This window comes from Dysgonomonas reticulitermitis (assembly GCF_054601275.1).
Map to the genome: position 1 here is coordinate 1 of NZ_BAAHWU010000017.1, position 57671 is coordinate 57671.

At 38.4% G+C, this 57671-nt stretch carries 45 protein-coding genes (1 of these 45 running past the window's edge); 25 read left to right on the plus strand and 20 right to left on the minus strand.

Translation table 11 applies throughout. The features are described from left to right. Window positions 1-660 precede the first annotated feature (660 nt). The 5 genes from ACYPZI_RS08240 to ACYPZI_RS08260 all read left to right on the plus strand — a co-directional run bounded on the left by ACYPZI_RS08240 (window position 661) and on the right by ACYPZI_RS08260 (window position 7005). Window positions 661-1329: a GDSL-type esterase/lipase family protein gene (locus tag ACYPZI_RS08240; RefSeq protein WP_459600468.1), complete on the plus strand. Its 669-nt coding sequence runs from the start codon at window positions 661-663 to the stop codon at window positions 1327-1329. Window positions 1330-1340: 11 nt separating this feature from the next. Next, a complete protein-coding gene (locus tag ACYPZI_RS08245) occupies window positions 1341-3377 on the plus strand; it encodes a M13 family metallopeptidase (RefSeq protein WP_459600470.1) in 2037 nt (678 codons plus the stop codon). A 430-nt stretch (window positions 3378-3807) separates the two neighbouring features. Beyond that, the gene (locus tag ACYPZI_RS08250; RefSeq protein ID WP_459600472.1) at window positions 3808-4650 is read left to right on the plus strand and encodes a prephenate dehydratase; all 843 of its coding nucleotides are present in this window, start codon (window positions 3808-3810) and stop codon (window positions 4648-4650) included. A 104-nt stretch (window positions 4651-4754) separates the two neighbouring features. Continuing rightward, a complete protein-coding gene (locus ACYPZI_RS08255) occupies window positions 4755-5918 on the plus strand; it encodes a pyridoxal phosphate-dependent aminotransferase (RefSeq protein ID WP_459600474.1) in 1164 nt (387 codons plus the stop codon). A gap of 25 nt (window positions 5919-5943) precedes the next feature. Further along, window positions 5944-7005: a chorismate mutase gene (locus ACYPZI_RS08260; RefSeq protein WP_459600476.1), complete on the plus strand. Its 1062-nt coding sequence runs from the start codon at window positions 5944-5946 to the stop codon at window positions 7003-7005. A 486-nt stretch (window positions 7006-7491) separates the two neighbouring features. Here ACYPZI_RS08260 and ACYPZI_RS08265 read toward each other — a convergent pair whose 3' ends face one another. After that, entirely contained in the window at window positions 7492-7695 is a 204-nt protein-coding gene (locus ACYPZI_RS08265; protein WP_459600478.1) for a hypothetical protein, read from the minus strand. Window positions 7696-8655: 960 nt separating this feature from the next. On the opposite strand from ACYPZI_RS08265, the gene ACYPZI_RS08270 reads away from it, so the two are divergent. The 8 genes from ACYPZI_RS08270 to ACYPZI_RS08305 all read left to right on the plus strand — a co-directional run bounded on the left by ACYPZI_RS08270 (window position 8656) and on the right by ACYPZI_RS08305 (window position 17004). After that, a complete protein-coding gene (locus tag ACYPZI_RS08270; RefSeq protein WP_459600480.1) occupies window positions 8656-9354 on the plus strand; it encodes a DNA alkylation repair protein in 699 nt (232 codons plus the stop codon). Continuing rightward, complete coding sequence (locus tag ACYPZI_RS08275) at window positions 9351-10574, plus strand: M16 family metallopeptidase (RefSeq protein WP_459600482.1); 1224 nt, start codon at window positions 9351-9353, stop codon at window positions 10572-10574. The genes ACYPZI_RS08270 and ACYPZI_RS08275 overlap by 4 nt, the downstream gene beginning before the upstream one ends. Window positions 10575-10641: 67 nt before the next feature. After that, a complete protein-coding gene (locus ACYPZI_RS08280) occupies window positions 10642-11349 on the plus strand; it encodes an outer membrane beta-barrel protein (protein ID WP_459600484.1) in 708 nt (235 codons plus the stop codon). Between the two features lie 67 nt (window positions 11350-11416). Then, window positions 11417-11701, plus strand: a complete 285-nt coding sequence (locus ACYPZI_RS08285; RefSeq protein WP_459600486.1) for a hypothetical protein — start codon at window positions 11417-11419, stop codon at window positions 11699-11701. A gap of 108 nt (window positions 11702-11809) precedes the next feature. After that, complete coding sequence (gene panB / locus ACYPZI_RS08290) at window positions 11810-12628, plus strand: 3-methyl-2-oxobutanoate hydroxymethyltransferase (RefSeq protein WP_459600488.1); 819 nt, start codon at window positions 11810-11812, stop codon at window positions 12626-12628. Between the two features lie 3 nt (window positions 12629-12631). Beyond that, window positions 12632-14701: a DNA topoisomerase 3 gene (locus ACYPZI_RS08295; protein ID WP_459600490.1), complete on the plus strand. Its 2070-nt coding sequence runs from the start codon at window positions 12632-12634 to the stop codon at window positions 14699-14701. After that, window positions 14698-15684, plus strand: coding sequence for a tRNA dihydrouridine synthase DusB (gene dusB, locus ACYPZI_RS08300; protein ID WP_459600492.1), 987 nt, complete (start codon window positions 14698-14700; stop codon window positions 15682-15684). Before ACYPZI_RS08295 ends, dusB begins: the two co-directional genes overlap by 4 nt. Window positions 15685-15711: 27 nt before the next feature. Continuing rightward, window positions 15712-17004 (plus strand): bifunctional folylpolyglutamate synthase/dihydrofolate synthase, encoded by a 1293-nt coding sequence (locus ACYPZI_RS08305; protein ID WP_459600494.1) that lies wholly within the window; start codon window positions 15712-15714, stop codon window positions 17002-17004. Window positions 17005-17008: 4 nt separating this feature from the next. Here ACYPZI_RS08305 and ACYPZI_RS08310 read toward each other — a convergent pair whose 3' ends face one another. From ACYPZI_RS08310 to ACYPZI_RS08335, 6 genes are all read right to left on the minus strand, one after another. Next, window positions 17009-18787, minus strand: coding sequence for a L,D-transpeptidase family protein (locus ACYPZI_RS08310; protein ID WP_459600495.1), 1779 nt, complete (start codon window positions 18785-18787; stop codon window positions 17009-17011). Between the two features lie 84 nt (window positions 18788-18871). Beyond that, complete coding sequence (gene speA, locus ACYPZI_RS08315; RefSeq protein WP_459600497.1) at window positions 18872-20764, minus strand: biosynthetic arginine decarboxylase; 1893 nt, start codon at window positions 20762-20764, stop codon at window positions 18872-18874. Window positions 20765-20785: 21 nt separating this feature from the next. After that, window positions 20786-21253, minus strand: coding sequence for a GyrI-like domain-containing protein (locus tag ACYPZI_RS08320; RefSeq protein WP_459600499.1), 468 nt, complete (start codon window positions 21251-21253; stop codon window positions 20786-20788). Next, window positions 21250-21756, minus strand: coding sequence for a flavin reductase (locus ACYPZI_RS08325; RefSeq protein ID WP_459600501.1), 507 nt, complete (start codon window positions 21754-21756; stop codon window positions 21250-21252). Before ACYPZI_RS08325 ends, ACYPZI_RS08320 begins: the two co-directional genes overlap by 4 nt. Before the next feature lie 259 nt (window positions 21757-22015). Continuing rightward, entirely contained in the window at window positions 22016-22258 is a 243-nt protein-coding gene (locus ACYPZI_RS08330; RefSeq protein ID WP_459600503.1) for a hypothetical protein, read from the minus strand. An 88-nt stretch (window positions 22259-22346) separates the two neighbouring features. After that, the gene (locus tag ACYPZI_RS08335; protein WP_459600505.1) at window positions 22347-23513 is read right to left on the minus strand and encodes an AIR synthase related protein; all 1167 of its coding nucleotides are present in this window, start codon (window positions 23511-23513) and stop codon (window positions 22347-22349) included. Window positions 23514-23708: 195 nt separating this feature from the next. Between ACYPZI_RS08335 and ACYPZI_RS08340 the strand changes: the two genes are divergently transcribed. Next, entirely contained in the window at window positions 23709-23957 is a 249-nt protein-coding gene (locus ACYPZI_RS08340; protein WP_459600507.1) for an IS110 family transposase, read from the plus strand. Window positions 23958-23994: 37 nt separating this feature from the next. Beyond that, a complete protein-coding gene (locus tag ACYPZI_RS08345) occupies window positions 23995-24156 on the plus strand; it encodes a hypothetical protein (RefSeq protein ID WP_459600509.1) in 162 nt (53 codons plus the stop codon). Between the two features lie 396 nt (window positions 24157-24552). On the opposite strand, the gene ACYPZI_RS08350 is transcribed toward ACYPZI_RS08345, so the two are convergent. The 7 genes from ACYPZI_RS08350 to ACYPZI_RS08380 all read right to left on the minus strand — a co-directional run bounded on the left by ACYPZI_RS08350 (window position 24553) and on the right by ACYPZI_RS08380 (window position 37172). Continuing rightward, complete coding sequence (locus tag ACYPZI_RS08350) at window positions 24553-25515, minus strand: ROK family protein (protein WP_459600511.1); 963 nt, start codon at window positions 25513-25515, stop codon at window positions 24553-24555. Between the two features lie 130 nt (window positions 25516-25645). Continuing rightward, window positions 25646-26740 carry a methylmalonyl Co-A mutase-associated GTPase MeaB gene (gene meaB, locus ACYPZI_RS08355; RefSeq protein WP_459600513.1) on the minus strand — a complete coding sequence of 365 codons (1095 nt, stop codon included), beginning with the start codon at window positions 26738-26740 and terminating at the stop codon, window positions 25646-25648. A gap of 209 nt (window positions 26741-26949) precedes the next feature. Beyond that, window positions 26950-28227, minus strand: coding sequence for a tetratricopeptide repeat protein (locus ACYPZI_RS08360; protein WP_459600515.1), 1278 nt, complete (start codon window positions 28225-28227; stop codon window positions 26950-26952). 29 nt (window positions 28228-28256) lie between these two features. Continuing rightward, window positions 28257-30824 (minus strand): DNA gyrase subunit A, encoded by a 2568-nt coding sequence (gene gyrA / locus ACYPZI_RS08365; protein ID WP_459600517.1) that lies wholly within the window; start codon window positions 30822-30824, stop codon window positions 28257-28259. Window positions 30825-31009: 185 nt separating this feature from the next. After that, on the minus strand, window positions 31010-34318 hold the full coding sequence (gene secA, locus ACYPZI_RS08370; RefSeq protein ID WP_459600519.1) for a preprotein translocase subunit SecA: 3309 nt from the start codon (window positions 34316-34318) through the stop codon (window positions 31010-31012). Between the two features lie 35 nt (window positions 34319-34353). Beyond that, on the minus strand, window positions 34354-35949 hold the full coding sequence (locus ACYPZI_RS08375) for an alkaline phosphatase family protein (protein ID WP_459600521.1): 1596 nt from the start codon (window positions 35947-35949) through the stop codon (window positions 34354-34356). Further along, window positions 35946-37172, minus strand: coding sequence for a lipoprotein N-acyltransferase Lnb domain-containing protein (locus tag ACYPZI_RS08380; RefSeq protein WP_459600523.1), 1227 nt, complete (start codon window positions 37170-37172; stop codon window positions 35946-35948). Before ACYPZI_RS08380 ends, ACYPZI_RS08375 begins: the two co-directional genes overlap by 4 nt. Before the next feature lie 169 nt (window positions 37173-37341). Between ACYPZI_RS08380 and ACYPZI_RS08385 the strand changes: the two genes are divergently transcribed. Then, window positions 37342-37944, plus strand: a complete 603-nt coding sequence (locus ACYPZI_RS08385; RefSeq protein WP_459600525.1) for a SagB/ThcOx family dehydrogenase — start codon at window positions 37342-37344, stop codon at window positions 37942-37944. 73 nt (window positions 37945-38017) lie between these two features. Here ACYPZI_RS08385 and ACYPZI_RS08390 read toward each other — a convergent pair whose 3' ends face one another. Together ACYPZI_RS08390 and ACYPZI_RS08395 are read right to left on the minus strand one after the other, a co-directional pair. Then, complete coding sequence (locus ACYPZI_RS08390; protein ID WP_459600527.1) at window positions 38018-38929, minus strand: dihydroorotate dehydrogenase; 912 nt, start codon at window positions 38927-38929, stop codon at window positions 38018-38020. Next, window positions 38917-39699 (minus strand): dihydroorotate dehydrogenase electron transfer subunit, encoded by a 783-nt coding sequence (locus ACYPZI_RS08395; RefSeq protein WP_459600529.1) that lies wholly within the window; start codon window positions 39697-39699, stop codon window positions 38917-38919. Before ACYPZI_RS08395 ends, ACYPZI_RS08390 begins: the two co-directional genes overlap by 13 nt. 315 nt (window positions 39700-40014) lie before the next feature. Between ACYPZI_RS08395 and ACYPZI_RS08400 the strand changes: the two genes are divergently transcribed. Continuing rightward, window positions 40015-41391 carry a tryptophanase gene (locus tag ACYPZI_RS08400; RefSeq protein WP_459600531.1) on the plus strand — a complete coding sequence of 459 codons (1377 nt, stop codon included), beginning with the start codon at window positions 40015-40017 and terminating at the stop codon, window positions 41389-41391. A gap of 60 nt (window positions 41392-41451) precedes the next feature. On the opposite strand, the gene ACYPZI_RS08405 is transcribed toward ACYPZI_RS08400, so the two are convergent. Next, window positions 41452-41940 (minus strand): helix-turn-helix domain-containing protein, encoded by a 489-nt coding sequence (locus ACYPZI_RS08405; RefSeq protein ID WP_459600533.1) that lies wholly within the window; start codon window positions 41938-41940, stop codon window positions 41452-41454. 562 nt (window positions 41941-42502) lie between these two features. On the opposite strand from ACYPZI_RS08405, the gene ACYPZI_RS08410 reads away from it, so the two are divergent. From ACYPZI_RS08410 to ACYPZI_RS08420, 3 genes are read left to right on the plus strand one after another with little or no spacing between them, the layout of a single operon-like run. Then, window positions 42503-44143 (plus strand): dipeptidase, encoded by a 1641-nt coding sequence (locus ACYPZI_RS08410; RefSeq protein WP_459600535.1) that lies wholly within the window; start codon window positions 42503-42505, stop codon window positions 44141-44143. A gap of 51 nt (window positions 44144-44194) precedes the next feature. After that, complete coding sequence (locus ACYPZI_RS08415; protein ID WP_459600537.1) at window positions 44195-45226, plus strand: iron chelate uptake ABC transporter family permease subunit; 1032 nt, start codon at window positions 44195-44197, stop codon at window positions 45224-45226. Continuing rightward, window positions 45227-46237, plus strand: a complete 1011-nt coding sequence (locus ACYPZI_RS08420) for an ABC transporter ATP-binding protein (RefSeq protein ID WP_459600539.1) — start codon at window positions 45227-45229, stop codon at window positions 46235-46237. On the opposite strand, the gene ACYPZI_RS08425 is transcribed toward ACYPZI_RS08420, so the two are convergent. The 3 genes from ACYPZI_RS08425 to mfd all read right to left on the minus strand — a co-directional run bounded on the left by ACYPZI_RS08425 (window position 46234) and on the right by mfd (window position 51929). Continuing rightward, complete coding sequence (locus ACYPZI_RS08425; RefSeq protein ID WP_459600541.1) at window positions 46234-46998, minus strand: ABC transporter ATP-binding protein; 765 nt, start codon at window positions 46996-46998, stop codon at window positions 46234-46236. The two genes, ACYPZI_RS08420 and ACYPZI_RS08425, sit on opposite strands and share 4 nt — an antisense overlap. After that, on the minus strand, window positions 46995-47741 hold the full coding sequence (locus ACYPZI_RS08430) for an MlaE family ABC transporter permease (protein WP_459600553.1): 747 nt from the start codon (window positions 47739-47741) through the stop codon (window positions 46995-46997). The genes ACYPZI_RS08425 and ACYPZI_RS08430 overlap by 4 nt, the downstream gene beginning before the upstream one ends. Window positions 47742-48722: 981 nt before the next feature. Further along, a complete protein-coding gene (gene mfd, locus ACYPZI_RS08435; protein WP_459600555.1) occupies window positions 48723-51929 on the minus strand; it encodes a transcription-repair coupling factor in 3207 nt (1068 codons plus the stop codon). Window positions 51930-52377: 448 nt separating this feature from the next. Between mfd and ilvD the strand changes: the two genes are divergently transcribed. The 5 genes from ilvD to ACYPZI_RS08460 form a co-directional block, all read left to right on the plus strand. Further along, complete coding sequence (gene ilvD / locus ACYPZI_RS08440; protein ID WP_459600543.1) at window positions 52378-54207, plus strand: dihydroxy-acid dehydratase; 1830 nt, start codon at window positions 52378-52380, stop codon at window positions 54205-54207. 22 nt (window positions 54208-54229) lie between these two features. Next, window positions 54230-55927: a biosynthetic-type acetolactate synthase large subunit gene (ilvB, locus tag ACYPZI_RS08445; RefSeq protein WP_459600545.1), complete on the plus strand. Its 1698-nt coding sequence runs from the start codon at window positions 54230-54232 to the stop codon at window positions 55925-55927. An 84-nt stretch (window positions 55928-56011) separates the two neighbouring features. Then, window positions 56012-56563, plus strand: a complete 552-nt coding sequence (ilvN, locus tag ACYPZI_RS08450; protein WP_459600547.1) for an acetolactate synthase small subunit — start codon at window positions 56012-56014, stop codon at window positions 56561-56563. Between the two features lie 4 nt (window positions 56564-56567). Then, a complete protein-coding gene (locus ACYPZI_RS08455; RefSeq protein WP_459600549.1) occupies window positions 56568-57302 on the plus strand; it encodes an acyl-[acyl-carrier-protein] thioesterase in 735 nt (244 codons plus the stop codon). Between the two features lie 35 nt (window positions 57303-57337). Beyond that, window positions 57338-57671 carry part of the coding region annotated (locus ACYPZI_RS08460) for a ketol-acid reductoisomerase (protein WP_459600551.1) on the plus strand (this coding region is incomplete at its 3' end). 264 nt of the annotated region lie beyond the right edge of the window, so 334 of the 598 annotated nt are shown.

Here is a 57671-nt window from a genome sequence, read left to right on the forward strand (position 1 = left end):
GCTCAAAATACACACAAAGACACTATCTTTGTGAACATCAAGACCACATACTTTTCTCATGGGATAATAAATTTTGTGGCATAGACCACGGTAAATAATTACAATCTGTGGATCACACGCTGATACCACTCAGCCTATAAAGATAAGGGTGGTCTTGGTTTTTTATACAACTGGCCTAAAAATCGAAGATTTTTATGTAGGTTTGCCTGTACAAAGCCAGGATCACTATAAACAACCGTATGCAAGTCAAAGGTTTACATACAACGTTCAGGTATCGTTTATCAAGCCGGAACAGGGGAAATACAGGTAACGGTTTAGTAACTGTACCACGTCCAAAATGGGTATTTTCCGGTCTTTTTCCGGCTTCATCTACCTGTTTGATTTTGATTAAAAATACTGTAAATCAGTTAGTTTACTTCAATTTGCGCAAAGTTGCTTGTGGGTATTGATTTTTAGTTAAAATGAAAGGTTCTGAGTTTTAAGTTCTGAGCGCTCACTACTGACTACTAACTACTGTTTACTGTAGAAGTTTGTTACTTTTTAGTTAAAATGAAAGGTAGGGGTCAAAATTTTGATGCGGTTGCCCTAGCTTCCTTTCGTCAGCATGACTCAAAAGGATATTTTTATTATTAAATTTGAAACCTTGAAATTATATATACTATGAGAACTAAACTATTAACCTTATTGTTATTTCTATCAGCATATGCTATGGGACAGGAAATACATGAAAATATTCTGGAAAACCAGACATATGCAGAACGCTCTGCCTATTTTAAGCAAAATCCATTAAAAGAGGGACAGATCGTATTTTTAGGTAATAGCTTGACTCAAGGTGGAAAATGGAACGAATATTTTCCTGAACAGAGTCCTGTAAACAGAGGTATTTCGGGAGACAACACGTTGGGTATGCTGGGACGGCTGCATGAAATAATAAAAGCAAAGCCCTCAAAATTATTTATTTTGGCGGGGATAAACGACATCTCGCTCGGCAGATCGAACGACAAGATTTTGAACGGTATCAGATCGATTATCTATCAGGTAAAAGAAGGTTCTCCCGGTACGGCTATTTATGTGCAAAGCCTGCTACCCATAAACAAAGACGTATGCCAGTATAAACGTATGATGAATAAAGAAAAGCAGATAGAAAAGTTAAACAAGGAAATTATAAAATTCTGTAAATCCGAGAACATAACATTTATCAATCTATATCCCCATTTCTTGAGCGAAAAAAGAAAAATGGATGCGAAATATACGTCCGACGGATTGCATCTCAACGAAGCAGGTTATGCCGTATGGACAGACCAGATAAGGAAATATGTAGAATATTAATCTAAATATGTATGAAGAAAGTATGTTATTATTTACCAATTGCTGCACTTACCCTGATGGTAGGTTGTAAACAAAAAACACAGGACGTGAAAGAAGTTGTGACGTTCAATATCTCTAATCTGGATACTACATTTGTTCCAGGTAACGATTTTTACATGTATGCTACCGGAGGATGGGCTAAAGCCAATCCTATAAAAGACGAATATTCCCGTTATGGATCATTCGACCAGTTGGCAGAAAGGAACAAAGAACAGGTAAAAGGCCTGATTGAAGAACTGGGAAAAACGGCTCACAAGGACGGCTCTATCGAGCAAAAAATAGGCGACCTGTATGCAATAGCGATGGACAGCACAAAGCTGAACGCAGATGGAGCTAAACCTATACAGCCTCAGTTAGAAGCTATTAGCAAAGCTGCTACTGTTGCCGATGTTGTAAAGCTTTCGGGCGAGATACGGAAATATGGCGAATCGCCTTTCTTTTCGCTATACGTAAGCGCTGATGATAAAAACAGCTCTATGAATCTGGTGCAACTTAATCAGGGAGGTTTAGGTTTGGGCGAACGTGATTATTATCTGGCAACGGATACTACATCTGTAGCGCTTCGCAAAGGATATCACAACCTGATTGTAAAACAGTTTGTGAATGCAGGATACGCCGAAGCCGAAGCATTGAAAGCTGCTGATGCTGTTCTTAAAATAGAAACGGATTTGGCCAAAGCCCACTTTAAAAAAGAAGATACGAGAAAACCGGAATTGAACTACCACAAAATGAAAGTGGAAGATCTGAATAAATCGGTTGCCGATTTTGAATGGCAAATATTTTTCGATGCTGCCGGAGCCAAAGGTTTTGCAGACATCAATGTAGGTCAGATAGAACCGATAAAAGCTGCTGTACAACTTATCCATGCATTGCCGATAGACGAATCGAAAGCATACCTTTCGTGGTGTGTAATCAACGCTGCCGCTCCATATCTGAGTGACAACTTTGTAAATACGAATTTCGATTTTTACGGTAAACAACTGAGCGGAAGCAAAGTGTTGCAGCCACGTTGGAGACGTTCGGTAAATGCAGTTGACGGATCATTGAGCGAAGCTGTCGGACAAATGTATGTAGAGAAATATTTCCCTGCCGAAGCCAAAGAAAGAATGCTCAAATTGGTTAAAAATCTGCAAGTAACGCTTGGCGAACGCATAAACAATCTGGCTTGGATGAGCAACGAAACCAAAACCAAAGCCCAAGAGAAACTAAACGCGTTTACTGTTAAGATAGGCTATCCTGACAAATGGAAAGATTACACTACATTGGCTATAAAGAAAGACAGCTATTGGCAGAATATTGTTCGCGCCGGCGAATTTGCTTATAACGAAATGATAGGTAAAATAGGGAAACCTGTGGATAAATCGGAATGGCACATGCCTCCTCAGATGGTAAATGCCTATTATAACCCAACCACAAACGAAATTTGTTTCCCTGCCGGCATCTTGCAACCACCTTTCTTCTACCTGGATGGTGACGATGCCATTAATTACGGAGCTATCGGAGTAGTTATCGGACACGAAATGTCTCACGGATTTGACGATCAGGGCAGCAAATACGACAAGGATGGAAACCTTGCGGACTGGTGGACTGCCGACGATTCCAAGAAATTTGTAGAACGCGCGCAGGTGCTGGTTAACCATTTCAATAAAATAGAAGTTTTACCCGGAACTTTTGCAAATGGAGAGTTTACTTTGGGCGAAAATATCGGAGACTTTGGTGGCCTTCAAATCTCTTACAATGCATTTGAAAAAACAGAAGAAGCCAAAGCCGCAGCAAAGATAGATGGCTTTACTCCTGCTCAACGCTTCTTCCTTTCATATAGTGGAGTATGGGCTGGCAATATCCGCGACGCCGAAATTCTACGCCGCACAAAAATGGACCCTCACTCGCTGGGTAAATGGCGTGTAAACGGAACGTTGCCGCATATTAATGCTTGGTACGATGCCTTTGGAATCACAGAAAAAGATGCTCTATTTATTTCGAAAGAAAAAAGAGCAGATATCTGGTAGATTTATGTTATACAACTATAAAGAAGGGATTGTCACAAAAGACCTTTTGGGACAATCCCTTTTTTACTTTAGCACAGTCTTTACTCGAGGAATGAAACGTCTGGAAAGATGAAAAAACAGGTAATCAATAAAAAACAGGTCAAGAGCAACAACAAAATGACGAAGATAAAGAATGGCTGTAATTTCTTTTTTCAAAATAAAAAAGATAAAAAGTTTGTTTTATTTAAAAAAATATTACTTTTGTATCCATATTCAAACAAACGAATATTAGAATGAATAATTTTTCTTTTACATACTTCTTCTTTTTTTACTTTTATTTTAAAAAGTAGACAGGATTTTGTATGTGAAAATGAAAGTGGAAAAGCAATCAAATAAATATATGGGATCCTGTCAGAAATGACGGGATTTTTTTTTGACACACGATTAAAATATGAAGAAAGTAGCAATACAAGGAGGATTAGGAGCCTATCACGGTATAGCAGCTGAGAATTTTTTCGGTGAGGAAGTAGAAATTGTACCCTGCGTTGCATTCAGGGATATTTTTACTGCTATAAAGAAAGATCCGAACACGATAGGAATTATGGCTATCGAAAATACTATCGCCGGTAGTTTATTGGGAAACTATAATTTACTAAAGGAAAACAAACTGCCTATAGCAGGAGAATTTAAGCAACGGGTATCTCACTGTCTGGCTGTCTTACCCGGACAGACTGTTCATGATATAAAAGAGGTACAATCCCATCCTATTGCCTTGATGCAATGCACAGAGTTTCTGGATACACTACCCGGAATAAAGATCGTCGAGCATGAAGATACGGCTCTTGCAGCAAAAGATGTGGCGGAAAAGCAAATGATCGGCACAGCTGCCATATGCAGCGTAAGAGCTGCCGAGATTTACGGCCTGGATATACTGGCGAGAGGAATTGAAACGAATAAGCACAATTTCACTCGCTTTCTTGTTTTTGGAAACAAGTGGATCGTAAATGAGATTCAACAGAACGAAGTGCTGAACAAATCATCTATTGTTTTCACCCTGCCTCACGCCGAAGGCAGTTTGTCGAAAGTATTGTCTGTGCTATCCTTTTATGGTATCAACCTGACCAAAATACAATCGTTACCAATCATCGGGCGTGAGTGGGAGTATCAGTTTTATATCGATGTGAAATTTTCTGATATAGAACGTTATCATCAATCTTTGGATGCTATACGCCCATTGATCAGTGAATTGAAATTGCTTGGAGAATATCCCGAAGGCAGGCAAAGCGAAATATAAGCCCCCTCAATCCCCCAAGGGGGAATTAGAGTAAAAATTAAACAATTAAACTTCTACCCTCGGAAGAATTCTCCCCTTTGGGGAGACTAAGAGGGGCCAAACTCATGAATATAATTCCGGCAGATCGCCTCAATACAGTTGAAGAGTACTACTTCTCGAAGAAACTGAAAGAAGTAGCCGAAATGAATGCCGCAGGGCAAAATGTAATCAGTCTGGGTATAGGCAGTCCCGATCTTCCACCATCGGAAGATACCGTTAATGCATTAAGCCAATCGGCTGCACAGCCAAACACACATGGCTACCAACCTCATGTTGGGATACCAGAACTAAGAAAAGCTTTTGGCGACTGGTACAAACGCTGGTATGGCGTTACACTGGATACTGCAAAGGAAATACAACCTCTGATTGGCTCTAAACAAGGTATTCTTCATATCTCACTGGCATTTCTCAATCCGGGCGACGGTGTTTTGGTTCCTGATCCGGGCTATCCTACATATACATCAGTAAGTAAAATGGTGGGAGCTAAAATTCATAGCTACGATCTGGATGAGAATAATAACTGGCAACCCGACTTCGATGCACTGGAAAAGATGGATCTATCCAACATCAAACTGATGTGGGTAAATTATCCGAATATGCCAACAGGAGCCAACGGAAGCTTAGAGCTATTTGAAAAGCTGGTTGCTTTCGGTAAAAAACATAATATTGTTATTGTTCACGACAACCCTTACAGTCTTATCCTGAACGAAAATCCCCTGAGCATTATGCAGATAGAAGGAGCTAAGGATATTTGTATAGAATTGAATTCGATGAGTAAATCACACAATATGCCGGGCTGGCGTCTTGGAATTGTAGTTTCCAATGCGCAGTTTATCCAATGGATACTCAAGGTGTTAAGCAATATCGAAAGTGGAATTCTAAAACCGATGCAACTGGCCGCTATTGCCGCACTGAACAATTCTAACGAGTGGCATAGAAAGAACAACATAGAACTGTACGCAAGCCGCCGTCAATATGCGGAGGCCATTATGGATGCATTGGGCTGTACATACGACAAAAATCAGGTTGGCATGTTCCTGTGGGGGAAAATTCCTGCTCATTATAAAGGAAGTGAAGAGTTAGCCGATAAAGTGTTATACAATGCGAAAGTATTCCTTACTCCCGGATTTATTTTCGGCGACAAAGGAGAACGATACATCCGCATATCGCTTTGCTGCAACGAAAATATGCTAAAAGAGGCGCTCGAAAGAATAAAGAAATTACAATAACAATAAATAATAAAATAAAATAAAAATGAAATTAGATTCAATCTTACTGCCGGGTATCGATCCGAAACGCCCTTTGGTAATAGCCGGACCTTGTAGTGCCGAAACAGAGGAACAAGTAATGAATACTGCTAAACAATTAGCAGCTGATGGTGTGAAAATTCTTCGTGCCGGAATATGGAAACCCCGCACAAAGCCGGGTGGTTTTGAAGGTGTTGGCAGTGAAGGACTGGCATGGCTGAAAAAGGTAAAACAGGAAACAGGTATGTATGTTTCTACCGAAGTTGCGACACAAAAGCATGTTTACGAAGCATTGAAATTTGGGATCGACCTTCTTTGGGTAGGTGCACGTACCACTGCAAACCCGTTTGCTGTACAAGAAATAGCTGAAGCATTGCAGGGAGTAGATATACCCGTATTAGTTAAAAATCCGGTAAACCCCGATCTTGAATTATGGATAGGAGCACTTGAACGTCTTAGTAATGTAGGTATTACTAAACTTGGGGCTATCCACCGCGGGTTTAGTTCATACGACAAGAAAATATATCGCAACCTTCCGCAATGGCATATCCCGATCGAATTGAAACGTCGTATCCCCGATCTTCCTTTACTTTGCGATCCAAGCCATATCGGGGGAAAACGCGACCTCATATTGCCCCTGTCGCAACAGGCTATGGACTTGAACTATGAAGGTTTGATTATCGAAACTCATTGCGATCCGGAAAACGCATGGAGTGACGCGTCGCAACAAGTAACTCCTGACAGGCTGAAAGAAATACTGGAAACCCTGGTTATCCGTGACAGAAAACAATCGACGGAAGACTTATCCGACCTGCGCAAACAAATCGACGAACTGGATGATCAGCTTTTAGAACTGTTGGCTAAACGGATGCGTGTATCGTGCGAAATAGGTACATTCAAGAAAGAACATAACATGACAGTTGTGCAAACAGGCCGTTATGATGAAATATTGAATACACGTATTGCTCAGGCTGAAGCGATGAACATGAACGCAGATTTCATACGAACTATCCTTGAAGCCATACATGAAGAATCGGTAAGACAGCAGGTAGTTATACTCAATCAATAAAGAAGGGGCTGTTTTTTGCCATAAGTGGACGGAAGTCCCCTTTTCTGTGGGCAAATGTATCGCCTTGTCTGTCCCGGCCTTGTCAAGGTCGGGCCGCTGCGCGGTTTCGCGGGAAATCTCCAGGCCTCGCTGCGCTCGGCTTGTATTTCCCGCGAAAACCCTGACAAGCCCGGCAGGGCGATGCTTTTTGCCCGGAAAAGGGAATTTCCCTGCATAACAGATTAATCATTTAAAATACAAGCATCATGCAAAAATCAGTTTTTCTAAAGGCAGCGTTAGCGGTTGTTACCGTTACGCTGGCCGTGTTCTGTCTTTGCTACCTGCAAAAGGCGGGTATCCAGCCGCTATGGGCAGCTGTCGCGATTCTCTTTTTCAGGGGATTTATACGATTTATATTGTAAGCGTTCGGTATTGAGCATCTTGCGCTTGCTATCGCCAGGATTTATCTTTGTCTATAAAATAAGTCACGGTTGTCTATAACAGGAGTTATACGCCGTATAACAGCGAAAACACGGAAGAAGCAGACGCAAAAGCTCTTCCGGCGATAACAGCAGGCGAAAGAACACCCACACCGGATGTTGAAACAGGAATAGGGGAAGACGCGCCGGATATGGACGATATACCGTTGCACCCCGGACTGCCCGAACAGGCCCAAATAGGTGAAGTACCGGACGATGACGGTGAAATCATGGAAGCTGCCGCCTGATACTACTGCCTTATCCTGAAATATACCCTGCAACAGCAAAAAAACTGAGTGCAGGGTATTTTCGTAAATAAGGGATTATCTGATTGCCAAATTCATGGTTTTTTCCATACCTTTGGCAAGATAAATGAGTTATTTGTCGTCATGCAAAATACAGCAGGCCAGTGCGTTAACAACGTTACTTGTTCGTTACCTGTTTTTATATAGATATTGTGTTTCAGGTAGTTAGATGGGGATATTACTTTTAACTAAAATGTAACAAACTTCTACAGGGAACAGTAGTCAGTAGTCAGTCAACAATCAACAACTTGTACCTCGTACCTCGTCTACTCGTAACTTTTTAACTAAAAAGTAACAAACTTCTACAGTTATCAGTAAACAGTCTACAGTCATCAGTCAACAACTTGTACCTCGTACCTCGTATCTCGTCTACTCGTAACTTTTTAACTAAAATGTAACAAACTCCACACTCAATTAGCCATTAGCTGTTAGCTTTTAGCCGTTAGCCCCTTGCTCGCGCGGCTACCCTCTTTGTCATCCTGACCGCAGGGAAGGATCCCGATCCCCGGGAGACAGGAGATGCTTCCTGTCGTCAGCATGACAAACCAGAATTTAACTAAAAAGTAACAAACTTCTACAGTTATCAGTCAACAGTTATCAGTCATCAGCCAACAACTCGTACCTCGTATCTCGGCTACTCGTAACTTTTTAACTAAAAAGTAACAAACTCTACACTCATTTTCAAATTTTCAAATTCGCTAATTTTCAAATTAAAAATCGTATCTATAGATAAAACGAACGCCGGACAATGTTTCACTCTTCGTTCTTCACTTTTCATCGCTTTGCGCCATTCTTCGTTCTTCACTTTTTTGGTGCCCCTGCCCTGGATAAATTTATATTTGTACGTTATCCCGATTTGCTTATATTTGTATATAAATAGAGATAATATGACAGCCGAAAAAATACAGGAAGAATTGGAAGCATTGTCAACCCCGGAAAAGAAAGATTTTCTACCGTACTTTTTCAAAACAGGTGAAGGGCAGTACGGCGAAGGTGATAAGTTCCTCGGGGTAGTCGTTCCGGATTCCCGTAAAATAGCCGGGAAATATAAGGACATACCGTTTCAGGAGGTAAAGGCTCTTCTAAACAGCGAATATCACGAATGTCGCCTTTGTGCATTGTTAATTCTTGTCGAACGGTTCAAGAAAGCCGGTGAGCAAGACAGGAAAGAGATATATGAGTTTTATTTGGCACATACTCATAGGATTAATAACTGGGATTTGGTCGATTTGAGCAGTCAGTATATCGTAGGGGAATACCTGTTGGATAAAGACCGTTCTGTATTATATACGCTTGCTGATAGTAAACTATTGTGGGATCAGAGAATTGCTGTATTAGCAACATTTCCATTTATAAGGAGTAACGATTTTAAAGACTTGCTGGCTCTATCCGAAAAGTTGTTGCATCATAAACACGACCTGATGCATAAAGCTATTGGGTGGTTGTTACGTGAAGCCGGCAAGAAAAATAAAACTGTGTTGATTGGATTTTTAGATCGATATTATAAAGAAATGCCACGTACCATGCTCCGGTATTCGATAGAGAAACTAACTCCCGAAGAACGGGCACATTATATGAAGAAATGATAAATTATTATACTCACACCTTGCAGAATGGCCTGCGTATCGTGCACAAACCATCGGAGAGTAATGTCTCTTATTGCGGCTTTATAGTGAATGCCGGAACTCGTGATGAAGAAAAGGATGAATACGGTATGGCACATTTTGTCGAACATATGCTTTTTAAAGGCACGGATAAGAGACGTTCCTGCCACATCATCAACCGGATGGAAAATGTTGGCGGAGAACTGAATGCCTATACCAATAAAGAAGAGACTGTCGTTTACTCAGCTTTTCTGGAAGAACATTTTCAACGGGCATTTGAGCTAATGTCAGATATTACTTTTCATTCTGTATTTCCTCCGTATGAAATCGATAAGGAGATAGAAGTCATTATCGATGAGATCCATTCTTATGAAGATAGCCCTTCGGAGCTTATATATGACGAGTTTGAGAATCTAATGTTTTCAGGCTCTCAAATTGGGCATAATATCTTGGGCGAACCGGATCTTTTAGTCAATTTTGACAGTAATAAAGCCCGGAAATTTATTCTGAATCATTATCAGCCACAGAATATAGTATTCTTTTCTTTGGGTAAGACTAACTTTAAAAAGGTTGTTTATTATGCCGAGAAATATTTATCCGGTTTGCACTTTTCCTCAAATAGGAACAACCGGGTAGCTCCCGGTATTATTGAACCTGTGAGAAAAAGAACGGAGAAAGATACTTCACAAGGGCATGTCTTGCTTGGATTTCATTCCTACTCGTTACATGATAGTAATAGGAGGGTGTTAAACCTCTTGAATAATATTTTAGGTGGTCCGGGTATGAATAGCAGGCTGAATATCTCTTTACGGGAAAAAAGAGGCTATGTTTATAATGTAGACTCGTCCGTTACTGCATATACCGATGCCGGATTTCTTTCTATCTACTTTGGTTGTGATAAGAAAAATATAGACAAATGCCTGACACTTGTCACCAAAGAACTGCGAAAGATGAAAAATGAAAAGTTAACGACATCGCAACTGCATGTTGCTAAAAAGCAGCTTATGGGACAGATTGGAGTAATGAGAGATAACCATGAAAATCTGGCTTTATCTTTAGGTAAGAACTTTCTGCATCATAATCATTTCAACACATTGGAAGAAGTTTTCGAAAGAATTGAATCAATATCGTCAGAACAAATACAGGATGTTGCCAATGAAATTTTCAATGAAAATCAACTGTTTAGTTTAATATATAATTAATTGTTCTAACTTTGTACCACTTACTATAACATACTTTATAGGACATTAGAAATAGAAACTTATGCGTATGAAATATATACTAAAAATATCTCTTTGGGTCTTCTCCTTATTGTTGATTAATTGTCTGCCTGCAAGTGCCCAATATCCTAAGAAGCGAATGACCGCAGACTTTCGTATGGGGATGAATTATCCACAGATGTCAGGAACACAAGGTTCTGAACGATTTAAAATGGGATTACATATAGGGGGTAATGTTAATTACAAGATTATAGGTAATTTTCAAGTACAAACAGGTTTTTATGTAACTAAAAAGGGGTATAAAACATATAAGAGAGAGGTTCACGAAAGTGAAAATAATGTTGTACGCGTAGATGAAGGTTGGTATGATGCTACAGGTAATTATATTCAAATGCCTTTCAATATAGGCTATGAATTATACGTGTCCAAAAGGATAGCTTTCAACATAAACGGAGGGGTATATGTTGCTTATGGTTATGGAAATAAAGGCAAAACTAAATATAATGGGCTTATTACTACATACACGCCGAATGTAGATCCCACATATATACATCCAAATGGCGAATTTGAAGAACTTACCTTTAGCGATACCCGATGGAAGCGTTCTGACTATGGACTAAATGGGAGTATAGGGCTTGTTTATGATATTTATACTATTAATTTTAATTATGAGCGTGGGCTGTATAATGTTACACAAGAGGGGGCTCAAGAGTTGAAACATAGAGTTTATTCGGTGTCCTTAGGTTTTCGCTTTTAATTTATTGGAATCGAAACATTTGTGCGAAAAAAATGTTTATTATATGTAACAATATTATAACCTGGATATGGAAAAATTAATAGAAAAACTTCAAGAAGAGGCACAACTTACTCAAGAACAAGCAATCAAGGCAATATCTATAATGAAAGATTATATGGATAAAGAGGGGATGGATATAGATTGGGAAAAGTTCTTCAAAGGAAAGTCTGAAGATTTTATTGTAAAAGCCCGTAGCTTATTCTCAACTGTTTCGAAACAGACACACAGCTATACAGATAATATTGTTGATAAGATAGACGATTTTGCCGATAAAGTTAAAAAAGGAGCTCAAGATCTTTTTAATGAGAAATAAATTGATTAAGCCTGCTAATACAGAATCTGCAAATCTTTGCAGATTTTTTTATTTTATCGGTATAACATATTTCACTACTTTTGTAAACAAATTTAAACTTAAAAAAATATGTCAACATATACAGAAGATAACCGTAAAGTTACTACCCGCCGCCTTATAGAAATGAAAGAACGTGGCGAAAAAATATCAATGCTTACAGCATATGATTACTCCATGGCTTCTATTATAGATCAGGCCGGAATGGATGTCATTCTTGTTGGAGATTCGGCTTCAAATGTGATGGTTGGAAATATAACCACATTACCCATGACACTCGATCAAATGATCTATCATGGACGATCGGTAGTGAATGCCGTGAAACGTGCTTTGGTGGTGGTAGATATGCCTTTTGGTACGGCTTCCGGTAATCCCTTACAATCATTGGAATATGCTATACGTATGATGAAGGAAACGGGGGCTGACACTCTTAAAATAGAAGGAGGTGAGGAAATAGCCCCGGATATAAAAAAGATAATTGACGCAGGCATTCCTGTTATGGGACATTTGGGTCTTATGCCCCAGTCTATAAATAAATATGGTACATATAATGTAAGAGCCAAAGATAGTGTGGAAGCCGATAAATTGATAAAAGACGCTTTATTACTCGAATCTATAGGCTGTTATGCTATTGTATTGGAAAAAATTCCGGCCGAATTGACAAAACAAATAGCCTCACAATTAAGTATTCCTATTATTGGTATTGGCGCAGGTCCGTATGCAGACGGACAGGTATTGGTGATGCATGATATGTTAGGTATTAATAAAAACTTTTCGCCAAAATTCCTACGCCGTTATGCTGATTTGCATTCTGTAATTACAGATGCTGTACAGAACTATATTAAAGATGTGAAAACTTCGGATTTTCCAAATAAAGAGGAGAGCTATTAGACAATGAAAGTCTGTATAGCCGAAAAGCCAAGTGTCGCTCGCGAAATAGCCGGAATTCTGGGGGCTACTTCCCGTAGGGATGGTTATTTTGAAGGGAATGGTTATCAGGTAACGTGGACATTCGGGCATTTCTGTACACTAAAAGAACCACACGAATACACCGGCAGTTGGAAGCAATGGTCGTTGTATGTCCTTCCTATGATACCCCCCCGGTTTAGTATAAAATTAATTGATAATGACGGGGTAAAAAAGCAATTTGGGGTCATCGAAAAACTGATTTCCGAAGCAGAGGAAGTGATAAATTGCGGTGATGCCGGACAAGAAGGGGAACTTATTCAGCGTTGGGTTATGCAAAAAGCGCAATGCAAAGTTCCGGTAAAACGATTATGGATATCTTCGCTTACCGAAGACTCTATCCGTGAGGGTTTTAATAGTCTTAAAGAACAATCCCAATTTGATAAACTTTACGAAGCCGGACTATCTCGAGCCATAGGTGACTGGTTATTGGGCATGAATGCAACACGTTTGTACACAGTTAAATATGGACAAAATAGATCAGTGCTTTCTATCGGGCGTGTGCAAACACCTACTTTAGCGCTTATTGTCAATCGTCAACTGGAGATAGAAAACTTCAAGCCGGAGCCTTACTGGGAACTGAAAACAATATATAGAGATACAACTTTTTCGGCGACAAAAGGTAGGTTTACCACGCAGGAAGAAGGCGGGAAATTTCTGGAGGAGATAAAAACGTCAGACTTTGAAGTTACTGAAGTTACAACCAAAAAAGGAGAAGAAGCCCCGCCCCGTCTTTTCGACCTGACAGCCTTGCAAGTAGAGTGTAACAAAAAAATTTCTTTTTCCGCCGAAGAGACTCTCAAGATCATTCAGTCATTATACGAAAAAAAGCTGACCACATATCCACGTGTAGATACTACTTTCCTGAGCGATGACCTGTATCCTAAAGTGCCTGCCATATTAAGAGGCTTGGCCGGATACGAAGAGCTTGTTAAACCTGTTTTAGCCGCAAAGATTTCAAAGTCGAAAAAGGTATTTGACAATAGTAAGGTCACTGATCATCATGCTATTATACCTACCGGAGTTCGGGCAAACAATATATCCGATAATGAGCGTAAGGTATATGATCTGGTAACACGGCGATTTATAGCAGTGTTTTATCCTAACTGTAAAATCTCTACTACAACAGTTTTAGGCGAAGTAAGTAAAGTGGAATTTAAAGTTACCGGCAAGCAGATACTTGATCCGGGATGGCGTGTTGTTTTCGACAAATCGGGGAATGCCCTTAATGATAAGCCAGAGGATGAAGAGAAGGAAAAGGACGATGATAGTGTATTACCGGATTTTGTGAAAGGAGAGAGAGGGCCACATTTACCGTCTTTGAATGAGAAATGGACTCAACCTCCCAAATATTATACGGAAGCGACGCTTCTCAGGGCAATGGAAACAGCAGGAAAGCTTGTTGATGATGACGAATTACGCGATGCTTTGAAAGAAAACGGTATCGGTCGTCCTTCTACCAGGGCTGCAATTATTGAAACCTTGTTCAAACGTAATTATATTCGGAAAGAACGTAAAAATCTATATGCGACTCTGACTGGTGTAGAACTGATTGGAACAATAAAAGAAGAACTTCTTAAATCGGCGGAACTGACCGGGATCTGGGAGAAAAAGCTTCGGCTAATAGAGAAAAATGAGTACGATCCCCGCCAATTTATCGATGAATTGAAACAAATGCTGACCGAAATAGTAGCAAACGTGAAAAGCGATACAGGACGTGCGATAACAATAGAAGAAATAATCCCCGAAAAGGAGAAAACAGAAAGGTTGAAGACAAAAAAGAAGACTGAAAATAAAAAACAAGTAGCGGTTAAAAGAGAGGAAACAGATGTTGTTCTTTGCCCTTTATGTAGAAAAGGTTCTGTTATCAAAGGAAAAACAGCTTATGGCTGTTCGGAATGGAAAGCCGGATGTGCATTCAGATTGTCATATGAAAATATAGATGAGAACCTGAGAGAAAAAGATTTAAAAACAATTATTGAAAGCCTGAATAAATGAAAATAGGCAATATAGAATTTCCAAAGAATCCGGTGTTCCTGGCTCCGATGGAAGATGTCACAGATATGGGCTTCAGACTTATGTGCAAACGCTTTGGCGCGGATATGGTATATACCGAATTTGTGTCGAGTGATGCGCTGATACGACATGTAAATAAGACTCAGGCGAAATTATCTATCAGTGATGAAGAACGTCCTGTCGCTATACAAATTTACGGTAGGGAAGTCGATCCTATGATAGAAGCTGCCAGAATATGCGAAGAAGCGAATCCCGATATATTAGATATAAATTTTGGTTGCCCCGTTAAAAAAGTAGCAGGTAAAGGCGCCGGTTCGGGGATGATGAAAACACCCGGCCTGATGGTCGATATAACGAAAGCTGTTGTGGAAGCCGTAAAGATACCTGTAACCGTGAAAACCCGATTGGGATGGGATAATGATTCTAAAATAATAGTGGAACTTGCCGAGCAGTTGCAGGATGTAGGAATTCAAGCTTTAACGATACATGGTCGCACCCGTGCCCAAATGTATTCGGGCGAAGCAGACTGGTCATTAATTGGTGCGGTAAAAAATAATCCACGTATGCATATTCCTATTATAGGGAATGGGGATGTTACCAGTCCCGAAATATGTAAAAAACGATTCGATGAAACCGGAGCCGATGCAGTGATGATTGGTCGAGGAAGCATTGGTAGCCCATGGATATTTGAAGATGTGAAGCATTATTTGAATACAGGAGAGAAACTCCCTGCTAAAGAGTTTATATGGTATTTAGATATTCTGAAAGACCTTATTCTAAAAAATATATCGTATTCGGGCGAACGTGGGGGAATTATTCATAGTCGCCGTCATCTGGCTGCTAGTTCTGTATTTAAGGGTATCCCTGATTTTAAAAAGACTCGGGTTGCCATGTTACGCACCGATTCGGTCGAAGAACTTTTTTCAATTATTGACAATATACCTGCTCAATTTGATATGAAATAATATCATAAAAATGTATCTTTACATCATATGACGTATCAGGAGGCAATCGAGTATCTATATGATCATCTTCCGGTCTATCAGAGAATCGGCAGTGAGGCATTTAAAGCAGGGCTTGACAATAGTTTAGCCCTCGATACATACCTTTCTCATCCTCATACTAAATATAAAACCATACATGTGGCAGGTACAAACGGAAAAGGCTCTACGTCTCATTTACTGGCTGCGATACTACAGCAAGCAGGATACAAAGTCGGTCTTTATACATCCCCGCATCTGGTAGACTTCCGCGAACGTATTCGTGTGAATGGAGAGAAGATCTCCGGGCAATATATTGTTGATTTCATAGACAAGCATCGCGAGGTATATGAGCCTATACAACCATCCTTTTTTGAATTGACAATGATGATGGCTTTTCAGTATTTTGCTGATATGAAAGTTGATGTCGCTATCGTTGAGGTTGGCTTGGGAGGACGCCTGGATAGTACAAATATCATTAATCCCGATCTAAGCGTAATAACAAATATAAGTTTCGACCATATGCAAATGTTGGGCGATACTTTAGAGAAGATAGCAACAGAAAAAGCCGGGATAATCAAAGCCGGGATACCTGTAGTGATAGGTGAGGCCGAAGGAGAAGTTCGTAAAGTCTTTGAAAAAACAGCTGATAGAGTAGGGGCGAGGATTGTTTTTGCTGAGGATGAGCATATTATTCAAAATAGCTTGAGAACTGCAAGTGGTTGGTTGCTCGATACTAAATATTATCTTTATCTAAAAGGCGAATTATCCGGTTATGCCCAAATAAAAAATGCGGCGACAGTTTTATGTGCAGTAAAAGAATTACAGTCACTAGGTTATGTGATACCCTCTAAGGCTGTTTATAATGGCTTCGCTTATGTAACCGAATTAACCGGATTAATGGGGCGTTGGCAAGTCATTCAGGAACTCCATCCTAAAATTGTTTGTGATACAGGACACAATATTGCCGGGATAAAGTATATTGTAGAGCAGCTGGCTACAGAAAAGTATAATACTCTTCACATTGTATTAGGCATGGTTAATGACAAAGATATTACTTCTGTTTTGTCTATACTTCCTAAGCATGCTGTTTATTACTTTACAAAGGCGTCGGTTCCCCGTGCACTTGATCAGATGAAATTGCAGGAACTAGCCGGTAAAGCCGGTTTAACGGGTTATTCGTACCATACAGTAAGCGAAGCCATACAAGCAGCCAAAGAATGGGCCAGACCGAATGATTTTATTTTTATAGGAGGCAGTAATTTTATTGTTGCCGATGCTTTAACGGAACTTGGATATAAGTAAACAATTAAACAGGTTTTGCTGTTTTCCCGTCTCTTTTTATCTCTTTATTATCCAAAGCATTCAGAATAATGTTGTCATAATCATAAATATCGTCTGCATAGTATAATGTATCGTTATCATCAGGGTACATGTATGCTGTATAGTAATCGACGAAGAGAGATATTTTACTTTCCGGATTCAGTATGTCCGTCAATTTCTTCAGTTTGTTTTCCTTAGCCAGTTTTTTCCCTTCGTTAGAAACGGGAGATTTGCCTACGCTATAATACAGCCTGTCTTTATAAATATCGTCCGAAGTTGCAGACATACAAAAAAAGGCCAGATCGAAAGGTTTTTGTACTCTTACGCATCCATGACTTACAGCCCTGTTTTTTCTATTAAATGCAGCTTTGGAAGGGGTATCGTGGAGATAGACAGAGAAAGCATTGTTAAATATGAACTTAATCAATCCAAGCGCATTTCTTTCTCCCGAGTTTTGGCGGATGGTATATGCGAATTTAGACGGATTAACTTCTTTCCAATTTATGGACTCTAAATCGACTTCTTTACCTCCTTTATATAGCTTCATGTTATTTCTCTTGATATATGTCGAATCTTTTTTCTGAAGAACAGCAACCTCTTTTTGTGCAATACTGGTCGGTACGTTCCAAATCGGGTTCAGATTCAGATAACTGATATCACTTTCCAGTAAAGGTGTTTTGTTTGTGACTGAACCAACACATACCCGCATGATCAGGGGCAGGCTATCTTTCTGACAAGCAAAAAGCATGGCAGGGGCAATATTTACTTCTATATGTTTATCATGTTTCGGCTTTGTCCGTTTCCAACGGTACCGTTCCATGTTGGCGCGTAACTTAGACTGATAATATTCCAAAGGCTTGTTTAAAGCATCGATTGTTATTTTTCCGACCTCATCTTCTTCCGGATAAGAGTTTTTACGCCGGAAGGTGTTTATCGCCGCCAATAAATCTTTATTTAATATCTGATGTAGGGTATCTGTACTGGTGGAATCCGGCTTGTATTCCCCTGTAATAATAAGGCGACGGGCAATATCCGATATATAAGGATTTTTATCGCCTATTTTATATGTTTTTGGACTCTCTATTTTATCGAATTTAAGGTCTTTTTTATCGTCCAGGTCTTGATACTCGTCCAGTAATTTCCGATAAACCAGGTCATCGGGATGAGAGCCCGAAATCAGATTGATAGGATCTTTTGGCAGGTTGATATATAAATTATCGAAGAATATAGAATCTGGCCGGGCGGTATAAATATCATAATCTTTTTTGTATAAGATTTCAGGATTTGTAAATCCATAATTCATGCCTGTTATGTACTTAATGGCTGAGTTTGTAGAAATAAATTCCAAATCAGCCATTTTTTGATATAAAATATCCAGGTTGAGGCTATATGCCCCGGAATCTATTGAATCCATCAGAGATTTTATATATCCGGTCGGGAAATAATCCACAGACAGCCCATGTTTGTAGCTATTTTCCAATATGTTAGTTAATTCTTTGATCTTTTGAATATCAAGTGTGTCATGTATCCAAATAGGGGTAAAAGTATTTTTCACATACAAGTTTTGTAAGATAGAATCTTCTTGTATACGAGATTGTAAGACTTCTTTTAAATGCTGAGGGTTAAAATCCGGATAATTTTTAGCAAATTTTGAAAGGATAACTTCTTTCTTACTGGACTCGCTAAGTTTAGTAGAACTTCTTTCTTTACAACTGGTAAAGAATATCATAATTACTATAAGTATAGTGTATAAGGTATATTTCATAAAACTCTAATAAAACAAGATCTGTCGGTACTTAATGTTTTTCCTCTTTACGCCTTTACTCAGGCATAAAGAGGGAAAATAGGATCATTCCAGATAAGTATATCCATATAGTCCGGATCGATAGTTGGATAAGAATTCCTTACCTTCCTCTACCGTGATAGATCCTTGTTTGACACAGCTTGTAACCCATGTTTCTACAGTTCGCACTAATTTTTTAGCATTGTACTGCGCATAGTCCAGTACTTCGGCAACAGTTTCACCATCAATCATTTGTTCTATTTTGTAACCGTCTTCATCAACAGAGATATGCACGGCGTTAGTATCCCCGAATAGATTATGAAGGTCACCTAATATTTCCTGATACGCACCCACAAGAAAAACTCCGAGATAGTACGACTCGTTCTTCTTCATGGAATGTACAGGGAGGTAAGATGATTGGTTACCATTCGAGATGAAGTTATCTATCTTACCATCAGAGTCACAGGTAACATCCTGTAATGTTGCCGTCCTGTCAGGACGCTCATCTAATCGGTGAATAGGAATTATCGGAAATATCTGGTCGATGGCCCAAGAGTCCGGTAAAGATTGAAATAATGAAAAATTACAGAAATATTTGTCCGGCAGCAATTTTGATAATTGCTTCAATTCTTCGGGAGAGTGCTTTGAGCGGCCCGCTATGTGAAATATCTCACGGGCAATAGAAAAATATAAACGTTCTACTTGTGCCCTGGTTTTTAGAGACAACATACCCAAGCTGAATAAGTCAAGCGCTTCCTCTCTGATTTGTTGAGCATCGTGCCATGCCTCTAACATACGGGATTGGCTCAGGTTGTCCCATATTTCGTATAACTCGCGGACAAGTTCATGGTCATCTTCTTTTATATCTTCATCTTCATCCCATTCAGGAAGCGTAGTTGTTTCCAGTACTTCAAATACCAAAATAGAATGATGTGCTGTGAGTGAACGCCCCGATTCCGTAATAATATTGGGATGAGAGATATTATTCTTGTCAGCGGCATCTACCATTGTGGCAATAGAGTCATTCACATACTCTTGTATGGAATAGTTTACACTACTTTCGTTATATGATGAACGCGTACCATCATAATCTACACCCAGACCTCCGCCAATGTCAACAAATTCGACATTGAAGCCCATTGAATGTAGTTGCACATAGAATTGAGCAGCCTCACGCAAAGCTGTTTTTATCCTGCGTATTTTAGTTATTTGGCTACCAATATGGAAGTGTATAAGGCGAAGAGAATTTTGTAAATTATTTTTTTCCAGATAGGCTAAAGCTTCAAGCAATTCACTCGAGTTAAGCCCGAATTTACTGCCATCTCCTCCAGATTCTTCCCATTTACCACTGCCGGAACTAGCTAGTTTAATACGGATACCAATATTGGGGGTGATTTTTAATCGTTTTGCTATTCTGGCAATCAGAGGTATCTCATTTAGTTTCTCGACTACGATGAAAATATGTTTTCCCATCTTTTGAGCGAGCAGGGCTAATTCTATATAACTTTCATCCTTATATCCATTGCAGATAATAAGCGAATTAGGGTCAGTATTGATTGCTATTACTGCGTGGAGTTCGGGTTTTGATCCGGCTTCGAGCCCTATATTGAATTTTTTACCGTGACTGATGAGCTCTTCAACCACAGGACGCATTTGATTTACTTTGATGGGATAGATTATATGGTTTTGTCCCGTATATTCATATTCCTCTGCTGCTTGTTTAAAGCATGTCGATATCTTTTCAATTCTGTTATCCAGAATATCCGGAAAACGAACCAAAACAGGAGCTGATACATCACGAAGTTGTAATTCGTCCATCAATTCCTTTAAATCGACAGCTACTCCATTTTTTCTGGGAGTCACAACAACGTTACCTTTCTCATTTACAGAAAAGTAATTAATACCCCAGCCTGCGATATTATATAACTCGGCCGAGTCTTCGATGCGCCATTTTCTCATTCTTCTTGTAAAGTGATAAAATTATTTAATAGATAAAAATGTTGTTATTTTAGCATTCTTAGGGTCTTTTGCTTCTTCCCCATAGATGTCAAAATCAGCAGTATAAGCCCTGTTTATATTTGATTGCCATATACGAGCCCATGTTTTACCTACGACATAAGGCAATTCTCCTTCTGAAGTGTATTGTAAATATTTACATGCCGGAAAATCTTTTATTATCAAATTTTTATTCGTAGGAATTCCGTTGATGTTTGAAACTTTATATCCTATAAGAGTCGTATATTCTCCTGTATAATCGCTTTCATAATCGGTATATATACAGTATACATCATTCGATATTTTATTTGGAATGGATTGTACAACACCATTGAGAAAGAACGATTCCCATAGTTTGGCGATATCTTCTTGCGACTTATGATTTTGGTTTGTAGTTCTAACAGATATCCCAACTATAGTGAACGCATCTAATGTTATTTCTTTGCTTTTCATTCTTTCACTAATATTTTAGAAATTTCGGCAATATATAAATAGTGAAAATCTTTTTCAGGATACCATCTTCTGATAACTTCTTTATCAAGGAATGCATTCTCTTCTATTCGTTGTACAAATAGTTTTTTAGCAAAGATAACACTGTTAGCTTCTTGAAAATAGGGAATATCATTCTCTTTTATTATAGTTAACTTTGTTTTCTCGATTTTATTTTCATCTCTTCCCGATACCTTTCCCAAATAACTTAAATCTTTGAGGTAGCCTTTATCAAAAAATGTGAGGGAAAAAGAGTCTGAACTTTCTACAAATTCCCTTGTATATCTTTGCGGACGTATGACAATAAAAGCGACTTCTTTATTCCACATAACGCCAAATCCCCCCCAACTGGCAGTCATCGTATTTACTGTGCCATCCGGTTTTGATGCTGTAATCAGCATCCATTTGTCTTTTAGTCCAAATGCATCAGGGGTATAGTCTTTTATATTTGTTTTTTTGAAAACCATTTTATTAGTATAAATACAGTCAATGTTTCGTCCGGGTAAATAGGGAATTTCAATTCGTAAAAATATAAAATATGTTGTGAAAAAGGAAATAAATATAGGTAAACTATATTAAGAATCTGAGAATGTTATATTATTCTGAATATGAAAAACAAATGCTATAGTTTAGTATATAGTTTGTTCTATTTTAGGAGGAGATATGGATATAAAAAAACGGAGACAGATCATAATTGAAATGTCCCCGCTCTTTATTTTGAATCTTTTATTTTTTATCAGCTGCTTTAGCTTTATCTTGGCAGCAAGATGCAGTTTTGCCATCTTTTTTATCTGTTGCTTTAGCTTTGTCTTTGCAACATGATTTCTTATCGTCCTTCTTATCAGAAGCTTTATCTTGGCAACATTCCTTTTTAGGCTGATCTTTTTTAGGAGCTTTATCCTGAGCTACTACCACAGATGAAGCCATTAAGGCTACACACATAATTGCTGACATTATAATTTTCTTCATACTTTTACTTTTTAATTAATACAAGTTATCTCACAAATATACAAGCTATTTCGTGAAAATATAATTAACAGACGTTAAAAATAGAGTATTAATATTCAAAATATCCGAATTCGCTATCGATAATAAGTTCTGTACGATCTGATTTCTCTACAAAGCCAACTATTTGAGCCTCGATACCAAAAGACTTTGACATATCGATAACTTTTTGAGCATATGGTTGCGGTAAATAAATTTCCATACGATGCCCCATATTAAAGACCTTATACATTTCTTTCCAATCCGTTCCCGATTGTTCTTGAATTAGTTTGAACAAAGGTGGTACGGGAAAAAGATTGTTTTTGGTAATTTTTACTTTATCTACAAAATGCAAGACTTTAGTCTGTGCACCTCCTGAACAATGAACCATTCCATGTATGTGCCCACAAAGTGTATCCAGTATTTGTTTGATAACGGGAGCATAAGTACGGGTAGGGGAGAGCACCAGCTTTCCGGCATCTATATTTAAACTTTCTATTTGGTCGGTAAGTCTCATCTTTCCCGAATAAATTAGTTCGGAAGGTATAGAAGCGTCATAACTCTCAGGATATTTTTTTGCAAGATAATTGGCAAATACATCGTGACGTGCCGAGGTCAGGCCATTGCTGCCCATGCCGCCATTGTATTCTTTTTCGTATGTTGCCTGTCCGGAAGAAGATAAGCCGACTATAACATCCCCATCTTGGATGTTATCATTAGAGATGACATCTGATCGTTTCATCCGGCATGTAACTGTACTATCCACAATGATAGTGCGAACCAGATCACCAACATCAGCCGTTTCTCCTCCTGTAGGGTATATATTGACACCTAACGAGGATAGTTCATCACATAGTTGGTTAGTCCCTTCTATAATTGCCGATATAACTTCGCCCGGTATCAGCATTTTATTCCTTCCAATAGTAGAAGATAATAAAATATTGTCGGTGGCGCCAACGCACAGTAAATCATCTATATTCATAATCAGGGCATCTTGCGCAATGCCTTTCCACACAGAAATATCTCCCGTTTCTTTCCAATATATGTATGCTAATGAAGATTTGGTACCGGCTCCGTCAGCATGCATAATATTACAATACTCAGGATCACCGCCCAATATATCCGGAATTATTTTACAGAAAGCTTTTGGAAATATGCCTTTATCTACGTTCTTAATTGCATTGTGAACGTCTTCTTTCGAGGCCGAAACTCCTCGTTGATTGTAGCGTTGGTCACTCATTTCGTTTGTCCGAAGAAATAAATTTATATGAAGTACAAACCTACATAAAAATCTTCGATTTTTAGGCCAGTTGTATAAAAAACCAAGACCACCTTTCGTCCACGATCTGCCCCGTACTCGAAGTACAAATAATAAATTTGCAGAATAATTAACGGCTTTACAAGAGCCAATTTATTAACTTAAAAAGTTTAGCTTATGGACAAAGTCTGTGGTCTTGACGTGCACAAAGATAGTGTATTTGCATGTATCTTGGGCGCTAATGAAGAAAAAATTTATGAGGGTCGTTTTGGGACGACCACGTCAGAGTTAACAAAATTACGTAACAATCTTGTAGAATACGGGACTGGACGGGTAGCGATGGAAAGTACGAGCATTTATTGGATGCCGGTATGGAGTGTATTACAATCTGATTTTGAGTTGAATCTGGTACAGCCTCCTCACTGAAGCGGCTTGGGCGGCAACGCATTCCAAAACAGGCTTTATGGGATACAAATATCGACAGCTTGTCGCCCGAAAGATGGCTTCGCAAAAAGCGCTGATGGCGATCGCCCGAAAAATGCTGGTGGTTATTTTCAATGTCTTATCAACGAAAAAACCATTTGACTTGACACGAAATATGCCTGCCATAAGGCAGAACGCATAATGCTTGTCTCTCAACAAAGAACAGGCCCGGTACTGTTTCAGCTCCTTACCTTTGTGGCGAATCTTATCCCGGCTTTGCAAAATGAGCAATAAACGGATATCGGTAATGAAAATGCGTATGAGCTAAGAAAGCTCGAAGAGGAAAGTATTTTAGTATTATTGCCAAGCTTGAGACGGTTATTTTATCGCCTCTTGTAGCTTATTTGCCTTATCTGTCCTCTATTTATACGAATATCGCATATTTTCTGCATGTTACATAGAATGGGATATACTTTTGGGGGATTTTTAGAGGAAAGGTAATAAAAACACGTTGATTTAATAATCTGATATTTATAAAAACAAACAACCTGTAGACAATCAGTCTTACAGGTTGTTATATAAATCTATATAAAACAAATTAATAGTCTTTTACTTCCCAACCTAAAGCACTGGCTCCTAATACGGCGGCATCACTTTCTTTAAGTTCAGACATTAATAGTTTTATTTTATTGCGATAGATCGGCAACATATTTTCCTCCATGTGCTTACGTACCGGATCAAATATTAATTTCCCGGCTTTTGTTAATCCTCCGAACAGTATAATTGCTTCCGGACTGGAGAACGCTACAAAATCAGCAAATGATTCACCCAATATCAGACCGGTCATTTCAAAAATATCTTTAGCCATTTTGTCTCCTTTTACGGCTGCATCGTATACATCTTTTGACGTAATATCTGCAGGATCAAGTTCTCTTAGTAGACTAGGCTCTGTTCTGGTTTCTAAAAATTCTCTGGCTGTACGTGCCACTCCTGTTGCAGAACTGTATGTTTCCAAACAACCTTTTTTTCCGCAACCACAAAGGCGGCCGTCACGACGAATAGTAGTATGGCCCAATTCTCCGGCAAAACCATCGTGGCCATATACAAGCTGCCCATTTACTACGATTCCACTACCTACACCTGTACCGAGAGTGATAACGACAAAGTCTTTCATTCCACGTGCTGCTCCATAAGTCATTTCTCCAATTGCTGCCGCATTTGCGTCATTGGTTAAAGCAACAGGGATATTCAACTTGTCAGTAAGCATTTGAGCTAAAGGAATTACTCCTTTCCAAGGTAGATTAGGTGCAAATTCGATGCAACCGGTAAAATAATTACCGTTTGGTGCACCAACGCCAACCCCCTTTATATTTCCGGTACCACCTACCTGATCGATGATTTCTTGAACTCCGGCAGCAAGGTGAGTTACATAATCATTAATTTCCAGATATGTACCCGTTTTTATAGATCCTTGATTTATTATATGTCCACGTTTGTCTACTACGCCAAAAACCGAATTAGTTCCACCAATATCGATTCCAATAGCATACGGTTTTTCCATGATTTTTATATATATGTTAATTCAACAATGAAATTATTTCTTAATTAAAATATTTACAAATATAACTAATTCCAAGTTAATATTAGCCTTTGTCACAGTGAAATTCCTGTGTTTTTGCATAAGATGACGGTCAGGAATGTTTAAAATATGTATCCAAAACATTACTTGCCGCAGCAAAAGAACTCATCTGGGAATCAAGAACTAACTGTTCGTATTTTTTCAGTTCTTTTTGCACTTCCGGATTATTGTAAAAATTGCTTTTTAACCGTTCATTGATTGTTTCATGCATCCAGAATTTGGATTGGGCATTGCGTCTGTATTCGAAGTACCCATTTCCCTTAACGAAAGCTATGTATTCATCGATCATTTTCCAAACCTCATCGATACCTATTTCATAATATCCGGAATAGGTTAGTACTTGGGGAGTCCATCCTGATTCGGGCAGGGGAAACAGGTGAAGTGCATTCTGAAAATGTGACTGAGCCAGCCTGGCTTTTTCTATATTATTACCATCAGCTTTATTAATAATAATGCCATCAGCCATTTCCATTATTCCACGTTTTATTCCTTGTAATTCGTCACCTGTTCCGGCTAACTGTATTAAAAGGAAAAAATCGACCATAGAATGTACTGCTGTCTCTGATTGGCCTACACCAACAGTTTCCACAATAATACGGTCAAATCCGGCCGCCTCGCATAATATAATGGTTTCCCTTGTTTTACGGGCTACGCCACCTAATGAGCCGGCAGAAGGGGAGGGGCGGATAAATGCATTTTTTTCCACAGATAGTCTCTCCATTCTTGTTTTATCACCTAGTATACTTCCTTTGGTAACTTCACTGGATGGATCTATTGCTAAAACTGCAAGTTTATTATTACCCTTTAGAATATGCATGCCAAAAGCATCTATAGATGTGCTTTTCCCGGCTCCAGGTACACCGGTTATTCCTATACGGATAGAATTACCTGTATAGGGCAGGCATTTCTCTATCACTTCCTGTCCTATAGCTTGGTGATCTTGCCTGGAACTTTCTATGAGGGTTACAGCTTGTCCCAAAATTGTAATGTTTCCTTTTAGGATTCCCTCAACATATTCAGAAACCGTATATACCTTTCTTTTGAATTTCTTAAAATTGTTCAAATAAGGATTTACTGTAGGTTGTTCAGATATTCCTTTATTTACTCGCAAGCCTTGAAATTGATCGTCATTTTCAATATGTTCCATATAAATAAAATTTTATGGATAGCATGTTATTCTTTATTTTGTGTAAATATAATCAAATAATAGGAGCTTTCTCTTATGGCAAATATTATTTAACAAATACAATATTAAACATAATAGTAATTATGTAACATTATTGTAATCAAAGAAAACAATAAACGCCTACAAGAGTTTTTCTCATAGGCGTTTGTTATATCTATTTACCTGCTTGTTTATTCTGCTTCTAATTCTTTTTGAACAGCATCGTATTCAGCATTCTTATTTACATTCAATAAAGTCAGATTGTAATATACGTTTTGCAACTTCATTAGAATTTGTCTAATATCGTATTTATCAGCGTTTTTTGCTTTTAGCAAATCTCTATATTTTTCAAGATATGGTAATGCCTTTTGATAAAGATCTACAGTTTCTCTGTCAAATTTTGCAGATGTGGTTCTATCTGTTGTTTGACTGGCTTTTTCCTTTGTATCCTGAGCTTGCAATATATATAATACGCCGATTCCCTCCAACGCTTTTTCACAATTAGCGTCAGTCGACACAGCTTGCAAGTAAGCCGGTTCTGCTTTAGCATAATCTTTTTGTTCGGCAAATAATGAAGCTTTTACGCTCAACAACTCGCATGCATTAGTAGGATCATTTTTGATTGCTTCATCCAGATAGGACATTGCTTCATCCGTTTTTCCTCCTTTAATGAATTCATTGATCAGATTAAGGGAAAAGTATCTGACAGACGGGAATTTTTGAGTTCCTTCGCGCAACAAATTTACATAAGCTACGCTGTCGCCAACTTGTTGGTATTCACTGGCTAGTAATTCGTAAGTGTCACTTTCTTTATATGTGCTATTCTGAACATATGGTTCAGCTGTAAGCTTTTTCAATAATTGGATAGAACGTGCATCATCTTTTGATTGTATAGCACTAATTACGGCATAATATTTGATTGTTTGAAATGTTGTATCCTGAGTATTAAAATCAGCTCTGCTATCTTCAAATATTGCTAAAGAAGGCAGTTCCCAGTATCTTTCAAAAAAATCGGCAGCTTTTTTGTAATCTTGTTTCTCGTTATAGAATATGCCACCATTAATATAGAATCGATGACCATCTCTTAAATTCTTAACGACATCCTTTCTTACTTTGTTTTTAATTTTACCTTTTTCGTCCGGAAGCTGGCCTAATTCATCGGCCTTGATATAAGGTTCATACATGTTATATAATCCTTCATACATTTTTTCTTCGTTACCGCCTTTCTGGGTAATTTGCTTCTGCATTTCCAGGGTCCGCTCATCATCAAAAGCCTTGTATTCGATATCTCCGGCTACTTTCCATGTTTCCGGATCATTCATAGTTTCCGGATTAGTTAATGCCGGTTTTATCAATGTTCTGGCCTCACTAATATCCTTAGAGGATTTTGCATTTTTTACAGCGCTTTTCTGTGCGAAAGAAAATCCTGCAAATGCACATAAAGCTAATACTAATAAAGTACGTTTCATAATTATCGATTTAGTTTATATTCAATTGTTTAGTCAATACTCTCGATTTTTGCATCATTTTCGTTATTTTCTATTTCATCAACTTCATTATCAGAATCAACCTTACAAATAGAAGCAATTTCATCATTTCTCTTGCCCAGATTGATTAGCTTAACTCCCTGGGTAGCACGTCCCATAGTGCGAATATCTGAAACTTTTAGACGAATAGTAATACCAGACTTGTTAATTATCATTAAATCGTTCTCATCTGTAACGCTATTTATAGAAACCAGCTTACCTGTTTTGTCAGTTATATTCAGTGTTTTAACTCCTTTACCACCACGACTGGTTATACGATACACAGGAACGATACTTCCATTTTCGTCAATTACATCATTGCCTTCTTCATCTTTTTCATTGAGATTCGTGCGTTTTCCGTATCCCTGTTCTGATACAACCATAATGGTTTCATTGTTTTGGGCCTCTTTTGACATTGCAAGCATTCCTATAACTTCATCTTGCCCGTCTTCATCGATGCGCATACCGCGTACACCCGTTGCTGTACGTCCCATTTCACGAACATCGGATTCATGGAAACGTATGGCTCTACCATTTCTGTTCGCTAATAATATTTCGCTGTCGCCGTCAGTCATAAGTACCTCTATAACCTTATCATCTTCGCGTATTGTTATAGCGTTCACTCCGTTTTGACGAGGGCGTGAATATGCTTCAAGGCTGGTTTTCTTTATAACACCTTGTTTTGTACAGAATATCAGATAATGGCTATTGATATAATCTGTATCGCCGAACCCTCTGACACGGATAAATGCCGTTGCTTTATCATCCGATTCAATGTTCAAAAGATTTTGAATTGCCCGTCCTTTCGAGTTTTTAGTACCCTCCGGAATGTCAAATACGCGCAACCAATAACATTTGCCTTTCTGCGTGAAGAGCAGAATGTAATTGTGCATCGATGCCGGATATATATGTTCAATAAAATCTTCGTTTCTGGTTTCTGAGCCTTTAGCTCCCACTCCACCTCTATTCTGGGCTCTAAATTCGGTTAAAGGTGTACGCTTGATATATCCCAGATGTGAGACAGTTATGATCATTTCGTCATTGGCATAGAAATCTTCAGGATTTAATTCTTCTGACGCATAAACAATTTCTGTGCGGCGTTCATCACCATATTTATCTCTTACCTCAATCAATTCATCTTTAATAACTTGCATGCGAAGATCTTCGTTAGACAGTATCTCGTTTAAATAAGCTATTAATTTTTGAATTTCTTCGTATTCGTTATGCAACTTATCTTGTTCAAGTCCTGTAAGCTGACGTAGACGCATTTCTACTATCGCCCGGGATTGTATTTCTGTCAGGTTAAATCTCGATATCAAGTTCTCAATAGCTTCTTGTGGCGATTTGGATGCCCTGATTATGGCAATTACTTCGTCTATGTTATCTGAGGCTATAATGAGGCCTTCCAGTATATGGGCGCGTTCCTCTGCTTTACGTAAATCGTATGTAGTACGACGAATAACAACATCAATACGGTGCTCAACAAAAAACGAAATCATGTCTTTCAGATTCAATGTTTTTGGTCGACCCTTAACTAACGCTATATTGTTAACACTGAAAGACGATTGTAAAGCCGTAAGTTTATATAGTTTGTTTAGAACCACGTTCGCGTTGGCGTCGCGCTTAATATCGACAACGATACGCATACCCTGACGGTCAGATTCATCATTAACATTGCTGATGCCATCGAGTCTTTTTTCTCCTACAAGGTCTGCTATATGCTTGATTAGCTCTGCTTTATTTACTAAATATGGAATTTCTGAGATCACTATTTTTTCGTGATTACCTTCCATTTCTATTTCGGCACGACCACGCATGATAACACGTCCACGACCGGTTTCAAATGCATCGATAACACCTTGATATCCATATATAAATCCTCCCGAAGGGAAATCCGGAGCCTTTACATATTGCATCAGGCCTTGAGTATCAATGTCTTTATTGTCAATGTACGCAATAGTGGCATTGATTGACTCTGTCATATTATGAGGAGCCATATTGGTAGCCATCCCTACGGCAATACCCGATGCTCCGTTTATCAACAAATTAGGAATGCGTGTAGGAAGGACTGTGGGTTCCTTCAATGTATCGTCGAAGTTTAACTGAAAATCAACAGTTTCTTTATCGATATCTTTCAGCATTTCTTCCGCTAAGCGGCTTAGGCGTGCCTCAGTATAACGCATAGCCGCAGGGCTGTCACCATCGACACTACCCATATTTCCTTGTCCGTCTACCAACAGATAGCGCATGCTCCATTCCTGTGCCATACGTACCATAGCAAAATATACCGAAGAGTCACCATGAGGGTGATACTTACCGAGTACTTCTCCGACAATTCTGGCTGATTTTTTGTGAGGCTTGTTAGATGCATTACCCAGCTCGCTCATTCCGTATAAAATACGACGATGTACAGGTTTAAAACCGTCTCTTACATCAGGTAAAGCCCTGGAAACTATGACCGACATTGAATAGTCAATGTAGGCAGATTTCATCTCATCCTCAATATTGATTCTAATAATTCTATCCTCTGCTTCTATCATTATTTTAACATAAAATTTTTATTCTCAAATACTTGTGTAAAGCTTTTCAGTTAAGGCCTTTTTTTAAGTTTTAAAAACATGCTAAGGTATGAATTTTCTTTGTATTAAGAAAATATAATGTCACAAAAAAATGCCCGATAGTTTAGTATCTACCGAGCATTTCGTATATCAATCAGGCCGTTTAATTATTCATTTCTGCCATGACAGTTCTTATATTTTTTACCGCTTCCGCAGAAACAAGGCTCATTTCTTCCTTGCTTTTTGTCCACTTGAATTGGAGCCATTCTTGGCTTTTCTTCGCCCGGGCGTTGTCCGGGAGCTTGTCTTCTTTGGCCTGATTCTACTTCATTACGTTCTGTACGATAACGGCTGTAATCGGTTTTTCGCTCAGGAGCAGCCTGGCGAACTTGCTCCGGTTCGCGTACCGGTATTTGCCCACGCATAAGTATAGTAACAGCCTTGTTATTTATACTGTTAAGCATGGATTTAAACAGAGTAAAAGACTCCAGTTTGTAGATCAATAGAGGATCTTTCTGCTCGTAACTTGCATTTTGTACCGATTGTCGTAAATCGTCCATTTCGCGAAGATGTTCTTTCCATTCTTCGTCTATCGTATGTAGCACAATTGATTTTTCAAAAGACTTGATAATCTCTTTTGATCCCGAATCGTATGCATCTTTCAAATTACATGAAATATTATATACACGCTTACCATCTGTAATAGGAATCAGGATATTTTCAAATTTGCTACCTTGCTCTTCATAAACTTGTTTAATAACAGGATTTGCAATCTCAGCCAAACGATCCATTTTGTGTTTAAAGTTTTGAACAGCAGTCTCATATGTCTTATCCGTCAAATCATCGGGTTTGGATGTACGGAATGTTTGTTCATCAAATGGCGCTTCAATAGCCAGTATACGAAGTAAATCTATTTTAAGTCCTTCATAATCCAGATTATCTGCATATTGTTCCGATAAACTTACTGCAGTATCATAGAACATATTCACAATGTCGATGCCAATACGTTCTCCCATAAGGGCATGGCGACGGCGTTTGTAAACGACTTCACGCTGAGAATTCATAACGTCGTCATATTCAAGCAAACGTTTACGGATACCGAAGTTATTTTCTTCAACTTTCTTTTGAGCTCGTTCTACTGACTTGCTAAGCATGTTGTGCTCCAGCATTTCGCCTTCTTTAAAGCCCATACGGTCCATCATGCCGGCAATACGTTCCGATGCAAACAGACGCATCAAATCATCTTCTAATGAGATGTAGAATATCGATGATCCGGGGTCTCCCTGACGGCCGGCACGACCTCTTAACTGACGGTCTACACGACGGGATTCATGTCTTTCGGTACCGATAATCGCTAAACCTCCGGCTTCTTTTACACTCGGCGCCAGCTTTATGTCTGTACCACGACCCGCCATATTGGTAGCGATAGTTACAGCTCCCGGTTGTCCGGCTTGCGCCACAACGTCAGCCTCTTTCTGATGTAGTTTCGCATTCAATACATTATGCTTGATCTTGCGCATGGCAAGCATCTTGCTAAGTAACTCTGATATTTCTACAGAGGTTGTACCAACAAGTACTGCACGCCCTTGATTTACAAGGTTTTCTATCTCTGATATAACCGCATTGTACTTCTCTCGTTTTGTTTTGTATATGCGGTCGTTCATATCATTACGTGCAATCGGCCTATTAGTCGGAATTACTACTACATCCAACTTATAGATATTCCACAACTCTCCGGCTTCGGTTTCAGCTGTACCGGTCATACCCGAAAGCTTGTGATACATACGGAAATAATTTTGCAAGGTAATGGTGGCAAACGTTTGTGTAGCAGCTTCCACTTTTACACGTTCTTTTGCTTCGATTGCCTGATGCAAGCCATCTGAATAGCGTCGGCCATCCATAATACGACCGGTTTGTTCGTCTACAATCAGTACCTTGTTATCGATAACAACATACTCATCATCTCTTTCGAACAATGCATAAGCTTTAAGTAGCTGATTTACTGTGTGAACACGTTCAGATTTGATTGAATAATTTTGCATCAGCTCATCTTTCTTTTCAGCTTTTCCGCTATCTGTCAGCGACAGGTTTTCAAGTTCGGAAAGCTGTGCGCTAATATCGGGCAATACAAAGAATAAAGGGTCATCCGAATTTCCTGTCAATAAGTCTATACCCTTGTCGGTGAGCTCTATACTATTGTTCTTTTCGTCGATTACGAAATACAGGTCGTCTGTAACAATATGCATGTTACGCATTTGCTCCGACATGTAATGTTCTTCGGTTTTCAACATGGACGACTTGATACCCGGTTCGCTCAGGAACTTGATAAGCGGTTTGTTTTTAGGCAATCCTTTAAATGAACGATACAATAGCAAAGAACCTTCTTCCTGTACTTTCTTATCTTCCGAATTCATTTTCACTCTGGCTTCGGCAAGTAATTTGGTGGCTAATTCGCGTTGGGCTTTTACCAGTATCTCCACACGAGGGCGGAATTCTTCGAATAATTGTTGTTCTCCACGTGGTACAGGTCCCGAAATAATCAATGGAGTACGGGCATCGTCTATCAACACGGAGTCCACCTCATCGACAATTGCAAAATTGTGTTTGCGTTGTACCAGATCCGATGGATTTACAGCCATATTGTCACGTAGATAATCGAATCCGAATTCATTGTTTGTCCCAAATGTAATATCGGCCTGATAGGCTTGGCGCCGTCCTTCCGAGTTTGGCTGATGCTTGTCTATACAATCGACGGATAACCCATTGAACATATAGATTGGCCCCATCCACTCAGAGTCACGTTTTGCCAGGTAATCGTTTACAGTTACCACATGCACTCCATTTCCGGTTAAAGCATTCAAAAAGACAGGCAAAGTACCTACGAGTGTTTTACCTTCCCCTGTGGCCATTTCAGCGATTTTTCCTTTATGAAGTACAACTCCGCCAAATAACTGCACATCGTAATGTATCATATCCCATATGATTTCATTACCTCCGGCAATCCAGTGGTTCTTGTAGATAGCTTTGTCGCCTTCGATGTGTACGAAGTCTTTCGTTTCAGCCAATTCTCTATCAAAGTCTGTTGCAGTAACTTCTATTTCTTCATTTTGTGTAAAACGGCGCGCTGTATCTTTGACAATAGAGAAAACTTCCGGTAGCACTTGCTCCAAAATCTCTTCATATTTGTCTGTTACCTGTTTCTCCAGCTTATCTACTTCAGCCCACACATCTTCGCGTTGATCTATTTCCAATGTTTCCACTTTGGCTTTTAGCTCAGCTATCTGATTCTTTTCCTGGGCAACATAATCCTGAATGCGCTGCTTTATTTCTATCGTTTTTGCGCGCAATTCATCGTGCGACATGTGTTCAATATCAGAATATACGGCTTTTATTTTGTCTACAAAAGGATTGATTTCTTTCAAATCCCGTTGAGATTTATTTCCGAATAATGATGTTAAAATATCTGCGAATCCCATATATTTAGTTGTTTTATTTTTTATTAATTGTTGTTTTAAAGTAATTCCGATAAAGGTTGTTCTTTTGCAGCATTCGGAGACCGGATGCGCATAATATAAGATATTGTAGGCGCTATTTCTGTAGCCTTTATAGTTCTTTTTACCTTTGCCGGTTTTATGTTGTTACCAAAAAATATAACAGGGCATACAACGGCGTTGTTTCGTACCTGTTTTTCTTTGAACGAAGCATCCTGTTCATTTACAACTTTATATCCGGGTTGAAGCTCTACAAAAAGGTCGCCGGTTGTTTCCCGTGTATATCCGTTTTTGTAATATTCCATTACAGGATTCCACTGTCCATGCTGTATTTGGAAAGAAGTGTAAACTTCTTGTACTCCTGAAAATTCCGATACAAATTCAGCCGCTTTGTCCTGTATTTCCTGTAAGGATATGTTTTTATCTTTAATCAGTTTTCGATTCAGGTATATCTGCCCATTGTAAAACTTATCTACCCACTGGTTATCTCTGCCATATATAGCCATAAGGTACATATTGAGAAGGGCTTCACAACGGTTGATATGGAATTTGTTTTCCGGTGGGTTATTGCCGGCTTCATTCTTATAATCTGATTCTGCAAAATCATAATATCCCGTCGATGTGATAAATACCAAAGTATTCTTTAACCCGACTGTCCGGTCTATTTCATTAAGCAGTTTTTCTATTTCTCTATCCAGCCTGATATATATATCCTGTATTTCGACAGAATAATCCGAAACATTCGGATAGTTGCCTGCATAGAATGTTAGAGACAAAAAGTCAGGACTTATGCGTTTTCCCAATTCGGCTTTAGACAATAATGTCATAGCTGAATTTCTGATATTTTCATTAACGGCCGGCATTTTCTTGGCCAGGATATAGGTTTCTTTGTTATTACCGGTTCCATGAGAAAAAATCCGTTTATCTCCCGGTATAAAAGGGAAAGCTTTGTATTCTGTGGCGCTAAGCAGCGGAGACCAATACATTGTCCACGCTTTTGTTGAAAAGTCGGAGCCACTCCTGTTATCCTGATCTACAGACCAATAAAAGTTTTTGTAGAATGTGGTCGAAGCCCATTTGCCGGTATAGTCATCTACCCAAAAAGCCGAATTACCTCTTTGTCCGGCTGTTATCAAAGCCTGATTAGTTTGTGGCGCAAATGAGTAAACATCAGAATTGCCGGAAGATGATATTTTCAACTCATCAGTAATTGTAGATGTTTTTAAAGCCAAAGGCGAGACTTTATCTTGTGTGTAATTTCCCAGAAATGCGGGATCGGAAAACGATGATACTATTTGTTGCGTAGATGCCAGATATTTCTTATTACCAACAATTCCATGATAAAATGGCATAGCCCCGGTGTATATTGTCGCTATAGCCGATGCATCGTCCAGATAGGGAAAATCGAATTTTATATTTTGATAAACTAATCCTCCGCTGAGTAAGCGTTTAAAGCCTCCTTCGGAAAAAGTGCTTTGGAATAGCTCAAGGTAATCGCCCCGCAGCTGATCAATAGTAATGCCAATCACCAACTTTGGAGTTTCGTGTACAGGTGTTTGCGCCTGAACTGAGGTGATGGTTAATACTGCTACTAATGAGGTAATTATTCTTATCATCTTGCTGCTTTAGGCAAACTGTAATCAGCTTTTTTCTTTGTTTTTTGTTGTAATACATTCATTCCCGATCTTAAGCAAATAGATAAGATGTACGGAATAAAAGCTATTTCTAATTGTTGTGGTATCAAACACCATGCCAGAAGAAATAGCAAAAGCGCCACAAAGTTAATAAAATGATAATAACTTAAGCATTTCGTGAGAGGTTTTACGAAGAATAATAGTGCAACCAGAAGTTGCAGAGGATTTAACCATATGATATTCCAGTTTGGATTGGTACATGGATGCTCCGAAAAAAACATCAGAAAGAATATAATACATCCTCCGGCGCCTGCCACTAAAAACAATAGTGTATCGTATGTTTTGCCTAAAGTGTACCATTTCTTTATATAAACCAGCAGAGATAATGCAATAGTAAATACAAGCAAAGCAATACCCATGTACAGTGGTTCGTTAAACTCAATATATGCAGGGGATATCCCCTGTAAGATACTTCTGCTTTCAAGCAGAAGTCTTCTTTCCGTACTGTCACTTTTTATAATTGCTCCTACATAAGCATTCATTAAATAATGGGGTAGGAAATCTTTTTGCCTGTCTGTTATTATTTTATCAGCATCGGCGCCAATCACCAAATCTATACCAAACTTAGTCCACGGCTGTATATCAACACATTCATGCACTAAATCTCTGTAAGTTTGTCGCTTATTCGTCGGTGTATATTCTATCTTTCCATTTATGTATTTCTCTATAATATCCCGTGGACGTGTTGAACAATTATCGTAAAAGTAGTTATAACGGCATACCCTGTTTTCCGGTAGAGAGTTGATAACTAATGCATCAAATATTTCTTGTTTTTCTTTCCGAGTAAGGTTGTATACTTGTTCTATGACACCGACTCCCCGCTCTTCGTATTCTTCTACGTAATAATGAAAATCGATTACAGCCACCATATGATCGGTTTCTCCTTTTACAAAAAGAAATATAAAGTTCTCCTTGCTCATATTGAATATACCATAGTTGAATACCATATCTATATTGTTTTCCGGATCATTAATACGTATGGCGGTGTGTCCGAATAGCGCATAAACCGCGCCATCCCAAGGAGTATTGGTAAGAAGGCTTATCTGCGCGGAATCGCTCAATACAATTTGAGAATAACTATACCGTTGAGCATTCAGCTGTACAAAGCTTATAATGAAGAGTAAGAAAATAAATCCTTTTCGCATATTCAAAATATTTTCGAATACAAAGATAAATTATCCACTGATAGAATGTATAATATATCAATAATCATTATTACAATGTTGTGAATTTTACTTAAAAAAGCGAACGGTTTTTCAGTAAATCCGTTTATTATTCCATAAATTTGTTTTGTATAATCAAAATTATTATCATATGAAAAAAGGATTAATCGCGATTGCTTTATTCTGTATTGCTAGTTATGTTTCGGCTCAGGATATAAATTTGCTTTCCCCAACAAAGACAGGTGGCAAACCTTTGATGGAGGTCTTAAATGAGAGACAGTCGAATCGTAACTTCGATAGCTCAAAACAGCTTTCTACGCAGACTTTGTCTGACTTACTTTGGGCTGCATACGGATTTAATAGACCTGAAAAACGGACAGTGCCTTCGTCGCAAAACAGGCAAGAGGTGGATGTTTACGTAATGTTAAGTACAGGCGTTTATTTTTATGACGCTAAAGCCAATAAGCTTATACTGAAAGAGAAAGGTGACCTCAGAGATGTTCTTGGACAACCTGAAATTTCGAAAAATGCACCTGTATCACTTATTTATGTTATAAATCTGGATAAGAATGGCCGTGAGACAGGGTATATGGATGCAGGCTTCCCTGTTCAGAATGTATATTTATATTGCGCGTCGGCAGGATTGGGTACTGTTGCCCGGGGATCATTTAAAAGACCCGATGTACATAACGCTCTTAAACTGACCGAGAAACAAGAAGTTGTATTGGTACAGCCGGTAGGATACCTGAAGTAATTGATAAATTGTATAAATGGAAAAAGGAACTGATAATTTCAGTTCCTTTTTATTTAGTACATTGATAATAAAATCAAAGTTTTAATGCTCCTACAAGCTCACTAACAGAAGCGATATTATTTTTATCTAAATATTCTGAAATACCATCTACTACTTTTACCGAAATAGTAGGATCAATAAAATTGTGAGTTCCAATCTGTATAGCAGATGATCCTGCCAGAATAAATTCAATAGCATCTTGCCAGCTGGAGATACCACCCATACCTATAATTGGAATTTTAACGGCATTGTATGTTTGCCATACCATTCTTAGAGCAACAGGCTTTACACATGGGCCGGACAATCCTCCTGTAACCGTTGATAACACCGGACGTTTTTTGTTTATATCTACTGCCATCCCCAACAATGTATTTATCAACGAAACCGAGTCGGCGCCTTCGCCTTCCACGGCTTTGGCTATTTCTGTAATATCGGTTACGTTTGGAGATAGCTTTACAATTAGCGTTTTATCCCACACCTTGCGTACAGCTTTCGTTACTTCTGCTGCCGAACAAGCCGATGTGCCAAAGGCCATACCGCCTTCTTTTACGTTAGGACACGAAATATTAAGTTCAATTGCCGGTACTTTCTCTAATTGGATCAATTTTTCCGTACAATCCACATAGTCCTCCACGGTAGAACCCGATACATTGACTATAATATGGGTATCGATATCCTTTATTTCCGGATATATATTTGTAACAAAGTAATCAACACCCTTATTTTGCAGTCCTACAGCGTTTAACATGCCTGCCGGAGTTTCTGCCATACGAGGATAGTCATTCCCTTGTCTTGCACGAATTGTAGTTCCCTTTACAAATATACCACCTATTCGCGATAGGTCAAAGAAGTCTGCATACTCCTTTCCATAGCCAAAAGTACCCGATGCAGTCATCACTGGGTTCTTCAAATGTAAATCACCAATGTTTACAGCTAGTTTATCCATGTTAACTTATCTATATTAAATACGGGCCCTTCTGTACATACACATACATTCCCTTCGTGGGTTTTCTCCACACAACATAAACACACTCCAAACCCGCATGCCATCATATTTTCAAGCGATACTTCACATTGTATTCCATTACTATGAGCATACTTTGCTACTGCCACCATCATTGGTTTCGGTCCGCAAGTATAAATAGCCGAAAAGCGCGTGCTTTTTAGTACTGTATGATCTGTTACATATCCTTTTTCACCAAAAGACCCGTCTTCGGTAGTACAGAATACCTCTCCATACTTGCTGAAATCATCTAATTGGAGTAAATCATTCTTAGAGCGTGCTCCCAAAAGAAATTTGGGACTGAATCCTTGAACTTTCAGGCAGGCTCCCAAAAACAGCATGGGAGCAGTACCTACACCGCCACCAATTAGCAACAATTCCTGTTCACTATCTTTTGTTGGAATAGTGAATGTATTTCCCAGTGGGAAGAGTAAGTTCACTATATCGTTTACTTTATATTCACACATGGTTCTTGTTCCATCACCAATAGCTTGAACCAATAGCCATAGTTCATTTTTGTCTTTATCTACAAAATTTACGGAAATAGGACGCCTTAGATATGTTGCCGGAGAGCCATCAACTCTGACTTCAACGAATTGTCCCGGGTACATATCCGGTAATAACGTGTTATCTGTAGTAGTAAGCTTTATAAGACAATAATTTTGGTTTAGACGGCTATTTTCTGTAACCACTAAATCCAACATTTTTTTCATCTATCTTGTTTTTAGAAAATAAGTACTTTGTTTCCAGTTGCAAAGTTAATAAGTTTTAGTCTCATTAAAAATGATGGAAGTTATAATTTATATGAAAGTTTTCATTACCTTTATGTCATATGTTACTACTCATAATAGGTTAATATTATGTTCTTAACTATCAAAAACACATCAGTTACCTCTGTTTTCCTCAATATAAAGGACAGGGATCATTTTGTCTCTTTATAATTATTATCCTTATCATTCTCATTTTTAGCAAATTCGTATCGGATTTGCATATTTCTTTTGTAATCAAATCACTAAAAATATTAAACTATGGAATTGCCATTTGCCGAATCATGGAAGATAAAAATGATAGAGCCTATACATAAAAGCACCCGCGAAGAACGTGAACAGTGGTTAGCCAAAGCTAAAAATAACGTATTTCAGTTAAAATCCGAACAAGTATATATAGACATGATCACAGATTCGGGAACCGGAGCTATGAGTGATCGCCAATGGTCGGCAATGATGTTAGGAGATGAAAGTTATGCCGGTGCCACTTCTTATTACAATATGAAAGATGCTGTTACACGCATTACCGGTTTCGATTATGTGCTTCCTACACATCAGGGACGTGCTGCCGAAAATGTATTATTCTCGTGCCTTATAAAAGAAGGTGATGTATGCCCGGGAAATTCACATTTTGATACAACGAAAGGACATATAGAATCTCGAAAGGCAGTGGCTTTGGATTGTACTATTGACGAAGCTAAAGATACACAATTAGATATTCCATTCAAAGGCAATGTGGATATTAAAAAACTTGAAGCTGCTTTGAAAAAGTATCACGATCGTATTCCTTTTATAATAGTGACTATAACGAATAATACATCGGGAGGACAACCTGTTTCGATGGAAAACCTTAGAGAGACGCGTATTCTTGCCAATAAATATGGGAAACGTGTAATATTCGATTCCGCGCGTTTTGCGGAAAATGCCTATTTTATAAAAACGAGAGAAACAGGTTATGAGAATAGAACTATAAAAGAGATCTGTTTAGAAATGTTTGGTTATGCCGATGGTATGACAATGAGTGCAAAGAAAGATGCAATTGTGAATATGGGCGGATTTTTTGCAACGAACGTCAAAGAATGGTATGATTCTGCAAAGATTAAAGGTATTATTTACGAAGGATTTATTACTTATGGAGGAATGAACGGGCGTGACATGAATGCTTTGGCTATAGGCTTGGATGAGAATACTGAATTTGATAATCTGGAAACCAGGATTAAGCAAGTCGAATATTTGGGTAGAAAATTAGATGAATATGGTATTCCATATCAACGACCAGCCGGAGGGCATGCTATTTTTGTTGATGCTTCTAAAGTCCTGACTCTTGTGCCCAGAGAAGAATTTCCTGCGCAAACTTTGACTGTAGAACTATATTTAGAAGCCGGCATAAGAGGGTGTGAGATAGGTTATCTATTGGCAGACAGAGACCCTAATACCAGAGAAAACAGATTCGATGGTCTGGACTTACTGCGATTGGCTATTCCCAGACGTGTTTATACGGATAATCACATAAATGTTGTCGCAGCAGCTTTAAAAAATATATACGACAGAAGGGAAAGTATCACTAAAGGAGTAAAAATAATTTGGGAGGCTGAACTTTTACGGCATTTTACAGTAGAGCTCGAAAGAATTAAATAGTGATATTTCTAAAATAAAATTATAGGCTTGAATCTTGAAAATTTGAGCCTATTGTTTTTTTTATAGCGGTTTATTATCCGCATTGAAGGTCTCGAATGTATTATCGGTATAATAAATAATTATCTTGCTTACTTTTCTATCCGGTAGTTTTTGATAGATAACTTCCTTTTTTATAATTTGTTCCACTTCATTTTGAGGTTGCTCAACTATAATTTCCTTACGATATTCAGGTTCTTTCTGGGCAATCGGTGGAGATACGTAATTCTGGGAGAATAAATCGGGGTGATTTTGAGTAATCGGTGTAGCCTGAAATGTATTCGCGTTCTTTTTACCATATTCCGGCTTATACATATCACCTTTTCCGGATATTAACCAGTCCGGATTGATGTACTCCATTTTGGATAATATTCGAGTAACAACATCCAGACTAGGATTATTACGTCCATTCAGTATGTGCGAAACTACAGCGCGTCCCAATTGAAGTCTATCTGCAAAGGCAGATGGAGTAAGCTGTTCACTTTCCATAATCAATCTAATACGATCTTTCATACTCCTATTATGTAAATAGTTTACTACAAATGTAAATAGTATATTTTACAAATAAAAATTTTATTAGTATATATTTGTATTTAACTAATGTATACCGAAATATCCTTTTGTATACAAACAAGTGTATACAGGGTAATATAGCTATAAAGTATCCCTTTTTATATTTTATATAAAATACTAAATATAAATGATATAATATTATAAATATGTCTTTAGTTATAGAGTTTATCGGGTTTGTGTCTACACATTGGATATTATCTAAATCATAACTTTATTATATAAGTATATTTAATTGATTATTAATTATATAATATGAAAAATATTCCAATATAAAACCTGATTACAAAACTATATTATAGTTCGGATACATATGTAATATATCCTATATATAATAAAATACAATTGTTGATTTAGCATTTAGTTGTCCTGTGAATACATATGTGAATAGTATTAAGTATTCATTTGTTTACTGCGGAAGGATTCACATATGTATATTTATTCAGATACTTTATTTTTTACAAATAATCAAGTATCTTTACATTTGAATATAAAAATTTCCTATATGAAAAAAGTATCCTTATTTCTGTTGTTTTGTATACTCTGCGAGATTCACGTATTTGCGTGCACAAATTTATTAGTTGGGAAAAAAGCTTCTGTTGACGGGTCTACAATGATCACATATTCGGCAGACTCGTATGCTTTATATGGTGAATTGTACTATTGGCCGGCAAGACAGTGGCCTAAAGGCAGTATGATGAATGTTTATGAATGGGATAGCGGAAAGTTTAAATATCTGGGAGATATAGCTCAGGCAGAACAGACATATAATGTTGTTGGAAACATCAACGAACATCAGCTGTCTATCGGAGAAACGACCTTTGGAGGTAGAAAAGAGCTTGTTAATCAGGAAGGTAAAATTGATTATGGTAGTCTTATTTATATAACATTACAAAGAGCTAAAACAGCAAGAGAGGCTATAAAGATAATGACAGATCTCGTTGCTGAATATGGATATAATAGTAGTGGTGAATCTTTTTCTATCGGAGACCCTAATGAGATTTGGGTATTGGAAATGATCGGTAAAGGCAATGGTAATAAAGGTGCTGTATGGGTTGCCGTGCGTATACCTGACGATTGTATATCTGCTCATGCCAATCAGGCCAGAATACAGCAATTTCCCCTGAATGACCCTCAAAACTGCCTTTATTCTAAAGATGTGATTTCTTTTGCTAAAGAAAAAGGGTATTATAAAGGTAAAGATGAAAATTTCAGTTTTGCTGTAGCGTATAATCCTTTGGATTTTGGAGGACAACGTTTTTGTGAAGCCCGTGTATGGAGCTTTTTCAATCGCTACAATAAAGATATGGCTGAATTTGTTACTTATGCGCAAGGTAAAACACAAGAGCCTATGCCTTTATACATCAAGCCGGATAGAAAGTTGTCGTTAACAGACCTGAAGGAAATGATGAGAGACCATTATGAAGGAACGGCTTTGGATTGGACTAATGATATTGGTGCAGGGCCTTTCAAATCTCCATATCGTTATGCCCCTCTGACTTGGAAATCCGATTCTGTAGAGTATTGCAATGAACGTCCGATTGCTACTCAACAAACAGCATTTGTTTTTGTTACGCAGATGCGCTCATGGTTGCCCAACCCGATAGGTGGTATTATATGGTTTGGAACTGACGATGCGGCTCAAACAGTGTTTACACCGATGTATTGTTCTATAACACAAACGCCTGAATGTTATCGCGAAGGTAACGGCGACATGTATAATTTCTCATGGACTTCCAGTTTTTGGATTCACAACTGGGTATCTAATATGGTTTACAACAGGTATGATTCTATGCATGCGGATCTTAGAAAATTACAGTTAGAATTGGAATCGAAGTTTCTAAAAGAGCAAGATGCTACAGAAACAGAGGCATTGGCGCTGTATAACCAGTCTCCTGAAAAAGCTGTTCAGTATTTAACAACGTATAGTCAGAACCAAGCTCAATATGCATTTGGTAAATGGAAAAAGTTAGGCGAATTTTTGATTGTTAAGTATATGGATGGCGGAATAAAAAAGGAAGAAAACGGAGTGTTTGTAAAAGGAAAACTAGGGGAACCTATATATCCGCAACGTCCCGGTTATTCAAAAGAGTTTTATAGAGAGGTTGTAAAAGAAACCGGAGATAAATATAAAGTTCTATACTAAAAATATTGTGCCCCTCTGTTTTCGGAGGGGCTTTTTATAAACATTTACAACATGACTAAAGGGCTGGCATATAGTCTTTTATTTTCGACAGGTATAATTGTTTTCTTTATTTTAAGCCTGTTTCTTGGCTCTGTATCAATTCCTGTGCAAGCTATCATCCAAATATTGCAAGGAAATGAGGTCGAGAAACAAGCTTGGACGCATATTATATTAGAGTCTCGTCTGCCCCAAGCTGTGACCGCATTGTTTACAGGTGGAGCTCTTGCCTTATCCGGATTATTATTGCAAACAGCATTCCGAAACCCTTTGGCTGACTCCGGGATTTTAGGTATCAGTTCGGGTGCCAATCTGGGTGTAGCACTTGTCATCCTGCTTATTGGTAATAGTATCGGCTCGGTGGGAGGATTCGATTTGTCTTATTCGATGAGTATTGTTTTAGGCGCGTTTCTTGGCGCATCTCTCATCCTGATTGTTATCATGGGATTTGCGTCTGTCATCAAAAACAATATAATGCTGCTTATAATAGGAATCATGGTTGGCTACCTTACCTCTTCTATAATATCTATACTCAAATTTTGGAGTACGAACGAAAATGCGTATTCTTTTATGATTTGGGGAATGGGGAATTTTTCAGGAGTATCTTTTGCCCAACTTCCTTTTTATTGTAGTATTATAAGTTTAGGATTACTTATGTCTATTCTATTAATCAAACCTTTGAATGCCTTGTTGTTGGGAGAGCGATATGCTGCTAATTTAGGCGTAAATATAAAGCTTATCCGCTTTTTGTTACTATTATGTGCCGGATTATTAACAGCTATCACATGTGCGTTTTGCGGCCCGGTAGCTTTTATTGGTTTAGCTGTTCCTCATATAGCCCGCTTATTGTTAGGTACATCCAATCATAAATCGTTACTTCCTGTAACTATATTGATCGGCTCAGCTATGGCTTTGCTATGTAATCTTATCTGTGTATTACCCGGCGCGGCAGGGGTATTGCCACTAAATGCAATAACTCCTGTCTTTGGCGCTCCTGTAATTATATATGTTATTCTGAATCAGAAAAAAATACAATATTTCAACTAATTGGAAAAACCTAAGTACATATTTGCAAAAGGAATAAGCATAGGCTATCCCAAAACTCGGAACCGAAAAGAAAATCCTCTTTACAAAGATTTATCTTTTAGTTTGTATCAAGGTGAATTAGTCTGCCTTCTTGGGGTCAATGGTGCCGGAAAATCGACGTTACTCCGTACTATTAGCGCTTCGCAGCCTGCACTCAGAGGCTCTATATACCTTGAAGATAAGGATATTTCAACTTTTTCAGAGAAGGAATTATCCAGGCACCTCGGTTTGGTGTTAACAGATAAGACATCTGCGGGAGGACTATTGGTCAAAGAACTCGTTGAATTAGGGCGATATCCATACACCGGATTTTTCGGACAGTTGACAAAGCAAGATAATGAAGTCGTTCGAAAAGCTATGGAAGATGTTCGTATTGCTCATAAAGCAAACTCTTATATCGCGGAATTATCGGATGGGGAACGCCAAAAGGCTATGATAGCCAAATCTTTAGCTCAGGAATGTCCGTTAGTGATATTGGATGAGCCTACTGCATTTTTAGATATCGAAAGTCGAATAGAGATAATGAGTTTACTGCATTTTCTGACAAAAAATCAGGGGAAAACAATACTCCTTTCAACTCATGATGTAGATACGGCTTTGCTTCTTGCCGACCGATTGTGGCTTTTGTCGAAAGAAAAAGGTCTTGAAAGCGGTGTTACCGAAGATATTATAATTTCAGGAAAAATAGAAGAGTTTTTTAAAGGTGAAAATATTCTGTTCGATAAAGAATCGGGAAGCTTCTTGCCTAAAAGAACAAGCGAAAGAAAAGTATTTATTAAAGCTGAAGGTTATTTATTCCATTGGGCCAAGAATCTTCTTGAGAGGTGTGGTTTTGAATATACAAATGATGAAAATAATCCTTTCCGCATAACCCTTCAAAATCCTGATTCGATAAAAATCAGAACAGCAGATGATAATCTGGTAGAATGCAAAAACTTTGAGTCTTTATCGGATTTTCTCAAAAATTATTAATTCTCACTCTCCTCTACGGCTTTCACTTTCTTGAATAAATCAGAAGCAAAAACAAAGTCGTTAAAATCTTCGTTTGTAGAAGACATTACATCCTTGTTAGTTCCCTGCCATCCTAATACACCCTCTTTTATAAAAGAGATACGCTCTCCGATTCCCATTACAGAATTCATATCATGGGTGTTAATCACAGTCGTAATATTATATTCTTTTGTAATGTCCGATATAAGTTCATCAATTACTAAAGATGTTTGCGGATCGAGTCCGGAATTGGGTTCGTCACAAAACAAGTATTTTGGATTTAGGGATATAGCTCTTGCTATGGCAGATCTTTTCATCATACCTCCACTTATTTCTGATGGGTAAAGATGCCCGGAATCACCGAGATTTACTCTTTCGAGACAAAACTGAGTACGTTTAGTTTGTTCAGTTTTCGACATTTTTGAAAACATCATTAGCGGAAAATTAACGTTCTCAAATACAGTCATCGAGTCAAACAATGCCGAACCTTGAAATATCATACCCACTTCCTGGCGGAGCTCCTTTACTTCTGTAGCCCTCATCTTAGTAAGATCACGCCCGTCATATAGTATCTGCCCGCTGGTAGGCCGCATCAGACCTACTAAATTTTTCAACAGTACAGTTTTGCCTGATCCGCTTCGTCCTATGATAAGATTTGTTTTACCTGCTTCGAAGACAATGCTTATGTCTTTCAATACTTCTCTTTCGTCAAAAGACTTATATAAGTTCTTAACTTCTATCATGACATCATCAATTGAGTGAGTAATAAGTCTGCTACAAGGATGAGGATACTGCTCATTACTACAGAATCGGTACTGGCTTTACCTACATCTAACGAGCCTCCACGAGCCGAATAGCCATAATAAGAAGCAACAGAGGCTATAATGAAAGCAAAGACGATTGTTTTGGCTATGGCATACCACACATAGAATTGTTTAAAGAAAAATTGAAGCCCGTATTGGAAAGTTTCGGCAGGCATTACTTCTCCTATTATACAGACGGCATACCCTCCTATTACTCCAAAAAACATACTGAGTACAACCAACACAGGGATAAATGCCATCAAAGCAGTTATCTTAGGCAGGATGATATGGTTAGCCGAGTTGATACCCATGATTTCCAAAGCGTCTATTTGTTCGGTTACTTTCATTGTTCCTATTTCTGACGCAATATTTGATCCAACCTTACCAGCCAAAATGAGACACATGATAGTAGAAGAGAACTCCAAAATCAGAATTTCGCGGGAAACGTATCCTACTACATAGCGAGGCATAAACGGAGAATCGATATTCAGCTTTATCTGTACCACTATAACGGCACCGATAAAGAATGAAATAATTATAACAATCCAGATAGAATTTACCCCGAGTTTACTTATTTCATCAAAAAATTGACGAAAAAATACTCTCCATCGTTGAGGTTTAGCAAATACTTTCTGCAAGAGAAGAGTATATTGGCCTATCTTTTCAAAAAGAGACAATAGCATATAGTTCGATCTTTTATCAAATTTAGACAAAGATACATCTTTTTAGAGAAACGACTTATCGGGTCATTAAGGAAATAGGGCAACCGCATCAAAATTTTGACTCCTGCTTTTCGTTTTAACTAAAAAGTAACAAACCTCTACACTCAATTAGCTGTTAGCTGTTAGCCCCTTGCTTGCGCGGCTACCATCTTTGTCATCCTGACCGCAGGGAAGGATCCAAATCCCCGAGAAATAGGAGATGCTTCCTGTCGTCAGCATGACAAACCAGAATTTAACTAAAAAGTAACAAACTCCACAGTCAGTAGTCAACAGTTATCAGTAAGCAAGGCCTTTTCGTCATTGCGAACGGAGTGAAGCAATCCAGAGTATTGATTATTAATGGATTGCTTCGGGCGAACCCTCGCAATGACGTGCGACAGTCAACAGTCAACAACTTGTACCTCGTATCTCGTCTACTCGTAACTTTTTAACTAAAATGTAACAAACCTCTACAGTTATTTTCAAATTATCAAATTCGCTAATTATCAAATTAAAAATTTATCCCCGATAAGCAGGTTGACTATAAAAAATCCATAGGATTTTCATATCAATAGAAAATTGTATTCCTCTTTCCTACCCGAACGAACGCCGTAGGTGTTCAACCCCTAAGGGGTTGCGAGACCGGCCGGTTTACCTCTTCTATTGATATGAATGCCCTGACGGGCAAAAAATTACACCCAACAGCCCCGGCCCGGCCCCATCCGGAGGAGGTATATTTTAACTAAAAAGTAACAAACTTCTACAGTCAACAGTTATCAGTTAGCAGTCAACAACTCGTACCTCGTATCTCGTCTACTCGTATCTTTTTAACTAAAATGTAACAAACTCCACACTCATTTTCAAATTTTCAAATTCGCTAATTATCAAATTATCACTATATCTATAGATAAAACGAACGCCAGACAATGTTTCACTCTTCGTTCTTCACTTTATTTGCTGAAATCAGCCTATTATTTCCATAAGAGCCATACATGCTGTTTCTACATTCGGAATGTGCTGTATTGAAACCGAACGTTTCCCGTTTCGCTCTTTCAGTTCGCAGCTACGAGGGTATTTCTGAATATAATCCAATAATTTATCAAATGCTTTAGACTGATAATAAGGCGATTCCGGATTGGATATAAGAAATAAACTCATACGTCCACCTTTCAGTACAACTTTTTCTATTCCAAGTGTTTTGGCTAATATACGAAGACGGACTACCATAATCAACTCTTGCCCTTCTGTAGGTATTTTGCCGAAACGGTCTTCGAGCCTTATTCTGAAATTATTGATGTCAATCTCCCGTTCCATATTGTCCAGTTCGCGATACAATGTAATTCTTTCCGAATCGTTGGGTATATATGTCGCAGGAAATAAGAGCTCCAGATCACTTTCTATCTGCACATCATCTACAAAGTTATCTCCTTCTATTTTTTCGTCACCTTCTGTTCTGTGATAGATATCTGCAAACTCTTCGTTCTTCAATTCAGTTACGGCTTCTGTAAGTATTTTCTGATAAACTTCGTATCCTAAGTCCGCGATAAATCCACTTTGTTCGGCTCCCAATAAATTCCCTGCACCTCGTATATCCAGATCTTGCATTGCAATGTGGAAGCCATGTCCCAATTCAGAAAAATTCTCGATAGCTTGCAAGCGCCGTCTGGCTTCAGATGTGAGTGTATGCAAAGGTGGCGCTAACAGATATGCAAATGCTTTTTTGTTGCTGCGCCCTACTCTACCTCTCAATTGGTGTAAGTCGCTGAGTCCGAAGTTCTGGGCATTATTTACTATGATCGTATTTGCATTCGGAATATCTATTCCCGACTCCACTATTGTAGTTGCAATAAGCACATCATATTCGTAATTCACAAAGTCAATAATAATCGATTCCAGTTTGGCCGGATCCATTTGCCCATGCCCTACAGCAATACGTGCATCAGGAACTTCACGACGAATAATATCCTCCAGTTCATAGATATTTTTTATTCTGTTATTAATAAAGAATACCTGCCCGTTTCGGCTCATTTCAAATTCAATAGCCTCCCGTATTATTTGAGTGTCGAATGTATGTACCTCTGTCTGTATAGGATAACGATTTGGTGGAGGGGTCGTTATTGCCGACAAATCACGGGCGCCCATCAATGAAAATTGAAGTGTACGGGGAATCGGTGTTGCAGTCATAGTTAATGTATCCACGTTGGATTTCAATTGTTTTAATTTATCCTTTACCGCAACGCCAAATTTCTGTTCTTCGTCTATTATCAATAGGCCTAAATCCTTAAATTGTACATCCTTACTTACTATACGGTGTGTACCAATCAGGATACCTATTTTCCCATCTTTCAAATCTTTAAGTGTTTCACTTATTTGACCTGCTGTACGAGCCCTGCTTATATATTCTACACGGCACGGAAAATCTTTCAACCGTTCCTTAAAAGTCTGATAATGTTGGTATGCAAGCACCGTGGTCGGTACCAGTACAGCAACTTGTTTATTATCTGTCACTGCTTTGAAGGCGGCTCTGATAGCAACTTCTGTCTTACCGAAACCAACATCACCGCAAATAAGACGATCCATTGGTTTGCCGCTCTCCATATCTTGCTTAACATCGGCGGTAGCCTTTGTCTGATCCGGAGTATCTTCGTAAATGAAGGATGCTTCCAGCTCATGTTGCAGAAAAGAGTCGGGTGAATACTTAAAACCTTCATCCTCTCGTCGCTTGGCATATAGTTTAATAAGATCACGGGCTATATCTTTAACTTTACTTTTCGCTTTTTCCTTTATCTTATTCCATGCCCCGGTTCCTAATTTATTTATACGTGGAGGTTCGCCTTCTTTTCCTCTGTATTTCGATATCTTATGCAAAGCATGGAGTGATACGAAAATAGAATCGTTATTTAAGTATATAAGTTTTATCAGCTCTTGCATTTTCCCGTTCATATCCGATCTGACAAGACCTCCAAACTGCCCTACTCCATGATCGACATGCACGATGTAGTCGCCTATTTGGAATTGTTGCAGCTCCTTTAATGATAAGGCGAATTTACCCGATCGCACCCTGTCCGATTTCAGATTATACTTATGAAAACGATCGAATATCTGGTGATCGGTGAAGCAACAAATCCTGAGCGTATCTTCAATAAATCCTTCGGATAAAGTCCTGTCTACAGGTATAAAATCAATATTGTCATTCCTGTCTTCAAATATTGTCTGTAAACGTTTTTGCTGCTTTTCGCTATCGCTGAGGATATATATTTTAAAACCTTGTTCTATATACTTATGAAGTGTTTCACTAATCAAATCAAAATTTTTGTGAAACGATGGCTGTGGGTATGTATTAAATTCTATTGTAGCATCAACCGTAATAGACGGTTTATTTCCTAAATGAATATGATTAAACCGGTCTATTACAGATGAATACTCATCGATAGAGATCAGCTTTTTCTGTATATCCTTTTCATACTCAGGATTATCCAGTATAGTAGAATCATTATATAAAGCTTCCACCTTATCTTTAGCCCAGCCGTAATCTTGAAAACCGATAATCGTATTTTCAGGCATCAGATTAAGCAGCGATTCTCGCTCCAAATCCGATTTTTGCATATCAGGAATAATCTGTATTCTTTCCAACTTTTCTTTCGAAAGCTGAGTTTCGATGTCAAATGTCCTGATTGTGCTCACTTCGTCTCCAAAAAAGTCAATACGATATGGAAACTCATAAGAAAAAGAGAAAACATCGAGAATACTTCCCCGTATAGCATACTGTCCCGGTTCATATACATAATCTACATATTCGAAACCGAAACTGTCTAACATTTCTGAAACAAAATTTCTGTCTATTTCTTCATTTACCGAAATTTGAATTGTATTTTTCTCCAGAATATCTTTGGCTACCACTTTTTCAGCCAAAGCTTCAGGATAAGATACAATAATAACATGCTCTTCGTCAGCTTGCAGTTTACCTAAAACTTCCGTACGAAGAATTTCGTAAGCAGCATCTATCTGACCATATTTTATAGCTCGTTTGTATGCCGACGGGAAAAAGAAAATATTATTTGTCCCCAATATCTGAATCAAATCATGGTAAAAATAACCTGCGCTTTCCGGATCGTTCAATACATATAAAAAGCTATTTCCTGTTTTATGGAACAACGAAGCAGATAGCATCGTCGTAGAAGAGCCATGCAAGCCTTTTATATGAAGGTTCTTATGATCAGATACTAGTTTTGTGATTGCCGAAACATTTATGTGAGTTTCGAAAATTTCCTGTAATGCTAATAATTTCAATGCGGCACATTTTTGTTTGAGATGCAAAAATAATATAAGATATTCACTTTTGAAAGAATAATTTAAATCAGACTAGTTTCCTGAACAACTTAAAAAAAATCAGATAAAGTTTGTTTTTAAAAAATAAATTATAACTTTGTGTACACTTTAATGGTGAAAATAATGACAAATTGCTTTTTATATGTCCTCGTCCTCAATATTATTCTCCTCGTCGGCCGGAATAAATGAGAAAGGTATGTATATTAGTCAGATGATATAGCTAAGGAATAAAAAATAACATAAGCCTTTCTCAAATATGGGAAAGGCTTTTTTTGTAAAGTATCGAAATATGGGATTTGAATTAAGAAGTTCGACCAGCACACAAGGTCGGCGTATGGCCGGAGCCAGAGCCCTCTGGAGAGCAAATGGCATGAAGGAAGAACAGATGGGAAAACCTCTGATTGCAATAGTAAATTCTTTCACACAATTTGTTCCGGGACATGTTCATTTACATGAAATAGGACAAAAAGTGAAAGCCGAAATAGAAGCTCTTGGCTGTTTTGCCGCCGAATTCAATACAATAGCCATAGATGATGGAATCGCAATGGGGCACGATGGAATGTTGTATTCCCTACCCTCACGCGACCTGATTGCCGATAGCGTGGAGTATATGGTAAACGCCCACAAAGCAGATGCTATGATATGTATCAGTAATTGTGATAAAATTACTCCGGGAATGCTGATGGCTACCATGCGTTTGAATATCCCGACTATATTTGTATCAGGTGGGCCGATGGAAGCCGGAGAGCTTGGCAACCAGCATCTTGACTTAATAGATGCCATGATAAAAGCTGCCGATGATAGTGTTTCCGATGAAGAGGTCAGCGCTATAGAACGTGCCGCTTGCCCGACATGTGGGTCTTGTTCGGGGATGTTTACGGCTAATTCGATGAACTGCCTGAATGAAGCGATCGGCTTGGCATTACCGGGAAATGGAACTGTTGTGGCAACACATGCTAACCGTTCAAAATTGTTTAAAGATGCCGCTAAACAAATTGTAGAAAATGCTTATAAGTATTACAGGGATGGTGATGAATCTGTTCTACCAAGAAAAATAGCGACAAAACAGGCATTTCTCAACGCTATGACATTAGATATTGCAATGGGTGGCTCTACGAATACAATACTTCATCTTTTGGCCATTGCACAGGAAGGAGAAGTTGATTTTTCGATGGATAATATAGATAAACTTTCACGCAAAGTTCCATGCTTGTGCAAAGTAGCACCCAATACTCAGAAATATCATATACAGGATGTTAATAGAGCCGGCGGTATTTTAGGTATTTTGAACGAGTTGAATAAAGCCGAACTTATCGATAATTCTGTTTGTCGTGTCGATGGTATGACATTGGGACAGGCAATAGAAAGCTATGATATAACAAAAAATAATCTGACAAAAGAAGCTGAATTATTGTACAAATCAGCTCCGGCCAATCGTTTCAATCTGGTAATGGGATCGCAAGACTGTTATTATCCGGCATTGGATATTGATAGAGCGACCGGATGTATCCGTGATATGGAGCATGCCTATACTAAAGACGGTGGTTTAGCTATTTTGAAAGGAAATATAGCCCTTAATGGTTGTGTCGTAAAAACTGCCGGAGTAGACGAAAGTATTTTCAAGTTTTCAGGTACTGCAAAAGTCTTTCATTCTCAGGATGCGGCATGTGAAGGTATCCTTAAAGGAAAAGTAGTGGCCGGCGATGTCGTTGTTATCACCTATGAAGGGCCAAAAGGAGGGCCGGGAATGCAGGAGATGCTCTACCCTACTTCATATATCAAATCAAAGCATTTGGGGAAAGAATGTGCCCTTATTACCGATGGGCGTTTTTCCGGAGGCACCTCGGGGCTTTCTATCGGGCATATTTCTCCGGAAGCTGCATCAGGAGGGGCTATTGGCTTGGTAAAAGATGAAGATATTATTGAAATAGATATACCTAACCGTTCGATAAATGTGAAATTATCCGATGAAGAACTGGAGGATCGTCGTAAGCAGGAATTATCTAAAGGTAAATTGGCTTTCAAGCCTGATAGAGAACGTAATGTATCGAAAGCATTGAAAGCCTACGCCAGTATGGTTAGCTCGGCAGACTTGGGAGGAATAAGGATAATAGAATAATAAACAAAAGCATTATACAGTTATGAAAGAAATAACAGGAAGCGAAGCTCTTATCCAATCGTTATTAAACGAGGGTGTAGATACAATTTTCGGATATCCGGGAGGTGCTATAATGCCCGTATTCGATTGTTTATATGACTATAAAGATAAGATAAACCACGTCCTCGTCCGCCATGAACAAGGTGCAACCCATGCAGCGCAGGGATATGCCCGAACATCGGGAAAAACAGGGGTTGCTCTCGTCACGTCGGGCCCTGGCGCTACGAATACAATAACAGGTATTGCCGATGCTATGATAGATAGTACACCGCTTGTCGTTATTTCTGGTCAGGTTGCTTCCTCTCTGTTAGGAAGCGATGCCTTTCAGGAGGCCGATGTTGTGGGTATTACCCAGCCTGTAACCAAGTGGGCGTATCAAATCCGTCGGGCTGAAGATATTCCATGGGCTGTTGCAAGAGCCTTTTACATAGCATCTATGGGTCGACCGGGACCTGTTATCTTAGATATTACAAAAGATGCCCAGTTCGGAAAATTAGAAAATTACGACTATAAGAAGGTTGATTTTATTCGCAGCTATCAGCCTAAGCCTGAAGTAAGAATGAGCGAAGTAGAGGCGGCTGCGAAAATTATAAATGAAGCAAAAAAGCCATTAGCTCTAGTCGGGCAAGGTGTTATACTGGGTAATGCTGAAAAAGAATTACTCTCTTTTCTTGAAAAAGCAGGCATTCCCACCGCTTCAACAGTGTTAGGGCTTTCGGCTATTCCATCAAATCATCCGTTACATGTAGGGATGTTAGGAATGCATGGTAATATAGGTCCGAATCTGAAAACAAATGAATGTGATGTACTCATAGCCATAGGAATGCGGTTTGACGACCGTGTAACCGGAGATTTGAAAACTTATGCCAAACAAGCAAAGGTTATTCATTTCGATATAGATAAGGCTGAAATAAATAAAAACGTTCTTGTAACCGCCCGTGTATTAGGTGATGTAAAAGATTCACTTCCGGCAGTAACCGAATTGTTGGAAAATAAAGGTTATCCCGATTGGCTAGGTGAATTTAAGGCTTGTTATAAAAAAGAATATGATGCCGTTATTGAAAAAGAACTATATCCACAATCAGGTCAACTGAAAATGGGAGAAGTAATAAACAAAGTCTCAGAAGCAACTAATAATGATGGAGTATTAGTGACGGATGTAGGTCAACACCAGATGATGGGAGTCCGTTATTTCAAATACACCCGCAGTCGTAGTGTAGTTACATCCGGTGGACTGGGTACGATGGGATTTGGATTACCTGCCGCTATAGGTGCAAAATATGGGGTACCCGACCGTACAGTGTGCCTTTTTGTCGGCGATGGTGGCATGCAAATGACTATTCAGGAGTTGGGAACTATTATGCAATACAATGTAGATGTGAAGATTATAATACTGAACAATCATTTCTTAGGCATGGTTCGTCAATGGCAGGAATTGTTCTTTAAAGAAAGATATTCTGAAACAATAATGATGAATCCCGATTTTGTGAAAATAGCTGAAGCTTATAATATTCCGGCACAAAAGATAGAAAGACGTGAAGATCTGGATACCGCTATCGCTGAAATGCTGAATCATAAAGGGGCATATTTACTGGATGTACAGGTGGAAACAAAGGGCATGGTATACCCTATGGTGCCGGCGGGTACTTGTGTTACGAATATATTATTGGGAAATGAATAGACAATTAGTAAATTCGGGAATTAGCAAATCTGAAAGTTTAATATTTGCTAATTTGCTAATCAACAAATTTTCAAATTAATAATTATGGAAGATAAAACATTATACACAGTAACCATATTTTCAGAAAACACAGTTGGCTTACTTAGTCAGGTGACAACCGTTTTTACCCGCCGTCAGCTTAATATTGAAACCCTGTCTGTATCTCCGTCCGCTTTGGAAGGAATACATAAATTTACCATTACCGTTTATTGTGACGAAGATATGATAAAGAGAGTTGTTCTTCAAATCGATAAGCGTGTAGATGTTCTGAAATCATATTATAATACAAATGACGAACTTATACATCAGGAAATAGCATTATATAAGTTATCTACTTCTGACTTTTTGAAAATAGAATCGGTTGAAGGTCTTATCCGTAAATACAATGCCCGTATTTTGGATATAAACGAGAATAGCGTAGTCCTGGAAAAGACCGGACATTATCAGGAAACTCAAAGTTTATTCGAAGAACTGAGTAAAACGATAAGAGTCCTGCAATTTATTCGTTCAGGACGCGTAGCTATTACCAAGTCAAAAATAGAACGGTTGAGCGATATGTTGTCCGAACTGGATCAAAAATATAAACCAAAAGAATAAGATAATGATGGAAAAAACCGGTAAATACGAATTTACCATAGATGCTTATTTAACAGACTTTAGAGGAAAAGCTACTCTTCCTATGATTGGAGGATTTATGTTGCAAGTAGCTACAAAACATGCGGAAGAACGAGGATTTGGATATTCCACTATGACTTCATTACAAAGGGCATGGGTATTGTCGCGCATGGCTATTGAGATATTTGAATATCCGAAGAATGATACAGAAATGGTTATTAAGACGTGGGTAGCCAGTGTAAATAAATTGTTTACCGAACGTTATTTTGCTTTCGAGGATGAAAATGGTAAAGTAATCGGTTATGCCAAATCTCTCTGGGCTTCTATTGACCTTAAAACCAGAAAACCTACTAATGTATTGGAAACAGGGAACCTTTCGGATTATGTGGCCGAAGTTGGAAATCCGATAAAGGGACTAACTAAAATTCCGGCGTTGAAAGACAATTACGAACATGCATCTGATTTTATTGTGAAATATAGTGATGTGGATATTAATAAGCACCTCAACAGTATGAAATATATTGAGCATATTGTAGATGTATTTGATATTGACATGTTCAGAGAAAAAGAAATACGCCGTATAGAGATCAATTATATATCGGAAGGCCACTATGGCACTAAATTGGATATATTGAAACAGGAGGAAGCTGATGGAACCTTTATACTGGAAATGAGAGCCGGAGATATAAATGTTTGCTCAGCAAGAATAATATGGAAATAAATTACTTATTTTAAAATCAATAAAAGAAGAATAAAATGGCAGAAATGAATTTTGGAGGAGTAGTAGAAAATGTAGTTACTCGTGAAGAATTTCCGTTGGAAAAAGCAAGAGAAGTCTTAAAAAATGAAACTATTGCTGTGATTGGTTATGGAGTACAAGGCCCGGGGCAGGCTTTGAATCTTCGTGACAATGGTTTCAATGTTATTATCGGTCAACGTAAAGGCGGAAAGACATGGGAAAAAGCTGTCGCTGATGGTTGGGTACCCGGAGAAACCCTTTTCGACATTGAAGAAGCTGCTGCAAAAGGTACAATTATCCAATATCTATTGTCCGATGCTGCTCAAATAGAAGTATGGCCTCGTTTGAAAC

What these genes read in the sequence shown, in the direction of transcription:
- ACYPZI_RS08260 (WP_459600476.1), top strand. Translation starts at nt 5,944, where the DNA reads ATGAAATTAGATTCAATCTTACTGCCGGGTATCGATCCGAAACGCCCT.
- ACYPZI_RS08240 (WP_459600468.1), top strand. Translation starts at nt 661, where the DNA reads ATGAGAACTAAACTATTAACCTTATTGTTATTTCTATCAGCATATGCT.
- ACYPZI_RS08430 (WP_459600553.1), bottom strand. Translation starts at nt 47,741, where the DNA reads ATGCTATTGTCTCTTTTTGAAAAGATAGGCCAATATACTCTTCTCTTG.
- panB (WP_459600488.1), top strand. Translation starts at nt 11,810, where the DNA reads ATGTCAACATATACAGAAGATAACCGTAAAGTTACTACCCGCCGCCTT.
- ACYPZI_RS08340 (WP_459600507.1), top strand. Translation starts at nt 23,709, where the DNA reads ATGGACAAAGTCTGTGGTCTTGACGTGCACAAAGATAGTGTATTTGCA.
- ACYPZI_RS08285 (WP_459600486.1), top strand. Translation starts at nt 11,417, where the DNA reads ATGGAAAAATTAATAGAAAAACTTCAAGAAGAGGCACAACTTACTCAA.
- ACYPZI_RS08350 (WP_459600511.1), bottom strand. Translation starts at nt 25,515, where the DNA reads ATGGAAAAACCGTATGCTATTGGAATCGATATTGGTGGAACTAATTCG.
- ACYPZI_RS08415 (WP_459600537.1), top strand. Translation starts at nt 44,195, where the DNA reads ATGACTAAAGGGCTGGCATATAGTCTTTTATTTTCGACAGGTATAATT.
- gyrA (WP_459600517.1), bottom strand. Translation starts at nt 30,824, where the DNA reads ATGATAGAAGCAGAGGATAGAATTATTAGAATCAATATTGAGGATGAG.
- ACYPZI_RS08325 (WP_459600501.1), bottom strand. Translation starts at nt 21,756, where the DNA reads ATGGTTTTCAAAAAAACAAATATAAAAGACTATACCCCTGATGCATTT.
- ilvD (WP_459600543.1), top strand. Translation starts at nt 52,378, where the DNA reads ATGGGATTTGAATTAAGAAGTTCGACCAGCACACAAGGTCGGCGTATG.
- ACYPZI_RS08255 (WP_459600474.1), top strand. Translation starts at nt 4,755, where the DNA reads ATGAATATAATTCCGGCAGATCGCCTCAATACAGTTGAAGAGTACTAC.
- ACYPZI_RS08320 (WP_459600499.1), bottom strand. Translation starts at nt 21,253, where the DNA reads ATGAAAAGCAAAGAAATAACATTAGATGCGTTCACTATAGTTGGGATA.
- ACYPZI_RS08375 (WP_459600521.1), bottom strand. Translation starts at nt 35,949, where the DNA reads ATGATAAGAATAATTACCTCATTAGTAGCAGTATTAACCATCACCTCA.
- ACYPZI_RS08265 (WP_459600478.1), bottom strand. Translation starts at nt 7,695, where the DNA reads ATGATTTCACCGTCATCGTCCGGTACTTCACCTATTTGGGCCTGTTCG.
- ACYPZI_RS08380 (WP_459600523.1), bottom strand. Translation starts at nt 37,172, where the DNA reads ATGCGAAAAGGATTTATTTTCTTACTCTTCATTATAAGCTTTGTACAG.
- ACYPZI_RS08385 (WP_459600525.1), top strand. Translation starts at nt 37,342, where the DNA reads ATGAAAAAAGGATTAATCGCGATTGCTTTATTCTGTATTGCTAGTTAT.
- ilvB (WP_459600545.1), top strand. Translation starts at nt 54,230, where the DNA reads ATGAAAGAAATAACAGGAAGCGAAGCTCTTATCCAATCGTTATTAAAC.
- ACYPZI_RS08390 (WP_459600527.1), bottom strand. Translation starts at nt 38,929, where the DNA reads ATGGATAAACTAGCTGTAAACATTGGTGATTTACATTTGAAGAACCCA.
- ACYPZI_RS08310 (WP_459600495.1), bottom strand. Translation starts at nt 18,787, where the DNA reads ATGAAATATACCTTATACACTATACTTATAGTAATTATGATATTCTTT.
- ACYPZI_RS08250 (WP_459600472.1), top strand. Translation starts at nt 3,808, where the DNA reads ATGAAGAAAGTAGCAATACAAGGAGGATTAGGAGCCTATCACGGTATA.
- ACYPZI_RS08280 (WP_459600484.1), top strand. Translation starts at nt 10,642, where the DNA reads ATGAAATATATACTAAAAATATCTCTTTGGGTCTTCTCCTTATTGTTG.
- mfd (WP_459600555.1), bottom strand. Translation starts at nt 51,929, where the DNA reads ATGCTATCTGCTTCGTTGTTCCATAAAACAGGAAATAGCTTTTTATAT.
- meaB (WP_459600513.1), bottom strand. Translation starts at nt 26,740, where the DNA reads ATGGAACATATTGAAAATGACGATCAATTTCAAGGCTTGCGAGTAAAT.
- ACYPZI_RS08395 (WP_459600529.1), bottom strand. Translation starts at nt 39,699, where the DNA reads ATGAAAAAAATGTTGGATTTAGTGGTTACAGAAAATAGCCGTCTAAAC.
- ACYPZI_RS08425 (WP_459600541.1), bottom strand. Translation starts at nt 46,998, where the DNA reads ATGATAGAAGTTAAGAACTTATATAAGTCTTTTGACGAAAGAGAAGTA.
- ACYPZI_RS08295 (WP_459600490.1), top strand. Translation starts at nt 12,632, where the DNA reads ATGAAAGTCTGTATAGCCGAAAAGCCAAGTGTCGCTCGCGAAATAGCC.
- ACYPZI_RS08400 (WP_459600531.1), top strand. Translation starts at nt 40,015, where the DNA reads ATGGAATTGCCATTTGCCGAATCATGGAAGATAAAAATGATAGAGCCT.
- ACYPZI_RS08410 (WP_459600535.1), top strand. Translation starts at nt 42,503, where the DNA reads ATGAAAAAAGTATCCTTATTTCTGTTGTTTTGTATACTCTGCGAGATT.
- ACYPZI_RS08270 (WP_459600480.1), top strand. Translation starts at nt 8,656, where the DNA reads ATGACAGCCGAAAAAATACAGGAAGAATTGGAAGCATTGTCAACCCCG.
- ilvN (WP_459600547.1), top strand. Translation starts at nt 56,012, where the DNA reads ATGGAAGATAAAACATTATACACAGTAACCATATTTTCAGAAAACACA.
- ACYPZI_RS08275 (WP_459600482.1), top strand. Translation starts at nt 9,351, where the DNA reads ATGATAAATTATTATACTCACACCTTGCAGAATGGCCTGCGTATCGTG.
- secA (WP_459600519.1), bottom strand. Translation starts at nt 34,318, where the DNA reads ATGGGATTCGCAGATATTTTAACATCATTATTCGGAAATAAATCTCAA.
- ACYPZI_RS08245 (WP_459600470.1), top strand. Translation starts at nt 1,341, where the DNA reads ATGAAGAAAGTATGTTATTATTTACCAATTGCTGCACTTACCCTGATG.
- dusB (WP_459600492.1), top strand. Translation starts at nt 14,698, where the DNA reads ATGAAAATAGGCAATATAGAATTTCCAAAGAATCCGGTGTTCCTGGCT.
- ACYPZI_RS08455 (WP_459600549.1), top strand. Translation starts at nt 56,568, where the DNA reads ATGATGGAAAAAACCGGTAAATACGAATTTACCATAGATGCTTATTTA.
- ACYPZI_RS08345 (WP_459600509.1), top strand. Translation starts at nt 23,995, where the DNA reads ATGGGATACAAATATCGACAGCTTGTCGCCCGAAAGATGGCTTCGCAA.
- ACYPZI_RS08305 (WP_459600494.1), top strand. Translation starts at nt 15,712, where the DNA reads ATGACGTATCAGGAGGCAATCGAGTATCTATATGATCATCTTCCGGTC.
- ACYPZI_RS08405 (WP_459600533.1), bottom strand. Translation starts at nt 41,940, where the DNA reads ATGAAAGATCGTATTAGATTGATTATGGAAAGTGAACAGCTTACTCCA.
- ACYPZI_RS08330 (WP_459600503.1), bottom strand. Translation starts at nt 22,258, where the DNA reads ATGAAGAAAATTATAATGTCAGCAATTATGTGTGTAGCCTTAATGGCT.
- ACYPZI_RS08335 (WP_459600505.1), bottom strand. Translation starts at nt 23,513, where the DNA reads ATGAGTGACCAACGCTACAATCAACGAGGAGTTTCGGCCTCGAAAGAA.
- ACYPZI_RS08360 (WP_459600515.1), bottom strand. Translation starts at nt 28,227, where the DNA reads ATGAAACGTACTTTATTAGTATTAGCTTTATGTGCATTTGCAGGATTT.
- speA (WP_459600497.1), bottom strand. Translation starts at nt 20,764, where the DNA reads ATGAGAAAATGGCGCATCGAAGACTCGGCCGAGTTATATAATATCGCA.